Below are 56,698 nucleotides of genomic sequence, written 5' to 3'. Positions count from 1 at the left end.
CCATGTCTATGCAAACGTGCGTCAGCCGCCGATCTCGACGCTCAATCTCGCCCACATGATCCCCCTCTCTGCCGTGTGGGCGGGGCCGGAACGGGACGATCACTTCGATGCGCCCCCGCTGCTTTACGGCAGAACCGAAGGTTCGACCCCGTTCCGGCTTTCTTTGCATGTCGGCGATGTCGGCCACACGCTCGTCGTCGGCCCAACAGGGGCGGGCAAATCCGTGCTGCTCGCCCTCATGGCCTTGCAATTTCGCCGTTACCTCCGCAGCCAGGTCTTCGCTTTCGACTTCGGCGGTTCGATCCGCGCCGCATCGCTCGCCATGGGTGGCGACTGGCACGATCTCGGCGGCGGCCTGACCGAAGGATCGGAATCCTCGGTATCGCTCCAGCCGCTGGCCCGCATTCACGACACCTATGAGCGCGCCTGGGCCGCCGACTGGATCGTCGCGATCCTTCTGCGGGAAGGGATTAAAATCACCCCGGAGGCAAAGGAGCACATCTGGACGGCGCTGACCTCGCTCGCCTCGGCGCCGATCGGCGAGCGCACGATCACCGGCCTCAGCGTCCTTCTCCAGTCCAACGATCTCAAGCAGGCGCTCCGCCCTTATTGCGTCGGCGGCCCTTATGGCCGGCTGCTCGATGCCGAAGCCGAGCATCTCGGTTCGGCGGACGTGCAGGCATTCGAGATCGAGGGGCTGGTCGGCACGGGCGCGGCGCCGGCTGTACTCGCCTATCTCTTCCATCGCATCGGCGACAGGCTCGACGGGCGGCCGACGCTGCTGATCATCGACGAGGGCTGGCTGGCGCTCGATGACGAAGGCTTCGCCAGCCAGCTCCGCGAATGGCTCAAGACGCTCCGCAAGAAAAACGCCTCGGTCATCTTCGCCACGCAGTCGCTCTCGGACATCGACAATTCGGAGATCGCCCCGGCCATCATCGAAAGCTGCCCGACGCGACTGCTGCTGCCAAACGAGCGCGCGATCGAGCCGCAGATCACGGCCATCTATCGCCGCTTCGGCCTCAATGATCGCCAGATCGAAATCCTCGCGCGGGCGACGCCCAAGCGGGACTACTACTGCCAGTCACGGCGCGGCAATCGTCTGTTCGAGCTCGGCCTGTCCGAAGTCGGCCTCGCGCTTTGCGCCGCTTCCTCGAAATCCGACCAGATGCTGATCGCCCAGATCGTCGCCGAGCATGGCCGCGATGGCTTTCTCGCGGCCTGGCTCAACGCTCGCGACGTCGGCTGGGCCTCGGAGCTCATTCCGACTTTTCCCTCTCTCGTCCCCTAAGCCGAAAAGGAAATTGAATCATGACAACCCGTTCTGTCCGCTCTCCTGCTGTCCTTTTCGCGGTGACCATGCTTGCCATACCGCTGGCGGCCTTGCCGGTAGCGACCACGCCAGTCTACGCCTGGAGAATCGTCTTCGATCCCAGCAACTACGCGCAGAACGTGCTCACGGCCGCGCGAACGCTCGAACAGATCAACCACCAGATTACCTCGCTTCAGAACGAGGCGACGATGCTGATCAATCAGGCGCGCAATCTTGCGAGCCTGCCGTTCTCTTCCCTCCAGACGCTTCAGCAGAATGTTCAGCGCACGCAGCAGCTCCTGACCCAGGCCCAGAACATAGCCTTCGATGTGCAGCGGATCGATCAGGCGTTCCAGCAGCAGTACGGCAACGTCTCCATGTCGGCCACGGATCAGCAGCTCGTCTCCGATGCGCGTTCGCGCTGGCAGAATACCGTCGGCGGCCTGCAGGACGCCATGCGCGTCCAGGCGGGTGTCGTCGGCAATATCGACACCAACCGCACGCAGATGAGCGAACTGGTGAGCCAGAGCCAGGGCGCGACCGGCGCGCTTCAGGCGACGCAGGCCGGCAACCAGCTTCTCGCGCTCCAGTCGCAGCAGCTTTCCGATCTCGTCGCACTGCTTGCTGCCAACGGGCGCGCAGGCGCACTGACGGAAGCCGAGCGCACAGCTGCGGCCGAACAGGGTCGCGAGCAACGCCGCCGCTTCCTGACGCCGGGTTCGGGCTACCAGCCCGGCAACGCGCAGATGTTCAACGGCAACTGAGGGCGGGCTTATGGACGGCAAGATGCTGGCCCGGCTGGGTGCTGTCGTGTTCGTTGCCGTCGCCATTACGGCGGCGGTCGTCGAGATGACCCGGAAGGAGGAGCCGACAGAGGATTTCTCCACGCGCATCATCGAACCCCGGCGCGATCCGCTGCGTGAGGCACAGCGCCGGTGCCAGCAGCTTGGGGCAACGGCTGCGAACGACGCCGAATGCCTGCGCGTCTGGGCCGAGACGCGTGATCGGTTCCTCGGCCGCTCGCCCGTACCCGCATCGCCAACCTCCAGCGAAGGGCAGTGAAGCATGGGCGGCTCCGGCGTTATCGACACGTTCCTCGGCACCTTCACACGTTACATCGACTCCGGCTTTGGGCTGCTCGGCGGCGAGGTAGCGTTCATCGCCACATCGCTAATCGTGATCGACGTCACCCTTGCTGCGCTGTTCTGGAGCTGGGGCGCGGACGACGACATCATCGCGAGGCTGGTCAAGAAAACCCTATTTGTTGGGGTGTTTGCCTACCTGATTTCCAATTGGAATAACCTCGCCAAGATAGTCTTCGACAGCTTCTCCGGTCTTGGACTGAAAGCCGCCGGCACGGGCTTCACTGCGCAGGATCTGCTCCGTCCGGGTAAGGTCGCACAGACCGGCCTCGATGCCGCGCGCCCCTTGCTCGACGCGATATCGCCCCTGATGGGCTGGATCGCGGTTTTCGAGAACCTGATCCAGATCGTCTGCCTGCTCTTTGCCTGGGCGCTGGTCATCCTCGCCTTCTTCGTTCTGGCGATCCAACTCTTCGTGACGTTGATCGAGTTCAAGTTGTCGACGCTCGCCGGTTTCGTCCTGATCCCGTTCGGCCTCTTCGGCAAGACCGCCTTCATGGCCGAGCGCGTGCTTGGCAACGTGATTTCCAGCGGCATCAAGGTCCTGGTCCTCGCTGTAATCGTCGGCATCGGCTCGACGCTGTTCAGCCAGTTTACGCAAGGCTTCGGCGGCCAGACCCCGAGCATCGACGACGCCATGGCCATCGTTCTTGCGGCGCTTTCGCTCGTCGGCCTCGGCATTTTCGGTCCCGGCATTGCCTCGGGTCTTGTCAGCGGCGGTCCTCAACTTGGCGCAGGCGCCGCGGTGGGCACCGGCCTTGCCGTCGGCGGTGCAGCACTCGCCGCCGGTGGCGGCGCGGTACTTGCCGCGAAGGGCGGAGCCGCTCTTCTTTCCGGCGGCGCCGCTGCCGCGCGAGGTGGAGCGGCGGCGGCCGGCGCGGCATCGTCTGCCTACACCCTCGGTTCCATGGGACAGTCGGGAGCGGCGGGCGTCGCGTCCGGTCTCAGTGGCGTCGGCCGAGCAGCCGGATCGGCGGCCGTCTCGCCCTTGCGCCGTGCCGCTTCCCGCGCGTCCGAGAGCATGAAATCCAGCTTCTCCGACGGCGCGCGTACAGGCGTCAGCGCCACCGGCGGCTCCTTCTCGTCTGGCGCGGGCGCGGGCGAATCCGATCCCGCTTCCGTCGCTCCCGCAGCCACACCCGATCAGACGCCGGCATGGGCCCAGCGCATGAAGCGCGGCAGCCATGTCGCCCACGGCGTCAGCGCTGCCGCCCATGCCGTTCGCTCGGGCGACAGCCATGGGTCCGGCGCATCCGTCAATCTCTCCGAAAGTGACCGTTCATGAATCTCTTCAAACGACCGGCCGTGCATTACGGCAAGACACCTCAACCGGAAACGCCTTACCAGAAAGCCGCGCAAGTTTGGGACGAACGTCTCGGCTCAGCCCGCGTACAGGCGAAGAACTGGCGCTACATAGCCTTCGGTTCGCTGATCCTGTCGGCGGGCTTCGCCTCCGCGCTGGTCTACCAGTCCGCTCGTGGAACGGTCGTGCCGTGGGTTGTCCAGGTGGACAATCTCGGTCAGGCGCTGGCCGTTGCGCCGGCCGCTGCCGATTATCGTCCGACCGATCCCCAGGTAGCGTGGCATCTCGCGCGCTTCATCGAGCAGACGAGAAGCATTCCCGCCGATCCGATCATCGTCCGGCAGAACTGGCTCAGGGCCTATGAATGGACGACCGATCGCGGTGCGGCGGCCCTTAACGACTATGCCCGCGCGAACGATCCCTTCACGAAGGTCGGCAAGCAGCAGATCGCCGTCGAGGTTTCCAGCGTCATCCGCGCTTCTCCGGACAGCTTCCGCGTGGCGTGGACGGAACGGCATTTCGAGAACAGCCAGCTCGGCGCGACCGAGCGATGGACCGCGATCCTGACCATCGTCATCCAGCCGCCGCGCGATGCCGAGCGGCTGAAGGTCAATCCGCTCGGAATTTACATCAACGCCATCAACTGGTCGCGGGAGATGAGCCAATGAAATCGGCTTTCCGTACCCCCGCCATTCCGACTTTCCGTAAATCCGTACTTCCTGTTCTGCTGCTCTCCGCCTCGACGTTGGCAAGCTGCGCTACGCCGCAGAAGCCGCCGGAAATCAGCTACGATCGGGATGTTCCGGCTTTGCCGTCCGTTCCGGTGTCCGTAACTGACGATCGGCCCCGTCCGATCCACATTCCTCCGGCCTGGACGCCGGCAAAGGGCGGCACGGCGGCCAGCACACCAGTCGCCCGCGTCGAAAACGCCAATGCAGCCGCTCGCGTGCAGCCGCGCCGGGAGGGCTACTTCAATGCAATCCAGATATATCCCTGGTCAGAAGGCGCGCTCTATCAGGTCTATGCGGCGCCCGGGCAGATCACCGATATCGCGCTGGAACCCGGCGAATCGCTGACCGGCGCCGGGCCGATTGCGGCCGGCGACACTGCCCGCTGGATTATCGGTGACACCGAAAGCGGGGCCGGAACGACACGCCGTGTCCATATCCTCGTGAAGCCGTCTCGGCCGGACATCACGACCAATCTCGTCGTGACCACCGACCGGCGCGTTTACTTGATCGAACTGCGTTCCGGCGCGAAGCCCTATATGCCGTCCGTCTCCTGGTCCTATCCGCGGCCGCGCGCCGGTCAAGGCCAGAGCATTCCGGCGACCCCGGTCATCCCAGCCGTTGCGGCGCGCAACTACCGATACGGTCTGACCGGTGGAAATCCGCCCTGGAAGCCCGTCTCCGTCTATGACGACGGCCGCAGGGTTTACGTCGAGTTTCCGCGCGGGATCGTTCAGGGAGAAATGCCGCCGATCTTCGTCATCGGGCCGGACGGCGAAGCGCAGCTCGTCAACAGCCGTATCCACCAGCACATCCTGATCGTCGATCGCCTGTTCGGGGCCGCCGAGCTTCGGCTTGGCGGTGGCGACAAACAGCAGGTCGTCAGGATCGTCCGCACCGACGGGAGACCCGCGTCATGAGCCAAAACAATTCCAACGAAGCAGCTCCAATGCGCCTTCGCGCCGAGTCGCCGCGTGTCACACGTCTTTCGCGGAAGGTGCTGGCAAGCGTTACGGCGGTCGGTCTCGTCGGAATCGGCGGCGCGTTGATCTACGCCCTCCAGACCCGCGATGCCGGCCGGAACGGAGAGGAGCTTTACTCGACCAACAACCGCCAGACGGCAGATGGCCTCGCCGGCCTGCCGCGCGACTATACCGGACCAGTGCTTGGACCTCCGCTGCCTGGTGATCTCGGGCGGCCGATCCTCGACGCCCAGAACCGGGGCCAGCCCGTCGCTCCGCCCACGATCACGACGCCCACCGTCGACGAGGCGGAGCAGCGCCGGCGGGCCGAGGAAGAGGCTGCGCGCACCAGCCGCGTCTTCTTTCAGACCCAACCTGGCTCGACAGCGACGGCACCCGGCAGCTCAACCACGCCGAATGTTCCCGGTTTCGATCTCGCCGGACTCGCTGGACAGCCCGGCCAGCAGACCGCCCAGGACCGGCAGCTTGCGTTTCTGAATGCGCCCGTTGATCGCCGCACCACATCGTCGGATCGGGTCATGGCTCCGGCTTCGCCGTTTATCCTCCAAGCCGGGGCGGTGATCCCCGCCGCGCTTATCACCGGCATCCGTTCCGATCTGCCTGGCCAGATCACGGCGCAGGTGACGGAAAACGTCTACGACAGTCCGACCGGCAGATTGCTTCTGATCCCGCAAGGCACGCGGATTGTCGGCCAGTACGACAACAACGTGCAGTTCGGACAAAGACGGGCGCTGCTGGTCTGGAACCGGCTGATCTTCCCGAACGGCCGCTCCATCGTCCTCGAACGCCAGCCGGGCGCCGACACGCAAGGATACGCTGGTCTTGAGGATGGGGTTGATTATCACTGGTGGGATCTCGCCAAAGCGGCCGGTCTCTCCACGCTGCTCGCGGTCGGCACGGAACTGGCGGTCAGCGATGAGGACCGCCTGGTCCGCGCTATCCGCGACGGCGCACAGGACACCATCAACGACGCCGGTCAGCAGATCGTCCGGCGCCAATTGCAGGTCGCACCGACGCTGACCATCCGGCCGGGCTTCCCCGTCCGAGTCATCGTCACGCGCGATTTAGTTCTCGAACCATACAAAGGCTGACCATGGCAAAGCTGAAACTCGGACCGATCGTCGACGACAAGCCCGTCAAGGTGACGGTGGAACTGCCCGCGCCGCTCCATCGCGATCTTGTCGAATACGGCCGGTTGCTCGCCGAAGCGGGAACCCAGCCCATTGAGCCGGTCCGCCTGATCGTGCCTATGCTAGAGCGCTTCGTCGAGACGGATCGCGGTTTCGCCAAAGCCCGGCGTTCGGTCACGCCCGACCGTCAGGAAGAGTGATCGGCTGCGTTGCGAAGCGCTTCTTCGACAGGCTCTTGGCGAGGCTCAGCATCCTACGTAGCGCGGGATTGTCGTTACGCGATGACCAGACCGCGCAGAATGGAATTGCATCCGCCTCGAGCAACCGATAGGTCACGCCTGGAAACATCGTTCCCGTCGTCGCCTCACTGGTCAGCGTGATCCCTTCAGCAAGCGCCACCATCTGCATCAGCGTGTCTCTGTTGTAGATCGAGTACCGCTCGATACTCGGACGATGGCCGAGCTCCGCGAGATGCTTCACGAGATAGTCGTGGATCTCTGGACCGGGCTCGGCCTCGCTCACGATGAAGTGCCGCCCGCGTAGATCGGTCCATTCGATCCGATCCCTTGCTGCCAGTTCGTGCGTCTCCGAAAGCACGACGAATACCCTCTCACACCATAGCCGCGTCACCTCGCAGCCCGGCACTTCAGCATGTCCGGTCAGAAAGGCGACGTCGATCTCGTGTCGCCGTACGGCCACCACGTGGTCGGCAGGCGCGCCCTCGACGAAAGTCGAACGGATGCCGGGATTTTGCTCGCGGTAGCGCTGGAGCAGCTCAGCGATAAACCCCGACGCGAGCGAGGTGAATATACCGATCCTCAGCACACCCTTCTCGGCGCGGCCAGCCGCGCCCACCTCCTTCAAGGCGAGGTCGATCTCGTTGATTGCTCTGCGCGCATGCGTCAGGAATTTCTTTCCGGCTTCGGTGAGCGACACGCCGCGCGGACAGCGGATGAAAAGAGCCGCGCCAGCCTGGTCCTCCAGATCGCGGATCCGGCGGCTGATCGCGGACTCCTGTACACCGACTGCGAGCGCCGCCTGTCGGAAGCTGCCATGCTCGGCCGCCGCGATCACATAGTGAAGCTGTCGGAGTTGGATTTCAGGGTTGCAGTCATGTCTGAGCAAACACTTCGACTCCCCGCGTTATGGCCCTTCTGCTGGAGCGGTTCATTTTGCGAGTTCTCCATCCCGGCGTATCGTCGTGATGGACCCGTTTAAAGGGAATGCTGTAGGATGGCGGGCCGCCTGGGCCATCGCGCGTCGCGATGGTGATCAGCTTCCGACCCTTCTCCCGTGATGCCCCCGACCGTTCATTTTCCGGGTCGGCAAACAGGGCAATGAGGCTGGCGTAGATGCCGACTACGGGCAGGCAGACTGGGGATTGTGTGCTCTTGGCCCCCGCGGCGTAGGATGCATCGTCCTCCAGTCCATCGGCGCTGCACTTCGGGATGGCGATCAGGACGGCAAGGCCGATCGCGTTGCCGCCGCCCTGTTTATCGTAACGCTCGCCGGGGAGTGTCGCGATCCATATGCCGGTCGAGACGATGACCTGCCCGACCTCATCGGGGCATCCCAGTTCTATCGCGGAGTTCCAACCCATGCATGTTATCCTCTCTGCAACTGCCAGGCGCTGTACCCTGTTCAGGCTAAGACGAATTCCAGTTTCAATTCGTCTGCTGTAGGGCGACTCAACCAATGTCGGGCTGAAGATTGCCTGATCCTAGCCCCAGGATGTGTTCAGCTGTGTCACAGAAATCGGAACGTGCGCGTCGATGTCGATGAATTAGCGACCCGTGACGGAGCAATGGCTTGGCGTTGCCACCAGAGACGGCATGGGCGGTTCCTCGTCATGACGTTCAGGCTCGGGTGAGCCGCCGGTATCAAGATGCTGTGTACGACATCGATAGGATCTGAAGACCTCATCGAGGGAGACATTCATCCGGTCGCCCCAAACAGTGGTAAGCAAGGATTTCACTGTCTTGGATTGACGGCGCTGTCGCGGCCGCGAAGTCGAGCCGCCGTAGAGTAACTCCGCCAACATCGGAGGCATTTCTGAAATGCTCTCGAGATCATCTATGCGGATATCGCCGTTCCTCATAGTGCGACACAGCTTCACATTAACGGGCGCTACCATACCATAAATATAAATGTCAGTGTCCTTTGAAGTACTGCCGAAGGCCGTGCCAGCACGCGCGTGTCACCAAGGCCGACGCGCTGGATCAGGAACTGCCGAATTCCTTCATATCGGCGACCAACAGCAGATCGTCCGCCACCTGAGGCGGCCTTTATGACCAGTATGAGCGAAGGAACGTGACATGAGCTGGAACCCTACGCAGAACCCCGAATGCCCCGAAGCCGTCAGCCTGGACGCTATTGAAACCCTCATCATCCCGCGCACCCGCGATCTCGGCGGTTTCGAAGTGCGCCGGGCATTACCCGCCCCGAAACGGCAGATGGTTGGCCCCTTCATCTTCTTTGATCAGGTGGGACCGGCGGAGTTCCTGACCGGCGGTGGCATCGACGTACGTCCGCATCCGCATATCGGGCTGGCGACCGTGACCTATCTTTATGAGGGCGCATTTCATCATCGCGATAGCACCGGCGCCGACCAGATGGTCTACCCCGGTGAGGTAAACTGGATGATCGCCGGTAATGGCGTCACGCATTCCGAACGCACCAGCGAGGAGATGCGCAGCCGTCCCCGCACCGCTTTCGGAATCCAGACTTGGGTTGCGCTACCAGATCATGCGGAAGACACTGCGGCCAGTTTCGAACATCACGGTCGCGAGGCGCTGCCGTTCATCGAGGATGAAGGCAAGCAGGTCCGGCTGATCATCGGCTCGGCCTGGGGCGCGCGGGCCCCGGTCAAGACCTTCACCGAGACCTTCTATGCCGATGTCATTTTATCCGCCGGCGCAAAGCTGCCGCTGCCCGACGATCACGAAGATCGCGGCGTCTATGTCGTCGAGGGCAGCATCCTGATCGCCGGAACTCCGTTTGCTGCTGGCCAGATGATGGTGTTCCGTCCCGGCGATCGGATCAGCCTGACAGCAGGCGAGGCAGGCGCGCGCCTTATGGTGCTCGGCGGCGAGACAATGAATGGACCGCGCTATATTTCGTGGAACTTCGTCGCCTCGTCGCAGGAGAAGATCGATGCCGCGAAAGAGGCCTGGCGAAAGGGTGACTGGGAGCATGGTCGCTTTCGTCTGCCGCCCGGCGATGAGACCGAGTTCATCCCGCTGCCCGAACAGCTGAAGTGATCGAATGTGATACCAGATTGGCTAACATACCCATCGACAACAATTAAGAGAGAACGAGAAGTGACAAAACCCCAGGCCATCTTTCCGGTCAAAAGACATGCTCTTTACGAAGAACATCGCTACTCGGCAGCGATCCGATCAGGCGATCTTCTTTTCGTTTCGGGGCAAGTCGGCAGCCGCGGCGATGGAACACCCGAACCCGATTTCGAACGCCAGGTTCAACTGGCCTTCGACAATCTGGAGGCTGCACTCGATGCCGCAGGCTGCACGTTCGACGATCTCGTGGATGTCACGACGTTCCACACGGATCCGGAGAGCCAGTTCGCAACGATCATGGAAGTCAGGCAGAGGATTTTCACCAAGCCGCCCTATCCCAACTGGACTGCCGTCGGAGTAAACTGGCTGGCCGGGTTCGATTTCGAGATCAAGGTGATCGCACGCATACCGGAGAGCAAGTAAATCCTGAGGCTTGTCCTCATCCGCCCACTGTAAGGACGGCCTTTCCCGCGATTTTTCTTTTCAGAAGCTCGCGGGCTGTGGCATCAATGTTAGCCCAGGGTTCGGTTTTTCCGATAACCGAACGGAGACTTCTATCAGACAGCCGCTGCGCAAGATCGGCAAGAATGGCCGACCCATCGGCCGCGCCCTCCGGCCGGGTCAGCTCCTCGAGGAGGAAGAAGCCGTAGAGCACCGTACCGCCATATGCTCCGCCGGATTGGAGGCGAAATCGACGGGCGTCAAAGGTCGTGAGTGTATCCTCCGAAGCATCCCCGAAAAGAACGCAGACACCGCGTGATGCCAGCCACATCAGTGCCTCGCCCAGAAGCGAGCCTCCGACACCCTCCAGAATCAGGTCGTAGGGCCCACCCTTCTCGCCGGCCTCAACGCCGACCGCGATATCGTTCGCGCCAAGGCTGCGCAGGAATTCCGCTGTCGAGCCATCCCGCGTGAAGGCCGTCACGTGGGCGCCCGCAGCCGCTGCGAGCTGGATCGCATAAATGCCGACACCACCCGTGGCCGCCGTGACGAGAACGCGGCTTCCCGGACCAATCGCCTTCTTCCGCAGCGCTATGGCCGCAGTCAAGCCTGCGACAGGGAGGGTCGAGGCCGCTTCAAAGCTGACGTCGTCGGGAATTTTGGCAAGTCGGCTCGTCGGCACGGCGACACGTTCCGCCCAGCCACCGCTCCATACCAAGCCTACCACGCGATCACCTGGGTGGAAACCGGATCCTTCCGGCGCGGTCTGTACTACACCGGACAAATCCCATCCGGGTCGATCGCCATCGCTACCTTCATTGAGTGCACCGCGAACCTCGCCGTTGTTCAGGGAGAACGCGCGAACCGCGACGATTGCCTCGTCCGGTGCGGCCCCAGGTTCTGTATGTTCGGCAAGGACGAGGTGAGTTTCTGCGCCTGTCTTCGAAACTGTGATAGCTTTCAATGTGACACTCCCCGGTTCAGTATTCGACCCGATTTGGATCTGGTTGCGTATCGTACCGCGGGTGAAGACACGCGCAACGGTGGTCGGATATCGGCCGAATGCCGGATTATTTCGCAGCCTCTTCGATCAGGTCTGCCACAATCTTCGGGTGCGAGACCATCACGACATGCGATGCCCCCTCGACCACGACCGTCTGCCTGGAGCCTGCACGCTCTGCCATGAAGCCAAGTGCCTTGGCCGGGATATTTTTGTCGCTGTCGCCATAGACGAAGTACGACGGCAGCGTTTTCCAAGCCGGTTCACCGGACTTGTCCGTCAGGGCCGCTTCAGTGATTGGCCGCTGGCCGACAGCCATTAGTGCCGAGGCATCTGGCGGAACGTCGTGCGCGAACTGGTCGCGGAACTTGGTCTGGTCGATGGAAAGATCGACGCCACCGTCAGTGAGCTTGACGGGAGCAGCAAGCGCTTCCCCAAGCGTGCCGCCGGGGAACCTGCCCGCCAGATCGGATGCAGATTCGCCAGAATCCGGTGCGAAGGCAGCCACATAGACGAGTGACTTGACGTTGTCGTGCCCATTCGCAGCGTTGGAGATAATTTGGCCTCCATAGGAATGACCAACGAGCACCACCGGGCCCTCGATGCTTCCGACGACGTCGGACACGAGACCCGCATCATTTGATACACTTCGCAACGGGTTGGCTACAGCGACCGTCTTATAGCCGTCCTTTTGGAGGTTGACGATGACGCCATTCCAGCTTGACGAGTCAGCAAATGCACCATGAACCAGGACGATAGTGGGCTTGACCGGTTGAGCGATAGCGGTGCCGGATAGAAGGGAGGTCGCAATAGCAACCGTTGCAGCAAGCTTGAGCATGATCACTTCCTATTCATATCTGTTTTTGTGAATTTTCATGCGTATAATCCGCGACGCGGACGAAGCGTGTGTCGAAGACGGCTCGGCTCCCTTTTAGTCGACATCGGCGGACAGATAAGGCTAAGCAGTCTCAACGATCACGGCGGACCGACGGCGTTACCAGCAGTCTTCGTTCAATTCGTTACTGCCGTGGTGGCACGATTCTTATTGTTCCTGCAGGTGTTTCGGTAGCCCTTTTTCATGAAGAGCTGTGTCGCTGAATCGGGAACGCTACACTTTGCATTCGCAAACACGTAGTGGCAGCGCGCGCGTTTATTCAGTTTGCTGCGCGATGCACGTGCATCGCGCAGCCGCAGGGGCTGGTCCTATTGCCGGCACTCGCGCCGGTCAGGATCGCGCCTGCAGCGGTCCCAGCGCGCGCGATCAGTCGCCACCTGGGCGTTTCTCGCAATCTCCTGCGTCAAACGGGTCCGCTCGAGCGACTCCCGTTGCGCATTGTCGCGCCGCGCCTGTTGTTCCAGCATACAGTTCGTATAAGCGCGAGACCCGTAGGGTGCCCCAAAGCTCTGGCAGGTATTGGTGTCCCTGTACTGCCGCTCTTCAGCTGAAACGCACCCTGTCACAGCAAGGCCGAACAGGGCTATGGAGAATATGGTTATCGCAGGCTGACGACTTTCGGCGGAAGGACGTTGTGGCATTCTGTTGATCTCCTTTCGAGAATGAGCGCTGGCGGTCAAAGCGCGACGCAAGCGAGCGACGCCCCTCAGTCGGCATAACCAGCCCAAACCCCAAAGAGCAGGAGAAGATTGCGGCAACATTGTTTGGCTGTGGAAAATCCTCCGGGAACAGTCCGTTCGCCACCTGGAGCCCAGTGCGCGCTTCGCGAACCGGAACGCACCGGTGTCGACGTTTCTGACATCAGTGCAATTAATGCACGTTCCTTGAAACACGCCGTTGAACGGAAACGGTATGAAGATTAGCCAATTCTCTGTAGCAAGCCTTTTACTCTTGAGACACCAAGGCGTTGATGAGTGCGTAAGTGGCTTTGACGCGTGCTTCATTGGGATAGTTGCGGTTCTCCAACACGACGACACCCAGATCCTTGTCCGGAAGAAGGGCGACATATGCGCCGAAACCGTTCGTCGATCACGTCTTGTTTAGAAGACCCTGCTTTTGCGGGGGCAGGGCGGGCACGATCCTATCTTCCCGTTGAGGGTTCAGAATGAAGTCTGGAGCATTGTCCGATATAAGCTTTTTCTCATCGACAGGCCATTCGTACTCTTCCCAGATCATGTCCTGCGTGAAGTAGGAAGTCTGGAACTGACCTTCATGCGTGCGGGCAATCGCCGTCCTGATATCCGCCGGAACCTCCCGCTGACCGAGTTGCGCGTCAAGGAATGTCAGCATGTCGCGAGCAGTTGATTTGATGCCATAGGCCTCCGCGTCGAGAACGCCTGGATTGACGCGACTGGCCTGGTCGGTCTTGTCATAACCATAGGCGTAATCGGCTATCGCCTAATTGGGGACCGTGATCCAGGTGTTCGACAGGCCAAGTCCGGTCAAAAGCCCGGTCTTCAGGGCGCTCTCGTATGTCATGCCCATGGACATAGAGGTAATATGTCCGAGCATACCGATGCTGACGTTCGAGTAGCTGCGCGCTCCAGGCTGTGTCGGTTTCCAGGTTTTCAGCCAGGTAGCCATCTTGTCGACGTTGTCCACGTCATCCGGCACCTTGAGCGGAAGGCCACCCGGGTGATGGGTGGCCAGATCCATCAGCGTCATATCATCGCCGATCCGGCACGTATTCGCGCAAAGGTGTTTTGCAACCCTATCATCGAGCGATAGTTTGCCCTCTGCTCGGCGACCGCCGCCAGGGTCGCGGTAAAAAGTTTGCTGACCGATCCCAATTCGAAAATCGTGTCGGGGCTGACAGGCCGCTGATCCGCCAGCGATGCAAAACCATAGCTATAAAAACTATGCCGGCCGTTCTGGGTCACTCCGACCACGAGTCCTGGAATTTTGTACTCCCTGACCGTGGAGGCGAAAATTTCCTTCGCTTTCTGCTCAATTGCTGTCTCAGCAGCATATCCGGGGTCCAACGGCACGGCACCGAGCGCAAGCGCGAACGAAAGGAGATAACGTCTGTTCAAACTGATTTTCCCTATGGCTGAGAGGACCCGCGCAGTCGGCATTGCTGAGAGAATTCGCTTCCCGTTCAGCCATGGCCGCTGCTGCGGGCGATTGCAGCGGCCAAAGGGTTCTCGCTTTACTGCATTGGCGAGAACCCCAGGGCCGACGCGAAACTATTGGCGCCGTTATAGACGCAATGCAGGATGACACAGGGCCAAACCGATCCGGTTGCCCGGAAAAGGCTGGCGGATAAAATACCGACCATGATCGCGACCGGCAGGATCACACTGACGCCATGCGCGAATCCGAATATGATCGCGCTCAAAACGATGCCGGCAAACGCGCCGTAGCGGTTGAGCGCATTCGCAACGATGCCCCGAAACAGGATTTCCTCGCCGAAGGGCGTGAAGATGGCGCCGCCCAGCAACGACAGGAGAAGCGGTAAAGGTCCGCCGCGTGCGGCCGCATGCAGGATGCCTTGAGGATCACCGGCTCCGAACCAGGCCATATATGCGAACTGTATGATCAGGTTGAGACCATAACCGACGATGCCAGTTGCCGCCGCGATCATCAGCCAGCGAGGCGAGACCGGTATGAAGCCGAACGGCCGCAGATCGCGTATCCGCAGGCCATAGGCCGCGGCGAAAGCGCCGACGCCGACAACGCCCCCCGCCGTCGAGCCGACAACACCCAGGAGAACAGGGTCGTTGCCCGGAAGAAATCCCATCAGTACGCCGAAAGAAACAAGCAGCACCGCGTAACCAACGAGCCCGACGAGGATTTCTGGCCAGCCGGGCCTTTCCCATCGATCATCTACGATCATCATCAACCTCATCTGTCGCAGAGCGCGCCTGTCGGGGAGCAGCGCATTGCAAAATGCGAACCGTGGGTGCGGCCGCATGTAGCGACCATCAGCTGGATTCACTGTTTCGTTCGAGCATTCGTGCAGGGAAACATTGCGTCAACATTGGCTGGGCGGCCCGTCCCGAATCGCGGGAAACTCCACCCGCACGATTGTCCCTCCACCCGGCGCCGCTGCAAGAGTGATGCGGCCGCGATGGTGATCTATGACCTGCTTCACCAAATTGAGACCCAGGCCGGCACCGGAGGAGCGCGGCGTTAGCCGATGAAAGGGCTCGAATACGCGCTCGTGCTCCTCCCCCGGAATGCCGGGACCGTTATCCTCGACCTGCAACGAGGCGCCTTCGATCCGCACGATGACTTCGTCACCGCCGTGCTCGACCGCGTTTTGTATGAGATTGGTGAGCGCGCGCTCGATCGATCCGGAGTTGCCGCTAATCGAGCCCGATTGCTCAACGACCACCTCGATCGTCTTTCCCGACGCGATCAGCATCGGCGCCAGATCGGCGGCGACGTTGCGCGCTAATCCTGCGAGGTTGATCCAGTCGCTCGGCGCGCCATTGTCTAGTCGGTGAAGATCGAGTAGTTGCTCCGAGAGGGTCGCAAGCCGGGATACATCCGGCAAAAGCGAACGCATGCCTTTGTCTTTCGCTGCGTCGATCTTCATACGCAATATTGCGATCGGGGTCCTCAACTCATGGGCTGCCGATGCGATGAAGCGGTGCTGGCGATCATAGCCTTCATCAAGGCGGCCGAGAGCTTCATTGAAGGCGCGAACCAACGGGCCGATTTCACGCGGGACCTTGTCTTCGGAAAGGCGAAGACCGCGACGCTCGGCGTCGATCCCCTGCGCTTCCTCCGCGGTCTTGATGACGCCGGCCAGGGCGCGCTTGACGATCATCGGCGTCGCGACGATGGAGACGAGCGCCAGGGTCAGGAAAATGGTGATGGCAACGATATTCGACGCCAACGTGATCAGCGCTGTGAAAGGTTTGACCCGACCGTGCGCGATGATCTTCATGCCACCTATGGGACCGGATGCCTGTCGCACGATGGCGGAAAGGGTGAATGGCGCGAACTGCCCGCGCATGTCAGCAGAAGCGAGTTTGTCGAGGTGGTCAACAAGCGGGGCGAACTCCGTTGGTACCTGGCCAAAGGTAATCGTATTGCCGTCGCCAAGCCGGGCCGCGAACCAGATCTCCGGCGCTTCGTTTCGAAGTTTCGCCAGCTCCGGCGTCACTTCCACGACCGCAGTTCCGGTCGCATCACGAACGATCGAATCTGCGGCGACTTTTACGACGACCTCCTCGACATACATCCCGTCGAGCGGGGAATTGACGAAAAAGACGATGAAACCGACGGCGGCAGCGGCGATCGCCAGAAATTGAAGGACGACGTATCCGGTAACAAGGCGTGTCTTCAATGACGACTGGCGGCGCTTCAATCCTTTTCCCTGAGCAGATAGCCCACTCCTCTGACAGTATGGATTTCGACGCCTGCGCCCGCACCGCTGAGTTTCCGACGCAGCCGTGAGATATGGGAATCGAGTGTATTCGACTGGATCATGTCGTCGAAGCCGTAGACAGCTTCCTCAAGGGACTCGCGTACGACAATGCGCCCGCGCCGGCGCAACAGTGTGGTGAGTACTCTTACTTCCCGGCGCTGCAAATCCAGGCGCGCGCCGCGCACCCTGGCCTCGCCATAAGCCATGTCGAACGCGAGGTCGCCGATGACGATCTCGTCTGGCGCAAGGTCGTTCGGACGGCGCTGAACCGCGCGGATGCGGGCAAGCATTTCCTCCAGATCGAAAGGCTTGACCAGATAGTCGTCGGCGCCGTCATCAAGCCCGGCCACCCGGTCGGTCAGTTCGCTGCGGGCGCTTAACACGATGATCGGGACGCCCGGAGTGTCGACCCGCAGTTGCGGAATGAGGCTCAGGCCGTCGCCATCGGGCAACGTGCGATCGAGCAGAACGAGTTCGTGCACTCGCGACCGTGATGCTTCACTGGCGAGCGACAGGCTCGTTACCCAATCAACCACGAAGCGGTCGCGTTCAAGCGCGCTACGCAAGGCTTTGGCGAACTCGGCCTCGTCTTCAATGAGAAGTATTCTCATGATGGTGCTCCCGCAACGCGGGAAGGCGCGCCTGAATGAGTCCAGTGGAACTTCTTGCCGCCGAGCTGTAATGCCTCAATCACGATACGTCTCATTTTCCTTGTCGTGCCCCGGTTTGACATGCATTCGGGACCTTCGATGCAAAGCTGGGTGACGACTTCGCCAGGCAGCGGGTGACGAAACGAACGATTTCCCCTGTGAGTTCCTGATCTTCCGGGGCGCCTCCAAATCCGCCATGCGGCATTGCCTCGAAAACATGCAGTTCTGCTGGAACGCCCGCACGTCTCAGCTTGCGATGAAGTCTCACCGTATTAGAAAGAAACAGATCGCGGGTTCCACTTTGCAGGAAAGTCCGCGGAAAATCGGCCGATATTTCCCCGAAAAGTGGAGACAGGTAGGGATGAGACAAATCCGCTCCGTTTGCGTAGAGCAGGTTATGCGACATCAGCGAATTCGGCAGGATGACGTCGATCGTCCGGTTGGTCTGAAAGCTGTCGCCCGATTCAGTGAGGTCCACTTCTGGGGAAAGGAGCACGACGCCGGCCGGAAAAGGCAGGCCTTCGTCCCGTGCCCTCATAATAGCAGCCATCGCCAAGTTACCGCCGGCCGAGCGACCGCCAAACACGACACGGTTTGCGCCATAGCGCTGGATCAGGTGCCTGTAGGTTACGATGCAGTCGTCGAGGGCGGCGGGATAGGGGTGATCTGGTGGCATGCGATAGTCGATACCGTAGCAGATCATACCGTGCCGCTCAGCATGTATTCGCGCACTTTCTCGACAGGAATCGCCGCCGCCAAAAACAAGCGCGCCGCCATGCAGATCGATAAGAACGCACTCCGCAAGTCTAATATTTTCCGGTGTTGCTACATGGACCGTGGTTGTGCCGAAATGTAGCGTTTCGAGATTTCCTTTCGTTTCCTTCACAGCCTCCGGAGGAGTTTCTGCGTAATACCTGTCGGCAGCGATCTGCATCTGCCGCCATGCCTCATGATCTTGTGGTGATGGTGTTGCAAAGAGTGCGTTGAGTGGCGCTCCCTCGCGTACAGCGGCGTGCAACATTGCCTGCGCCTCGGTGCTTATTGAGGTGGGGACGGGTATTATGCGTTCGTCTACGCGGACGCCCTGTGACCCAGCTGGTTTCCGTCTGTCTACCATAAGAGATTTCTCCCAATCCATTCATGCGTCTCGCTAACCCACCAGGTCGGCATTTAGCTCTCTGAGATCGAGCGTATCCGTGGCCCTACTTTCCATCGGGCAGAACGCGGCCGAGGAAATCGCGGATCAGGGCTGCGATCTCGTCGGCATGGGTCTCCAGCGCGAAATGTCCGGCATCGAGCAGATGGACCTCTGCGTCGGGAAGGTCGCGCTTGTAGGCCTCGGCGCCTGGAGGAATGAACGCCGGATCATAACGACCCCAGGTGGCCAGCAGCGGGGGGCGATGTTCGCGAAAATACGACTGGAAATCCGGATAGAGCGCCACGTTGTTGCGATAGTCGTGGATTAGGTCGAGCTGGATTTCCTCCGCGCCGGGCCGAGCCATATAGGCGATGTCGAGCTCGTAACCGTCCGGGGAGAGGAGTTCTGGATCGGCTCCCGTGCCATATTGCCAGTTCCTGATGGTGTCCGGGGACAGCGATGGCCGGCAGGCTTCGCGGTTGGCGTCACTCGCATCGCGCCAATAGGCCTCCCAGGGTCCCCATTGGTCGCTGAAGCCGTCGACATAGGCGTTGCCGTTCTGGCTGATGATCGCCGACACCCGCTCGGGGTGACGCGTCGCCAGTCGCAGGCCGACCGGGGCGCCATAGTCGAAGATGTAAAGCGCGTAGCGATCAAGCGAGAGGGCTTCTGTGAAACCTTCGATCACATCGGCAAGGCGATCGAAACTGTAGTCGAACGTCCCGCGTGGTGGTGCCTTGGTCTGGCCAAAACCGGGGAGATCAGGCGCGATGAGCCGGTAGCGATCGGCCAGACGCGGGATCAGGTCACGGAACATGTGACTGGCCGTGGGAAAGCCGTGCAGCAGCAGGATGACTGGCGCGTCGACTGGTCCTGCCTCGCGGTAGAATACATTCACATCGCCGACTTGCCGGGACTTATAGCGTGTTCGATTGAGGTTGGATTGCATCTTGGGTTTGCCTCCAGATTTTTGAGGTTTCGCAGGGTCGCGCTAGAGTTCGGTTCTCGCGTTTCCGGACCCGAAACAAACAACAGATCGCCGAAGCGGATGGCGGCCGAGTAGCCGTTGGCCTGATAGAGCGCGTGGCGTCCAGCGGGAAGACTGCAGTGCGCTGCATCATGATCCACGTCCTTTCCGGCCGAGGTGACCACGAGTGGAGCCCTCGGCTCGCATGGAAGCTGCACCATCAATGAATGATGGCGGTGACGCGGATCTCGAACCGCATCGTCGGCAGGCCCAGCGCCTCGACGCCCACTTGCGTCCAGATCGGTGCGTGGTCCGGCATGTACTGGCGGTACAGCTTGACGATCGTCTCGTTGACGATCGGCGGAAAACCGCCGACATGGTAGGTGTTAACGTGAACGACGTGGTCCCAGTTCGCGCCGGCCTTCGCCAAGATCAACTCGATATTGCGGAATGCGGCGGCGATCTCTTCATCGATCGCCTCGGGGATATCCAGATCGTCGTTCCAGCCGCCCTGGCCGGAGGTCTCGACCCGGTTTCCGATCTTGACGGCGTTCGAGAAGTGCAGGTTTTCACGAAACTTTTCGCCGAAGCCCGGCACGACGATGAATTCAGGCTTTTCCATTGTGTTTCTCCATTTTCAAAGGTTTAATATTTCGAGGAGTGCCGCGGAGTTACTCAAACGATTCCGCCAACGTTTTTCTGTATGGATCGGGTCATCACCTGCCGACGTGGGTTCAGCGTCTGCTTGTTACGAACGGAACTACGAGAGACGCCGCTACCAGCGTTACGTTGGCGACCAGTGACATCGTCGCGTACATTCCAAAGTTTTTGCCTGGCACGGTATCGGCGATGTGAAACTGAACCATCGCCACTCCCGGTTTGCCAATTCGGCTGTCGGCGCTCCGCATACCGGCCATCATTCCCGCTCAGCCTTTCGCAGTGAGCCTTCCGCCTCACGCGCGAGCACCTTCTGCACGGCCGGATCGCCGGCCAGCCTGTCATGAAGTGCCAGCACGTTCGGATATCCTTCCAATCCTCCCGGCAGAAGCTTCAGCGCCCAGCGGATCATCGGGAAAGAGTAGGCGTCTATCATCGAGCGCGCTCCATTCAGGATATACTCCCGCCCATCTAGGTGGCGGCCGAGGATGCTTAACTGCTTCGCGACCAGTTTGTATCCGGCTTCGACCACCGCCTGCCGGGCACTTTCACTTTCGTCGCTCGTGTAGCGGAAAGGCATGAAGATCGGCCAGAAGGCCGCATGAACGTCCGAAGTGAAGAAGGAGGACCAGGGATGCGCTTCGGCTCTGGCGCGTAGGCTATCCCCACCGGCAAGGCCGGCCTCGGGGTGTTTGTGTGCCAGATAGTCGAGGATCGCACCGGCCTGTGTTAGAAGCCAGCCGTCGTCCTCGCGAAGGGTCGGCACCGCGCCGGCCGGATTGACCGCAAGCAGCTCGCTGGAGCCGTGCTGCACCCTGGCCGCCTCGTAGGGTGCGCCGATCCATTCGAGTGCGATATGCGGCGCCAGCGAGCACGCGCCCATGGCATAGTACAGTGTGGGCATGATTTGTCCTGATCTTGTTATTCGATTTCCACGGGAGTTGCGACGAAGCGGAGAAGATTCTCAGCAGAGGCGGTCACAGCGATATCTGTTTTTGCAAAAAGCCTGATCATCAGAGCGGCTTTCGCACGGGTTGAAGGAGCAGCCGGTTGCTGCCTGACATGATGTCTCCGTGAACCTGCTCGGACAGGCGCTCGGCATCGCGCCGACGAATGTCTGTGCTGGCATCTTCAATATCGGCTTCTCCGTAGCCCAACGCCCGCAAACCTTCCGCTCCCATCAGGTAGGCGGATTCGACCGTCTCGCGGATCTGGTAATCCACGCCGGCGCGGATCAGATCTATCGCGTGTCCACGATCGTAGCTGCGGACAAGAAGCTTCGCCTGCGTAAACTCGTGTTGCGCCAGTTCCACGATCTTCAGCGCGGCCTTCGGGTCGTCTACACAGATCATGATCGCATCCGCTTCCCCCGCACCGGAGTGGCGCAGCGTATCGAGTCGGGTCCCGTCGCCGAAGAAGACCTTGAACCCATATCGCCCAGCATCGCGGATGCGATCCGGGTCCTTGTCGATGACAGAAAGCTCAACGCCCTGCGACAGAGGTATCTGTGACGCGATCTGGCCGAAGCGTCCAAACCCGATGATCAGGACCCGCCCCTTGAGATCGCGGGCGGGATCGACGCCATCCATCGACGCTTCCGTTCGAAGCAGAAGGTCGGTCGCTATCGTGAGCAGCGGGGTCAGCACCATCGACAGGATTACGACGGTGGCGAACAGCGCATTCTCCCGTGTGTCGATTACTCCGCCCGAGGTCGCTGCCGCATAAAGGACGAAGGCGAATTCGCCGCCCTGGAGGAAAATGGATGTGCGATGCAGGGCCTGATGGTTCGAACTGCCGAACAGACGCGCAACCGCATAAACCACGGCACCCTTCGCGACCGTGAACGCGCCCAGCATGGCCAGCAGAAGTAGCCATTCGGCCGCGACGATCGAAAGGTCCAGAGACATGCCGACGGCAAGGAAGAACAGTCCCATGAGCAGGCCGCGAAACGGCTCAATATCGCTTTCGATCTGGTGCCGGTAGCTCGAGCTCGAGAGCATCACTCCGGCAAGGAACGCGCCCATCGCCATTGACAATCCGGCGACATCCATCAGCAGTGCTGCGCCGAGCACGACCAGCAGCGCACCTGCCGTCAGCACTTCGCGGGTGCGCGCGCGTGCCAGTAAGGCGAAGAACGGATTCAGGCCCCAGCGCGATACGCCGAGAAGCACGAGCAGTGCCGCAACGGCCACGAGGACGTCGGTCCATTCTGCCTCTCCGTGGGAGAGCGGTGAGAGAAAAGCGACCACCGCCAGCAGCGGCACGATCATCAGATCCTCAAACAGCAGGATGGCAACCGACTTCTGTCCCTCTGTGCTCGTAATCTCGCCCCGATCCTGCAGCACCGACATGATGACAGCGGTCGAGGACAAAACAAAGCCCGCCCCCGCGATGAAAGCGACGGTCGCGGAAAGACCAAGGAGCACCGCGCCCGTCAGCGTAAGGACGGCTGTCGCGGCGAAGACTTGGACGAGGCCCAGCCCGAAAATCTGTGTTCGCATCGCCCATAACTTGTTCGGTCGCAATTCGAGTCCGATCACGAACAGGAACATCACCACTCCAAGCTCGGAAAAATGGAGGATGGATTGGGTATCGTTGAACAGGCCCAGCACCGATGGCCCGACAAGAACGCCGGCAGCGAAGTAGCCGAGCACCGATCCGAGCCCCAGCCGGCGGAACAATGGCACAGCGACAACGGCCGCTCCCATCAGGACGACTGCCGGTCCTATCGTTTGCCCCAGACTCACTTCAGCCATCCACGTGCCTTTCCTGTTTGCGTTGTTAATGATCGAAGGGCGACGACGGGGTGGCGGACGATAAGCCGTCGTCCCGTCATCGACAGTTTGAAGCGATGCCCGGCGGGATGGCCGCCGCTCGCTTACCCCTCATCCCGGCTTTCGATGAACGCCAGCAGATCGGCATTGATCAGCTCGGGATGCGTGGCGAACAGGCCGTGCGACAGGCCGGGATAGGTCTTCAGCGTGCCGTTCGAAAGGAGATCGACCGCCTTGCGGGCTGAAGCGTCGATCGGCACCACCTGATCATCCTCGCCGTGCATCAGGAGAACCGGCAAAGAAACGGCCTGAAGGTCCTCGGTGAAGTCCGTCTCCGAGAAGGCGGTAATACAGTCGTAATGGGCCTTTGCGCCGCCCATCATGCCCTGCCGCCACCAGTTGCGGATCAGTCCTTCGCTGACCTCGGCGCCTTCGCGGTTGAAGCCGTAGAAGGGGCCGGTCGGGACATCGAGGAAAAACTGCGCGCGGTTGCGCAGGAGCGCCTCGCGAAACCCGTCGAATACCTCCATCGGCAGGCCACGGGGATAACGCGGCGTCGCCAACATGATCGGTGGCACCGCGCCGATCAGCACGGCCTTCGACACACGACCAGGCTCGCTGCGAGCGACATAACGGATCACCTCGCCGCCGCCGGTCGAGTGCCCGACGTGAACCGCGTCTTTCAGATCGAGTTCCCGCGCCAGCTCCGCGACGTCGGACGCGTATGTGTCCATGTCGTTTCCTGTATCGGTCTGATCGGAGCGACCATGACCGCGCCGGTCATGCGCGATGACGCGGTAGCCCTTGCCGAGGAAGAACAGCATCTGGTTGTCCCAGTCGTCCGCGCTGAGCGGCCAGCCGTGATGGAACATGATGGGCTGCGCGTCTTTCGAACCCCAGTCCTTGTAGAATATCCGGGTGCCGTCCTGCGTTGTAATCGTCGTCATGGTTTTCTTTCCTTTCCTTAGGTTTTCGGACGGGGATTGCCGTCTCTTCCCGATGGTGAACAATCGTTATTGATGTCTCCTCTGATCGATCATCGGCATGCGGATGTTCTTGCCACTTCAATGGATTAGCCCAGACCGACCAGTTGCAGGCGCGGCGCATCCAGTTCCGCATCGGATTTCGCCTGGACCATGCGAAGCATTTTGCGGCGTCGTGGCGTAAGCCCGCCGTTCAGTTGCTGGCTACAAATCGTAGTCTGTCGCGACAGGCGAATTCGAAACGTGAGAAGCGTGTGAGTGAAGACCATCATGTTACTGCGCTCCAGGCAGGCGCATTTCGCTCAAACGATTCGATCAGCAACTCTGAAAGGATGCGTACCTTTTGCACTGGATGCGGACTGGGTGGGCGCACGACGTGGACATTGCCGACCGGCAGTGGATATGCGGTCATGACCGGTACGAGCGCGCCGGAGGCTAGATAATGTTGCGTGACACAGTCGGGAAGCCATGCAAGGCCAAGCCCGGCGGCGGCTGCATTGGCAAGTGCCATGCCGTTCTCGGTTCTGAACCGTCCCTGTGGCTGCACGGTGACGATTTTGTCTCCATCCATGAACCGCCACGTTTCAGCCCCCACCAAAGCCTGGTGAGAGCTGATCTCATCCGGTGCTGCCGGTGAGCCATGCATCTTGATATAGTCAGGGCTTGCGACCAACTGCCCATAAATCTGACCAACTCGCCTCGCGATCAGGTTCGAATCGCGCAGTGCACCAACCCGGATTGCACAGTCAAATCCCTCTGCGATCAAATCCACGAAGCGATCACTGTAGTCAGCCTGAATTTGCAACTCTGGATGGAGCCGCGCCATCTCAGAAAGCACTGGGGCAAAATGTACTGGCCCCGATGTCAGTGGCACGGCGACCCGCAAGCGCCCACGAAGATTGCCGGCTGGCAGGATAATCTCCCTTGCCGCATCCATTTCGGCGCATACCTTTGCAGCATATTCACGAAAGGTAACACCGGCTTCCGTCAGCGCAGCACCGCGGGTCGTTCGTGCAAGAAGCTGGACACCCAAAGCTTCCTCGAGACGGATGAGGCGCCGGCTGACCATCGACTTGGATATCCCCAGTCGACGTGCCGCGGGAGAAACGCCCCCGGCGTCAGCTACTTCGACAAATGTCTGCAGATCCTCGATATCCATATGGTCACCCCGGTTCGAATTCGCTTCACGATCAGATCTTTCCAGTAGCCCTCACGATTGGCGCCACCTCGGTGCCGAGAAGTTCGATCGAGCGTTTCATTCCCACCGTTTCCAGAGAGGCGGTGCTCATCTGAAATGTGATGCGAGAAATACCACCGAGCACCTTGCTGGCCCGAAGCAACTTCTCGGCAACCGTTGTCGGGGCGCCGATCAGGAAGGCGCCGTGGGGGCCCGCCATGTCTTCGAACTGCTGACGCGTTGGGAGCGACCAGCCACGTTCGCGTCCTACCTTGGTCGTCAGATGCGCCCAGCCCGGGAAGAAGGCGTCCCTTGCCGCCGCGTCGGTCTCGCCGACGAAGCCCATGGCATGAACGCCCACCTTGAGCTTCTCGGGACTGTGCCCCGCGCGCAAGCCGGACTCGCGATAGAGATCGACGAGCGGGCGAAACCGTTCAAATGTTCCTCCAATGATCGCCACCATCAGCGGAAGGCCGAGCGCGCCGGCACGCGCGAATGATTGCGGCGTGCCGCCAACGCCGATCCATAGAGGCAGTCGCGATTGGTGAGGTCTCGGAAAGACCCCCTGACCGTTCAACGCCGGGCGGAATTGCCCCTCCCAGACGGGATTGCTTGTCTCGCCAAGCTTCAGGAGCAGGTCGAGCTTTTCCGCGAAAAGATCGTCATAGTCGCGTGTGTCCAGACCGAATAGCGGATAGGCTTCCACGAAGGAACCTCGGCCGACAACGAGCTCCGCCCGGCCTTTGGAAATCAGATCGACGGTTGCGAACTCCTGAAAGACCCGCACCGGGTCGGCGGCGCTCAGAACGGTTACCGCGCTCGTTAATCTAATCTGGCTGGTGCGCGCCGCTGCTGCGGCAAGTATGATCGCTGGTGCAGAATCGAGGAATTCGGCTCGGTGATGCTCGCCGATGCCGAATACGTCCAGCCCGACCCTGTCGGCGACCTCCACTTCCTCAAGAAGATCGGCCATGCGGTCGGTTGCCGAAGGGAGCTTTCCGGTCGTCGGATCAGGAAGGATCGCGGCAAAACTGTCGATACCTATTTCCATGCTTGGTCCTTCCAAGTTTTACCGGGGTTTGTTGCCGGCGCCACCACGCCAGTTTCATGTATGTCGTCAGATATTCACCGTCGCGGTGGTCGAAGACGCCTCTTTCGCGTCGGTGCACGGCTGGGCCAAGCGTGAGCATGCTAGAACCGGGATGGCGAGGCTCAACCTGAGGACCTTTGCGGCGACGTCAACTCGAGATTCCGCCATCCCGGTCAGCTTTTACAAACCGGCCTTGCTGGCTGCCTTTACGGGCGTGTTGAGGAGTTGCTGTTCCCAGAGATAGGCGATGCCGCTGCCAGCGAAGTGCTGGATGAGAATCTCGGTCAGCTGCTCGACATGCCCGGTGCGCGCCCAATCGCGCTGCCATTCGCCGGCGAGCGCCATCACGGTCATCGGGTTTGCACCGGCCGCGATCATACGCTGGACTGCAACTTCGTGGGACTCCTTCGAAATCCCGCCCGACGCGTCGGTGATTACGGTCACGTCCCAGCCTTCGCCGGCCGCCTGGATGACAGGCATTGCGACGCAGACCTCCGTCCACAGGCCGGCAATAATCAATTGCTTGCGACCGGTCGCCTTAACAACATTCACAACATTCTCGTCCTGCCAGGTGTTTACCCAGGTGCGATCGATGACCTCCTGGTCCGGAAATACATCCGTGATCTGCTTGAAGAGAAGTCCACCGCGATCCGCGATCACGCTGGTAAGAATGGTCGGAACGTCGAAGGCTTTTGCCAGCTTCGCCAATGCGGTCGTGCTGTTGACCACGGCTTGCGGATCGTGGCTGTTCAGGTTCGCGAGCTGATAGGGCTGGTGGTCGATCAGAACGAGGACCGAATCTTCGGGGCGAAGAAGCGAGTCGAGGCCGTTACGAAAGGTCATGGAAGCATCCTTTGCTACTGTTCAGGCGTGGGTTAACTGGTAGGCTCACACCGCTTGCGATGACGCCTTTATCGACAGTGTCATTTTCATTTGTGATGCGGTAGCGCCCGTTCGTGTAGAGCTGTGTCGCGGAACGAGGAACGCTAAAGTCAAAATCTGTATTTCTATGTGTGGTACGATCAGAACGATTCGACCGCTAATCTGTCGTGAATACAGGAACGTTGATTTGGACATCGAAGATTTACGAACCTTCGTGGAGGTTGCTGATACTGGCGGGGTTTCTCCCGCCTCGCGGCGGCTCGGCATCTCGAAGTCGATGGTCAGTCGGCGGCTTATTCGGCTGGAAAAGGAATTGGGCGTGCAGTTGCTCGCTCGCACGACGCGCGGCGCCGCGCTCACGGAGGCTGGAATCACCTTTCGGGAGCACGCCGCAAAAGTCTGCGCCGAGATCGACATTGCCAAGGAGACGATATCGCCCGCCGGCGATCTTCGCGGTCGGCTAAGAGTAGCAGCTCCGCTTACGTTCGGTCCGACGCACTTCGCGCCGGTGCTCGCGTCCCTGGCACAGCGCCATCCGGAGTTGCAGGTTCAGGCCAGCTATACTGATCGGTTCGTTGACCTGATCGCAGAAGGGTTCGACTGCGCGATAAGGGTCGGTCATCTTGCCGACTCGAATATGCTTGCAAGACGGGTCGGCTGGACCTCCGCCAAGTACGTTGCAACACCGGACTACATCAAAAAGTACGGCTCCCCCGAGACGCCAGAGGAATTCCTTATGCACGAAGTCGTCATGCAGGGAACTGAAACATGGCTGGCGATGGATGGGGATAAGATCATCACTTTGAAGCCGCAGGGCCGCTTCAAAGCCGACAATGCCGTGGCTCTTGTGGCCGCAGCACTTGCGGGGATTGGCCTTGCCGGTCTTCCTGAAGAATTGATCAGGGAGCATCTGGCTTCCGGCGCGTTGGTCCCGGTCATGACACGTTATCCGCCGCCTAGACTTGGCATCTATGTGATCCGGCCGCCGGGGCAGCACCCTGCACGCAAGATACGGGTGCTCACCGAGATTCTAATCGAGTGTTTTGAAGACTTTTCGGCGGATCGTGAAAACTAGGACCCGGATTGGGCCGGGTCTTTTGCGGATATCACGACGATCGCAGGGCAAGTGCCAAGCTTTCATGAATATCAGAGTGGCGCTCTGATTTTTGCGTTGCGTGTACTTTACCGAAAACCGTTGCGTGCTTTTCGGAATGCGTCCGAACGCAACAGCGATCCATTCAACGTCAAAAACGCTCTCCGACCAGTTCTTCGCTCTTTTGCCAGAGTGCTTTTGCCCGTTCGGGATCCACGGCGTAGCCGTAAAGGCCTTCATCGGCAGGATCGAGTGCGCCCTCCACCTTATCGCAGGACTACGTGCCAGGCGATGTAACGGCAATCAAGGAAAGACCGTGCGTTTACCTGCTGCTGGATCAGGTTGTTCTCCGGTCCGCCAATTATGTCAATCGGCGTCCAGAGGGATAATGCTGCCGCCTTCCGCATGCAACCGAGATAGATAGGTGGTGTGATCAAGAACTTGAAAAGGGAAATACAGCCCTGCTGGGGTCGGCCTGTTACCGTCCAGCCCGATCAGTCGTTCAAGGATCATGCTAACGCCCAGTGCAGTCAAGGAAGCGGCGCCGTCCGGATGAAACACCGCATGGCGGGTGCGAAGCGGCTGTCCGTCGTGATCCCCGCCAGCCAGTTCGATGATGATTTCCGTCGATTTGGGTTTGCCCCGACGACGGGACGAACTGACGCCGGTCGCAATGTTGAACTGAACATTCGGCGCTCCGGTTGCTGCGGCCAGGCCGGCAACATCAACAGACGAAAAGCCTGTCCCAGTTATTTTGGTACCATCGATCGCATGGAACTCGGCTTTGGCATCATCTTCACTACGCCAGACATAGCTGCCGTCACGACGGGTGAGGGCGGCCGGCATCATACGGTTCAATCGCTCAAAATCCTCGGCGACGGCCGGGCCGCCACCATCCTGCTCATCGACAAGGGCACCGATCGTGATCTCGTGTAGTCGTGCAAATGCTTTTGCGCATGTGAATGTGGCGACGGTTGTGGCGCCGACCAGCCATTCATAGCCGAGGACGACTGCCGCGGCGTCCGGCGCGTGCATATAGGTCGCAACTTCGGGAGCAATTTCATAGACGCCTGAAGAAATGCCCAGATGCGGTATCCTGCGGCTTTGAGCGAAGCGCAGGCTGGCCAATCGTTCGTCAGCGTAAAAAATCGAGACGGCGCTGATCTCGCGATCACCGAGACCGAGATCGTCAGCACACGCGTCAATCACCACGCCCTCTGCTTGCCCGATCTCGCTTGCGGCGTTGCGGCTTTTGAGCAGATCGCGCCCACCGATCAATAAAGGAACGTCGGGGTAAACGGAGCGAAGCGCGCGGGCAGTCTGACGTCCGATCGCGCCCGTGCCACCCAGCAGGAGAATAGGATGGGAAATCATTGTCGTATATCCTTACTTGGTATAACCTACTAATGGTAGTTTATACCTACTAAAAGTAGGTTTTGCAAGGACCCGACAATGACAGGTATTTCCAATCACGTTGCCATACAGACCTCATCACGTAGGCTTTCGAAAGGAGAGAGACGACGGCAACTGCTCTATACTGCATTGCTGATCGTCCGCGAAGAAGGTGCAGACCGTCTGACGCTGGGCAATCTCGCCTCCCGTGCCGGAATCTCCAAACCGGTGGTGTACGAACATTTCGGTACCCGTTCTGGTCTACTCATCGAGCTTTACCGGTGGATTGATGACGAGCGGGTGAGGGCATTTCGAACTGCGATGGCAGCGGGTGCGCGGAGCCTAGAGGAAACCATTCATCTGCTGGCGGAAGCCTACATCCGTTGCGCTGCTGACATGACGGATGAATTTCATACCGTCGGCGCAGCCTTAACCGGAAGTGAGGAAAAAGCCGTCGTATTTCAGGAATTGCTCGGCAATTCGGTTCAGATGTTCGCCACAGTCCTTAAGCCCTTCGATACTCTATCGGCAGGGGATCTGGAGAAGCGTTGCATTGGCTTCGTCGGTGCGGGAGAAGCGCTTTCATCGGCTGTGGTACGTCAGACTTTGTGCCAGGGCGAAGCTGTCGAGGTCTTTGTGTCGCTGATCGCTGGCGGAATGGTTGCATCATAAATTCTCAGACTCAGAAAAATCTGAGTGGAGGTCTCATCCGAGGGAAGTGCTGAGAGAAATCGGCACTTCCGTACTGCCTTCGACGTGGATCGTCCACATATTGTCAAAGTGACGAATGACCACGTTCGAGATCAGATGAGCGTCCTGTTCGCGCTGTCCTCGGTTCAGACTGTTGCCTGATCTTCGCGCGCGTCATAGCTGCGCTGACAGTCCTGGATCACGTCGATGTTCTCGACGGTCCAGTCGAACAGGATCGAGAACGGTCCTTGCAGCGATCGGCCGAGCGGTGTCAGCGCATATTCGACGCCGAGCACGCGCCCGTCCAGAACCCTGCGCGTCACCATCCCGTTGCGTTCCAGTTTGCGCAGCGTCTGCGTCAACACGCGCTGGGTGACGCCATCGAGGCGGCGTTTGATCGCATTGAAGCGACGGGGCTTGCTGAGCACCGCCAGCACCATCATCGACCACTTGTCGGCTATCTGGTCGAGGATCACCCGGCTCGGGCAGTCGGCACGGTAAACCGGGTCATTTTCACTTGTTGGTTCATCCATCGGTATCCTCCGGCATCCCTGGGATGCTTCAGGTGCGTAATTGACGCTAGGTATCCGATGAATACTTTATGGTCAATGGTGCAAAACACCGGCACCAGAGTTTCACGAAGAACAGAGACTTTACATATGACAGACACAGATTTCAGCCGGCTTCGAATTTCCAAATCGGAAGGCATCGCAACGATCACCATCGACAATCCTCCGGTCAACGTTCTCGATGTCCCCTTGATGAGTGAGATACGCCGTTTTCTTCTCTCCGTTCGCGATGATCCCGACACGCGCGTGCTGGTTTTCCAGAGCGCGGACCCGGAATTCTTCATTGCTCATGTCGACATGACTTTGATCGACGAGCCGCATGCCTTCGATGAGATTGCCCGCGAGGCTCCGGAAGGCCTCAACCCGTTCCAGGCATTCGGTGAGCTGCTGCGGGAGCAGCCGCAGGTGACAATCGTCAAGCTCGCCGGGCTGGCGCGCGGCGGCGGCGCGGAGTTCGTCGCAGCGGCCGACATGGCGTTCGCAGCAGAGGGGCGGGCAGGGCTTGCCCAATGCGAGGCGTTGATGGGCATCACGCCCGGCGGCGGGGCCATGCAATATCTGTCCAGCCGGATGACACGCGGCCGGGCTCTCGAAGTGATCCTCGGCGCCGATCTTATCGATGCGGCGACGGCGGAATGCTATGGCTGGATCAACCGGGCGCTGCGGGCCTCGGAACTCGATAGCTTCGTCGACCGGTTGGCAGGCAACATCGCCGCTTTACCAGAAGGCGTCATCGCCGCCGCCAAAAAGGCGGTGCCACCCGCAGACTTGCGGGAGGGCTTTAGTCGCGAGCACGACGCCTGGGCGGGATTGTTCGCGCGCCCGGCGGCCGAAAAACTCATTCGAGGCGGGCTTAAGGCAGGAGCACAGACCAGGGACGGTGAGCGAAACCTCGAAGGTCTGCTCCGTGCGCTGCGGGTTTGACGCCAAGGCGTCGCCGGACGTTCCGCATCTTGCAACACAGTTCAGCAGGTCTTGAGACTAAGCGTCGTTAACGGAGAACATTAAGTTAGCGGGACAGGCGGTCGAGCGTCTTTCGCATCTTGTAAGAACCATCGCGGCCTGGGTCGACTACGTAGAAAAGGAAGAACACATGATTGATCTGAACGGGAAACGTGCATTGGTAACCGGAGGGTCGCGAGGCATCGGTGCCGCGATCGCATTGGCTCTCGCCGAGAACGGCGCTGACGTGGCGTTTACGTACCAGCGCTCGGCTGAAAAAGCTGCCACGGTGGCCAAGTCCATTGAAGATGCGGGGCGTCGCGCGGTTGTTATTCAAGCCGATAGTGCCAATCCTGAGGCGATCACGCGTGCAGCCAGCGATGCCATCACGGCGCTTGGTGGTCTCGATATCCTCGTCAACAGCGCGGCGATCGGCCACTCCGGAATGATCGTTGACCTCGATGTAGCCGACTATCAAACCTTGATGGACGTCAACGTGCGAGCGCCAGTGCTGTTCGCGAAGGCTGTCATTCCGCATCTTTCCGCCGGCGGGCGTATCATCTCCATCGGATCGGGTCTCGGTGAGCGGGTTCCATTCCCGGGCGTAACGGCTTATGCGATGTCCAAGGCAGCACTCACCTCTTTCACCCGCGGGCTGTCGCGCGAACTTGGTCCGAACGGCATTACCGTAAACCTGGTGCAGCCCGGATCGGTGAATACCGATGCAAATCCGGCGGACGGCGCGGCCGCCGACTTCCAGCGGAGCCTCACGTCGCTGGGGCGTTTCGGCGAGCCACGCGAAATCGCGAACGCTGTGGTCTTTCTCGCAAGTCCTGCTGCGAGCCTGATTACGGGTGCCATTCTGACCGCCGATGGGGGCGCGATAGCCTGACTGCGCCCGGTCTTCCTTGGGCTAAGGGGGCGAACCCTCGCCTCCACCTTGGATGATCGGAGCCTAAATTGCCGTCCGGAAAAAGCAAGCTAAGATGGGTGCATGCTTCCGCATCAGATGACCGTGGATCATCGAACGGTGGTCATCGCGATACTTAACAGGTCGGCTGACCAGCCCGTAGAAGCGCCATGCCTCAACGTGTACTGGACGGTTATGATGATCTCAGGCGCGGCGCTCAACGCATTGCCGATTTGCCTTTGGGTGATCCGGATGTTCTTTTGCTCAAATCCGCCAGCGGCATCTCGCAAAGGCGGGCGTTTGTCGCTGCGCTGCTGGCCACAGACATCGGTGATCGCCAGCATCTGTTGCGTGTCGAGACCCGTACCGGTCGCGGGGCGGCAAACCGACGAACAAGGCCATCAAGGAGTTCGCTGAGCAGTGGGCGTTCGCCGAGCAATAGACCGAATTGAAAGTCCGTCAGCCGGATTGATACAAACAAGACGCTCAAGTCGTAAATGAACCCGCCTTCCAGGCGGGTTTGTGACGCCAAGCTTGGTGTTACCTAAACATCTCGCCGGGGTGTCCATCCCTGTGGTGCCATTTCGAACTGTTCGAACAAGAAGCCCGGCGCGACGGTGCATCCGACTAGGGTCCAAGCCCCGAGGGGTTCCGCCGTCTGCCACCATCCCGCGGGAACGACGAGCTGCGGCCGTTCGCCGGCGGTAAGGTTAGCGCCGAGGCGATGAGGGATCATGTCGCGCCCATCGGGCGAAAGGGTGAGAGCCAGCGCGTCACCGGCATGGAAATGCCAGATCTCCGTCGCGTCCTTGACGCGGTGCCAGTGCGAGCGCTGTCCGGCTTCGAGCAGGTAGTAGATTGCGGTAGAATGGCCACGAGGGGCCGCCGACTCGTCGCGGAAAGTCTCGGCGTACCAGCCGCCTTCCGGGTGCGGCTTGAGGCCGAGCGCCTCGATGATCTCGCGAGCGGATGGCGTTACATCCCTTGGAAGTTCAGTCATGACGAGGGCTCCGAAATCGATACCGGAACGGCTACCCTCGCAGACAGAATGTGCTCGAGATCTTTCAGCGCAGCTGCTGCGGTGGCGAGGGGCTCCTTGCCGGATCCGATCGCGATCGTATCGCCCATCGCGTCGGTGGTGATACGGATTGCCTTGTCCTTTCCCCGAACATTCGCAAGTGGGTCTGAAAGCGGATAGGTCCTGATTCCGACCGCGGCGCGGAATTTGCCGTCAATGCACGTCAGGCTGCCGACGAGCTTCGGAACCACACCTTCCGCTCGCCACGCTTCGATACGATCTCCGGTGACCGACTGGAGGCCTTCGACGGCAAGCTCGTCCATCGTTAGGTCGGCGCCGAGCCCGAAATTGGCGAGGATCAAGAGCTTGCAGGCGGTATCCCAGCCTTCGGTGTCGTTGCGCGGATCGGCTTCGGCGAAACCGCCTTTCTGCGCCTCCTGCAGGGCCGCATCGAAGCCGAGGCCTTTCGTCGTCATAGCGTCGAGCAGGAAATTGGTCGTGGCGTTCAGGATACCCTCGATTTTGAGCACTTCGCAGCCCTTCAGGCTGTAATCGACGAGATCGATCGTCGGCAGGGCGGCGGCTGCTGCGCCGCTGAGCTTCAGCATCGCACCCGAGCCTGTTGCGAGCTCACGCAACTGTTTTCCGCTATGGACCAGCGCACCCTTCGATATGACGATCGTGTCGTGCCCGGCGGCGAGAGCCGAGCGGATATAGGCCAGTCCCGGGCCGCCGGTGCGGAAATCACTTGGTCCCGCCTCGATCAGAATGTCGGCGCCGCTTGCCGCCACGAAGTCCGGTCCAGAAAGCCCTGCCGCAAGCGTATCCAGCCGCTCAGCTTCCAGACCGCCGGGGTCGGATAGACCGGATCGCGATCCGCAGACGGCGACCAGGCGAACATCGGCTCCGTAGACCTTCCGATAGCGCTCGCGCCGAGACAGAAGCAGCTTCGCCGTGGCACGTCCCACGCCTCCGAAACCTGCAATCGTGATGTTGAAAACCCGCATATAGTCTTCTTTCTTTTCTGGTTTGCCTACGGCCTGTCGACGGACAGTCGCTAAAACGCCTCGACCTCGACGGGTTCCGGCGTTTGCGTTCGTGAAAGGCCAGATTGCTGGGGTTGCAATCTTACCTTGATGCAGGCTCGGGCCTACGGTCCGGCCCTTGGTGGCACCTGTCGGCTATCTGGAGAGCGCCTGTTCGATAACCGCCTCGCTGACGATGATGGATTGTCGGCCAAGCGGTCAATCCCTCGTCGTAGCGTCGAGGCCGGTCCAGTGGGCGACGAACGCCCAAAGGTCGGCGATCTCGTCGATTGCCTTGTTGGTGGGTTTCCCGGCACCGTGGCCGGCCCGCTTGTCGACCCGCAGGATCCGCGGCTTGTCGCCGAGGTTCGCGGCCTGAAGTGCCGCAACATATTTGAAGCTGTGGGCCGGCACGACGCGGTCGTCGGTATCAGCCGTCGTGACCAGGATCGCCGGATAGGGTGTGTCCGAGCGGATCGTGTGATAGGGCGAATAGGACAGGAGGTTGCGGAAGTCGGCTTCCTTCCGTGGATCGCCGTAGTCCCCGATCCAGAACTGTCCGCCTGTGAAACGGGCGAAGCGCAGCATGTCCATGACGCCGACACCTGGAAGGACCGCGGCGAAAAGGTCCGGTCGCTGGTTGGTCACGGCCGCGACCAATAGGCCGCCATTGGATTCGCCTTGGATTGCGAGGCTCTCGGCAGCGGCGATGCCTTTGCTCTTCAGATATTCGGCGGCGGCGATGAAGTCGTTGAAGACGTTCTGCTTGTTCGCGAGCCGCCCAGCGTCGTGCCATGCTTTGCCGTATTCCCCGCCGCCGCGCAGATTGGCGACGGCGTAGGCGCCGCCCGCTTCCACCCATGCGAGGACGGGCGGCGAATAATAAGGGATCATGCTGATGCCGTAGCCGCCATAACCGTAAAGGATTGTCGGTACCGGCGCCTGAACGTCTGCCCGGCGCACAACGAACATCGGAATGCGTGTGCCGTCTTTCGATTGATAGAAGTGCTGTTCGACGGTCATGCGGCCGAGATCGATCGCGACCTCCGGTTGGGCCCAGACTTCGAGCTGTCGGTTGGTGACATCGTAGCGGTAGATCGTCATTGGAGCGTCGTAACCGGTGAAGACGAAGAAGGCGTCGTCGTCGTCCGGACGTCCGTGAAAACCGCCCGCACTGCCGATGCCCGGAAGCTCGACCGTCCCATCGGGCGTGCCGTCGGGCATATAACGGCGGATCTCGGTCTTGGCATGGACGAGATAGGTGACGAGAAGCTTCCCGCCGAGGAGGGATGCATCGTTCAGCGTGGCGTCGTCTCGCTCTTGGACGAGATCGACGATGCGCAGTTCGACCTCAGCGAGGTCGAAAGTGACGATCCTGCCGCGCTCCGCCCCTTGGTCCGTCACCACGAAGAACCTGTTCCCCTGATTTCCGGCCACGAACCAGTTATGCCCCTGGGTCTCGATGACAGGGCGCGGCGTCCACGTCGGGTCGCGTAGGTCAATGATCGACAGTGTGTTGCTGCCCGCGCCGGGAGTCGAATAGATCACGACATAACGCCCGTCCGCTGTCACGCTGACCGTCTGTATGAGGAGCTGACCTTCCGCAGCCGCGTGAACGAGCCGGTCGTCAGCCTGCGCCGTGCCGAGTGTGTGGAAATAAATGGCGTGCCCGGTGACCGGCGCTTCGAATCCGTTCGCCGCAGGCGGCTCTGGAAAACGGGAGTAGAAGAACCCGGATCCGTCATGTGCCCAGGCGATGGCGGTGAAGCGCGCCCATGCGATTTCGTCGACAAGGATGTTTCCACTCTCTACATCGAGAACCCGGATCGTACGCCAGTCGGTGCCGCCCTCCTGGCGGGCAAAGGCAACATGACGTCCGTCTTCGCTGACGGCCCATTCCGCCAGGGCCGCCGCGCCATCCTCGGCCCACGTGTTGGGATCCACGAGGACATGTTCCGGGCCGTCCGCCCCTTCGCGCATGACGAGAACCGCCTGGTCATCGAGGCCGGGATTGCGGGTGAAGAAATAGCGCTCTCCACGCTTGATCGGGGCGGTCAGGCGGGCATGCTCGAAGAGCGCCGCCAGCCGCTGCCGGAAGGCTTCCCGGCCCGGCAGCCCGGCCAGATGTGTTCGTGCCAGTTCGTCTTGCGCCTGCATCCAATCCGCGACCTCGGGGTGACTGCGCGCATCGGCTTCCAGCCACCGGTATGGATCGGCAATCGTGGTGCCAAAATGCTCTTCCATCGTGTCGGTGCGTCGGGTTTCGGGATAGATCATTTTGGTTCCTTATGGAGCGAAGGGACTGGCCGACCGGTTTAGCGAGCGACCGGATCGCAGATCGGCAGGGTGCTTGCTGCGCGAATGGCAGCGGCCAACCGGTCGCAGACTTCATGGTGTTCGAAGTAGCGGCCATGGGTGAACGTGGCGGTGCATATGTCTTCATCGACAACGCGCACGGCGGCCATTGCGGCCGCAGCGCAGAGCTTGACGTCGAAATCCTCGGACGTGCGCCCGGCGCGCTCGGCAACGATCGCGACGAACTCGTCTTCTGCTTGCGCGCTCGCCATCAGATAGGCGGTGCGGATCGCCGGTTCGGTTTTCAGGCGGGAGATCAGGCGCGCCACGGCTACGCCGTCGCGGATCTCCTGCTCTGTCTTCAGCATCGAGCCCAGCGTATCGCGCAGGTAGACCTCGATCGAGAACTCCCGCGGCCAGGTGCGCAACAATTCGATGAAGCGCAGGCTCGTAACCATGAAAAGCGGCTCGATGCAGGCTTCCTTCGAGCGGAAATAGCGCCAGACCGTTCGCTTGGAGAGCCCCGATTCGGCGGCAATCGCATCGCCACTTGTCTTCTCGACACCGTTTTTCCAGAACAGATCGGCCGCGTGACGCGCGACCTCAAGTCGCCCCTTCTCGATCTTCGCCAAAATCCGATATCCTTCTGGCACTTAGTGACAATAGAATATTTGGCACTAAGTGACACTTTGGTCAAGGAGATGGACGAAGCCTTTTCGCCCGGCGCCTGAGCGAGCGGCTAACCGAGGCCGCGCGTTAGAGCTGCCATGACATCCTTGATCGGCCTGCCGTTCCACGTTTTGCAACAACGTTTCGCATTCGGGGAGACTATGCTGCTAGCCGATGCAGTACTAACCTCCACGCCATGAAATTCTAATGAAGGCGGCCATTTCCGGGAGGGCACTTACAGCCGCAGCTATAACAGCCGTGGTATCTCGAACCAAATCCGGAGCGATAAAAATAAAACTCAGGAAATCACATGGTAGATTTCGTCCATAGCCTTCATCATGTCGGTGTTGTCGTCAATGACCTGCGGGCTAGCCTTGATTGGTATCGTGATAAGCTTGGATTCGAGCACCAGTACAGTTTCACCTTGCCTGGCGCGCAGGTGGCCATGCTCGTCCGCGGCCAAGCTCGGCTCGAAATCTTTCAAGTCGAAGGTGCTACGCCGATGGCAAGCGAGCGCGAAGACATCGAAACACTCCTGAAACGCGGTGGCGTCAACCATTTCGCGCTCAATGTCGATGAACTGGAAGAGACCATAGCCGCGCTGGCGGCTAAGGGTGTTGAAATCGTTATACCGCCATCCTCCGTTCCCAACAATTCCGGCGATCGTTTCGCTTACATCCGAGACAATGAGAGGATGCTGGTCGAGTTGTTTCAACCGGCGTCCTGAGAATGGGTGCTGCGATATCGGCCCCAGAATGCCTACCCGGCTTTCCTCATCGTGCAGCACCGCGTCTTGCATATCAGACGACCGATCCATCGTCCCTCTGTGTTCGGCACGGCGAAAGGCGGCGTTGGTGCGTAGGGTTGTGCGTTCGCTACCATGAGTATTTCAATTCCGCTCGAACATAGTTGCTGTCACTGCCTCCGGCGTCGCGAAGCGCCGAGCCGACTTGATAATGGACGGCCTCCAGCGATCCCGTGAGAACGGGAGTGAAGCGGTAGTCCGCTCTGACCTGCAAATAGGCTCCTGTCCGTCCCGATCCCTGACCCGCCGTGCCGGACACGGGAATGCTTGGCAGGGTGTAGACGGCGTCATCAGTCGTTTGTCGCCAGAGCAGTCCGACCCCGGCCATCAAGGTCAGGTCTTCTGTCGGCTGAACGGTGACCGATGGTTTGATGTGGACGAGGTTGGCGTATCCGGTATGACCGCCGAGCGAGAAATAAAAGCCGTTCGGAAACAGCGGATTGAAAGTGCCGAGCGTGTCGTCGCCCGCATCGCCATCGCCCGACGCCACGTCGAACTGCAGACCGATTCGCGGCGACCAGGTGATATCCTCGAACGTGTATCCGGTCCTCGCGCCTACGGCCCAGGCTAGAATATCAGCCGAGCCGACCTTGCCGACCTGTCCTATCGCTTCCGCGTCCCAGTCGAAACCGGCATATTTGCCGGCCGTCCGGATATTGAAGATATGCCTGTCCTCCTCACCCGACGCGGTGAGAAAGGTGGCGTCCTTGCGCTGATAAAGTGCATAATACGCGGAGGCCTCGATATCCGGCGACAGCTGCCATTCCACACGAGCTCCGCTGAACATTGCATCGCCACTCGATCGATCATCGAAAGGGCGCTCATCGCGATACTGGACAGGTCTGCTGACAAGTCCATAGAAGCGCCATGCATCCGTCTCCCACCCGGCCCAGACCGCATCGAACGACTGACGGACATTCGGCCCATCGCGCGTCGAAACGAACCGCTCCAGGTCGAACGCAAAGTCCTGACGGCCAACCCTTGCCCTGAATGTTCCCGCGTCGGTCTCCTGCGTATAACCGATGAAGGCTTGACGAAGGTCAAATCGGTTCGCGTCATTGGGACCGACTACCGTCTTGTTGAACGCACGAACATCCTCGAACTGTGTGAACAATTGCCAGTTTTCATTCAGGTGAACATCGATATGGAATTGCGCGCGCTGCAACCAGTAGGAGTCTCTGGGATTCGCACGCACGGTTCCGAATGCCGGCGCATCACTGACTTCGAAGATTTCGCGCAGATTGAGCCCAAGCGAGATGTAGCTGTCGGGATTGGAAGAAAACAATGGAATGTATTTGAGACTGTCCAGCGGCTCAGTCCGCAGTTTCGGATCTGCGAGAAGCGACCAGTCCTCTCGCGACCTGTCGGCTTTTATGGAGGGCCTCTCCTGCTTCAGGCCAGAATCATCTGCCATGGCGGGCGGGGAGTCCCATTGAGCGAAGGCGAGGGCAGCAAGAGAGAGCAACGGTAATCGTGCCCTGGATACGGACCGAAGGCCAAGCGTTATTGAAAAACGCGAAATGGCGTATCTCTGTCGGTCAATCCTCTGCTCGCCTTTCGACCTTAGGCACATGGACACATCCTGCGTTGTTTTTCTTGAGTGGTCGCCGCCGTCCGTCGCTGGCACGGTATGCGATGGACGGAGAAACGAGTTGAAGCGGCTATGAAAGATTATAGAATCGATCCTATGTTCACGGTTGGTGCGGTACGTTGCGAAGATGCCTTCCTGGAAGATTCACCGGCGCCGACGTTGTCATTCTCTTCTTCGCCTTGGTAGCCCCCGGTCGCGTGAAGCCGTGTCGCAAAATAAGGAACGCTTTGTGGAAATTGAGGATTTAAGGATATTCGTCGAAGTTGCCGATGCGGGCGGATTATCGTCGGCAGCGCTACGACTGGGCATCTCCAAGTCAATGGTCAGCCGGCGGATCAACAGGCTTGAGGCCGAACTCGGCGCACAGCTATTTGCAAGGACGACCCGTGGTATAGCGCTCACTGAAGCAGGAGCTACATTCCGCGATTACGCAGCCAGGACCTCCGCCGAATTGGACTTGGTGCGCGAAACAATCCTGCCCGCTGGTAAGCTTCGAGGCCGCATGCGTGTAGCCGCCCCATTATCATTTGGTCCGACCTGTTTTGCTCCCGTCCTTTCGCGGATGGCGAGCCAACACCCGCAGCTACAAATCCTCTCTTCCTTTACTGATCGCTTCGTGGATCTCGTGGGAGAAGGGTTTGATTGCGCAATCCGGCTGGGGCATCTGTCGGATTCGAACCTCGTCGCAAGACGGATCGGACCGATCTTTGGCAAGCTGGTTGCAAGTCCTGCCTATATCGAGGCTCACGGTGCTCCAGAGACACCCGACGAGATTGTGAAGCATCAGACCGTTATGCGGGATGCCGAGAAGTGGCAATTCATGGATGGAGTCGAGATCGTCACAGTGCGGCCCCAAGGACGCTTCATCGCTGATAACGCAATGTCACTGGTAGCGGCCGCTCTGGACGGTGTCGGGGTCGCCTATCTGCCAGAGCCGTTGGTCGCGGATCATATTCGTTCGGGCGCGCTGGTGCCAATCATGGCGCGTCATCCAATTCCGCCGGCCGGCATCTTCGTGGTGAGGCCGCCGGGCCAATATCCCTCTCGAAAAGTGCGAATTCTCACCGAGATGCTTATCGAACGATTTGGAACGCCGTCCGTTAGCGAGGGGAAGTCGGCTGCCGAAGGTATTTTAACGCCATGAGGGCCGACTGAAGCGAAGACGACAAAACCGCTCCAGCAGAGATATAGCATAGTGGTCCCGTATGGTGCGGAGATCTGCCGGAAACACCACCGTTGGATCACGACGTCGCTCGCACCACCGTCTGCCGCGGAAAGAGGATCCCTCCAGAAGATGTCTTCACTCCGCTGACAACGAGTGGAGCGTCATACCTTGCCGGGCACAATATCCCCAGCTTCGCGTGGAGCCTTGAAGCTGATTCCGGCAGAAACGGGAGCAAGCAGCGAGCGACGATGACGAGCCCATGGACCTGCTCCGCCAGTGTCGCACCAAGACGATCCGAAATTCTTTGCCGTTCCGAATGGTTGAGATCGCCGAGCAAGGCCTTCGCATCAGACCAGGGCGCTTTCCGCGTAAACTCCCTGTTCGCGGACCCGAGATAGGAAAAGATTTCTGCCAAGCCGACGTGAAGTTCGTAGTTATCGAAGGCGTCCAGGATTTTTTCGGGAAGACGTGCTGCTTCGCGAACAAGGGCACTGTCGGGAACGGTTGGCGTTACACCGGAGAAGGACGAAGACAGTAATGTGAGAACCCGATTGAGGAGATTTCCAAGCTGCCCGCCGAGTTCTCCCGACCACGCGGCCTCGAGCCGTTCCTCGGAGAAATCCCCATCATCGGCCGAACGGATATGGCGGAGCAGGTAATAACGAAGTGCGTCGGGAGTCCGGTAGTTTTGAACGAGGCCATCGGGATCGATGCCGTTGCCGGTCGATTTCCCGATCTTCCGCCCGTTGGCGGTCAGGTAGCCATGAACGTAGATCGACGATGGCAGCGGTAGGCCAGCGGAAAGGAGTATCGCCGGCCAGTAGACCGCATGGAACTTGGATATCCCCTTTCCGACGAAGTGAATGCGCTCGCCCTGGCGCGCCCAATATTGGCTGAACAGCACCTCGTCGGAACCGTAGCCGAGCCCTGTCAGGTAGTTTGCCAAGGCATCGAACCAGACATAGATAACTTCGTCGCTGCCGGGCACGGGCACTCCCCAGCCGCGCGCTCTTTCGGCACTGCGCGACACACTGATGTCCTCGAGTCCCCGCCGAAGCAAGGCAAGTATCTCGTTCCGCCGGTGAGCCGGCACGACCTGAAGCTCCTCTGTCTCGATCAGACGGAGGATACGGGAGCCATATCGGGAGAGGCGGAAAAACCAGTTTTCTTCCTTGATGACTTCAAGCGGGATACCGTGCTCCGGGCATCGGCCGTCATCAAGATCTGGTAGGTCGTAGAACTGCTCACAGCCCACGCAATAAAAGCCCTCATAGCTCTTTCGATAAAGATCGCCATTCTTCGCACATGCATCCCAGAGCGAATGAACGCAGGCGGCATGTCCTGAATCAGCGGATGTGCGGACAAACGCATCGTTTGAGATGTGGAGGCGCTTGCCAAGCTCTTCGAAGCGGTCTGCATTTTCGCCGACGAAGTCGGCCACGGGGCGTCCCGCCGCTTCCGCGGCACGGACATTTTTCAGGCTGTTATCATCCGTCCCGCACTGAAACCTGACGTCGTTGCCGAGAAGTCGGGAATGGCGAGCATAAGCGTCGGCCTGCACGAGTTCGAGCGCAAAACCCACATGTGGTGCGGCATTGACATATGGAATCGACGTTGTGATGTAAGTCGTCGTGTTGTTCATTGGGATATCCTTGTGGAGGTTGAATATCCCTCAAGGCGGATCGACCAATGAAAAACCGCCTCAAGGGCGGTCTAAGGTGCATAAAAAGCGCACAAAATCCGCCACGCTAGGAGCGCAGCATCATCATCGTGGCGTTGGCAAAAAGTCTGTCCATATCCTCGCTGCTATCATGCGTAGACGGCGGGAACAAGATAGCGACTGACAGTTTTACCGGCGCCGAGGCGACAAATGGCGAGACCGTTCTTCTTCGATCAGACCTGCCCGGCAGAGTTAGTGATCGGTCACGGCATCAATGTTCGACCCCGCACGTTATCGGCCTTGCCACTTTCCGGTGCCTGTATCGCGGCGACTTTCACTGCTGCTGCAAGCCTCCGGCTGACCAGATTATCCGTTTTGGTGCGTTGGACCGAATGATCGAAGGGCGTGGTGTTTCCCGTTGCAAGCAGCCGGGCAGCGTTCCGCCTTTGATGACGGAGTATTGCAAATGGCGGGACTACCCAACCTATGACGGCAAAGATACCAACCGTGTGAAAGGTTACTCGAAGAGTTGGGAGCCCTCTCGGGCCGTTGCCCGGAAGGTAAACGACCAGGGGGCGGTGTAGCGGTGCAGCACTTCGGATGGAAAGGAACGTCATGAGGGTGTTTCCAAGGATGGGAGTGAACAGCGGCAAGAGGCACTCGCTTGGCACATCAACGACCGCAAGTTTACGCAGACGGCAAAAGCTATCCGTCGATTCTCAGCACCCCGCCAGAGTAGGCGCTGTGGCAGAGCATTTGACGTACACTGACAATATGTGAGGTGAACAATGACAGATATTGGACCTGATTTTACCCCGGCTGAGCGCCGAATCGCTGTCGTCATCAGCCGTGTGGACAGGATGTTGGCTGCTACCGTTTCGGATGCTTTGGAAAAGGCGATCGAACAGGCCGCCCATGACCTGCGAGCGATCGGCCAGGAGGGTGCCACGCCGGTTCTGCAATATTTTGCAGGCGTCGTTCATCAGCAAATGTATTGTTTGATGTGTGGTGCAGATCCGGACACTCTTCAAGGAGGCGATCCGGACATCGCCTACTACGTTATTCGTAACAGCCAGAATATTGCTAAACACTATTGGTCGGCGGACATCGAGCCTTATCCAGCCAAGTGACAATAGTATGATCGGGCTCCGGTATTCGCGATCTAAACGAGGCTTTGCAAATCTTCGATACTCTCTCGCGCGTTCCTCGTTGCAGGACATAGTTTTGCGCGCGGCGAGACTAGAGGGGCGCCCGATAGAACGGTAGAAGGGGGCTAAAGCACGGGGTTGATGCACTTCGCACGACATACCGATCACCCCAGCAGAGAGATTGAAAATGGCGTTCCGCGATGATCTGAAGTCACTTCTTCGGCGAAGCCGCTAAATTCTTTCAATTATTACTTGGGGCTGTGTGGCCAGATCAGTCTTAGATCGGGGACCGGAAGCAAGCTGATCCGTGTGATGAGGAGCGGAGAGGATGACGATCAGGCGGCGACAGCAATCAGGGCGATACATGGCGGTCATAATGGTCATGGCGCTGGCACTTGCATTATGCGCCTGCGTCTCGCGGCCTGGCTCATCCGTCCTCACTCCGGTGGCTGCCGTCGACGGTGCGAAGCAGGTTACCATCTTCGTGGCGAGTACGCGGGCAACCGACCCGAGCGCACCGACCTTTCTGACCGACCGGATTACGACCGCGACTACCTACGTTCGCTATGTCGTGTCCATTCCGCCGACCCACCGACCGACCGAGATCGAATGGCCGAAGGATGTGCCGGACCCGACCCGGCACTTCGCGATTGTTTCGTCCGAGCGCCTCGATGAAAGGCGGTTCTTTGCTGAAGTCGGGGCCACGGCCGCCCGCGGAGAAGGGCTCGGACGAGACGTCGCCATCTTTGTCCACGGCTTCAACAACAACTTTCCGGAATCGCTCTTCCGCACGGCGCAACTCACCGCCGACGTCCATGTGGCGCAATCGGCTGTGTTGTTCGCGTGGCCTTCGAAGGCAGCGATCACCGGTTATCTTGCAGACAAAGATGCGGTGACCTTCTCGCGCGATGCGCTTGCGCGGGTGGTCCAGCGGGTCGCTGGCGATTGCCATATCCGGGGGATGAAACTTTACGCTCACAGCATGGGGGCTTGGCTGACAATGGAGTCTGTCCGGCAAATCCGGATCGCCAAAGACGAACGCACCCTCGGCAAGCTCATCGACCTCACGCTGGCTGCGCCAGATATAGATGCGGACGTTTTTCTTCAACAACTTCGGGTCGTTGGCCGGCTACGTTCACCCGTCACCGTTCTGGTTTCCAAGAAGGATCAGGCGCTGTCGATATCCAGGTTTATCGCCGGTGGGCAATTCCGTGCCGGCGCAGCCAATATCGATGACCCCCGAGTTCTCATCGAGGCGCGGAATTCAAACCTCCGCGTGATCGATATAACCAATCTGGCCACGCGGGCGGGAGCGGGCCACGATGGGTTCGCGGCCTTTGCCTCTATCTATGGCCGCCTCCCGCAGAGCTCAGACGGGAGGGTCGCTTCCGGCATCGGTCCGGGGGTCTACGAGCTTGATGTCGCTAACAAGTTCGAAACGCTCGACGCCCGACTGGTCCAACGGGTCGCAGATACAACGACCATCGAGCGCTAGCAATTCGCAGTTACGCAACTGTACGAGAAAGTCCGCGATAGTTGCTGGTAGGAAGTGATTTTAGTACGACACGTTGTCCCATAAAATTGACAGCAGGTTCGATGCAGGTCTGGGCCGCTTCTGGCCATCAACTGAAATGGGTCGGTTTGCTTGCGACAGGACAACGATCCAGAGCGCCTATTGAGGCCGATCAAAACCAGCTGTTGCGAGATCAGATCCCGGACTTCGCGGTATTCTCTGGGGCGCATCCGGCGGCGAGCGCGAAGGCCGCGAAGGTCGCCACCGATGGCATGGCGCCAAAGCTGCCCAGAAGCAGCCCGAACAGAGGGGCACCGACCGTCTGGCCGATGGCAATCGTCAGGAAGGCGATCATTAAACCTGTAGCGGGGCGGTCGGCCAAGGTCCGCACTCCCCAGACAAGATAGACGCCGGTGAGCATCACGTAGGCCGCTCCGAACACTGCCCCGCCGAGGAGTACCATAGCAGGCGTCCCAGCCCCGGAACCAAAGCTCAGGATGGCTGTCTACATCAGGACTAGAAATGTCCAGTGGACAGGCACCAGTCCGAAACGCGCGATGCAGCCACCCGCCCATATGCCCGTTATCCCGCCGAGACCGATGCAACTCCATAGGAGGCTGACGCCCGCCGGTTCCCAAGCTGGTTGCCGCGACACGACCTCGCCGCCGAATGACCAAACCGCCGTACTCGCCGCGCCCATCAAAAACGTTGCAGCGATCAGGCGCAGCAAAGATGTGGACGTGACCGGCGCTCCGGCAACTCTCTTACCAGTCTGAGCATTCGGTAACAAAGCTGCGGTGATAACTGCCAAGATCGCCGCCATGGCTGCAAAGATGGCAAAGCCTAGTCGCCATTGTTCCGCCATAGCAAGAGCGATGGGACCCGAGAGGGCCACGCCGACGCTTGCCCCGGCATTGATTGTTGTGTTCGTCCCATCCTGGCCGGACGGCGGGACAGCCGCCGCCACGACCGCGGCCATCGGCGGCGACGCCAGCCCGGTGCTGGCGCCGGCCACCATCACGGAAATAGCCAGAATTAGCGCAGACGGTGCCAGCGCAATGCCCGCCATGCCAATGGCCGCGACTATCGCGGCTATGGTTGCGACCACCGTGGCTCCGACCCTTTCGGTAAGATAGGCGGAGGCGATGATAGTGACACAATAGGTGGCGAAGGCACTACCCGCGATTGCGCCGCGCAATTCCGGACCAAGCGCAAGATCCGCGCCGATCTGAGGCAAGAGCAATCCGAAGGCAAACCGGGCGAACCCGTAGCTGTAGCGGCTTGCCAACATAAGCGCCTCTGCTCGCAAACATCGGCATTTTCTGCTCGAATTATCTGACAATGGAGCGGGCGTCGTGCTCACGCTCTTTGCCAATGTGCTCGCAAACATCCGGGTCTGCTTGCAAACATCCGCCACGTGCTCAGATTAATTGCCAGCGACGGCATGGTCAAACCGGGACGCCTGCCTGTCGTAGTTGCTCGGTCAGCTGACGGGAATATTCGGGATCAAGGGTGCCCGCCAGGAAGGCGCGGATATACGGACATGCGCTGTGGCTTTCCCTCCTTGGCGCTTCGGGTGCAGGAGGTTCTGCAGCATGATCCGTTGTCAGGGCATCTCTTCGTCTTCAGGGGCCGCAGATCGGATATTTTGAAGATCATCTGGCATGATGGTCTGGGCGCCTGCCTTTTTACCCGGCGGCTGGAGAAGGGCCGGTTTATCTGGCCGAATATGGGATAGCATCCGTCAAGGTGGTGTAGAATTGGGACCGGGCCGTCATGATCAGGCGGCTCTGGGTGAAATTTCTCCATCGCAGCTACGCGAGGAGGTAGAGCTGAGTTTAAGTGCTGTCATTGAAGTTTCACGAGCCTGATAAACGGACGTCATATGTCGCCCATAGTGATGCAAATATTCAATCGATGCACCACTAACGATCAGGATTATTGTGATGCTGGCTCTGAACGGAGTTGCCGTGACCTATGCCAACGGCACCCAAGCTTTGAAGACAACGACATTGACGTTCAACCAGGGTCAGTTCGTCGTGCTCCTCGGTAGATCCGGCGCAGGCAAATCTACCCTCATCCGGACACTCAACGGCTTGGTTGCGCCGACGTCTGGTTCGATCACTTCTAACGATATTGGTGCTCTGGATGCGGAAACTAAGCTTCGCATTCACCGAAGGCGAACTGGGATGATATTCCAGCAGCACCAACTCATAGGGCGCTTGAGCGCGCTCGACAACGTCATGACGGGCCGCCTGGGCTACCACTCTGGCTGGCGTACGTTGTTCCCTATGCCGCGTTCGGATCGAAGGCTGGGGTTGGAATGCCTTGAACGCGTAGGCCTTCTTGATAAGGCTCTCGTCAGGGCGGATCAACTATCCGGCGGTCAGCAGCAACGGGTGGGCATTGCGCGCGCGCTGGTCCAGAAGCCCCAACTGGTCCTTGCAGATGAGCCCGTTGCAAGTCTGGACCCTGAAACGGCTGTCGAGGTCCTGTCGCAGCTTCGCGAAATATGCACAGCCGACGGCATCACTGCTGTGATCAGCCTTCATCAGATCGATCTAGCTCGCCGGTTCGGCGACCGGGTCATTGCTATGCGCGACGGGGAAGTGGTTGCGGACGCCGCTGTCGACGAACTGACCGATCAAATGTGTGCGTCGATCTACCGCAGCGCCCCAAGAAATCCGACCACAACACAAGATTTGTCCAACTACGAGTATGATCAACCTTTAGCTGCCATGGAGGCCGCATTATGAAGAAGCTTCTGTCCCTCGCATTCCTCGCCGTTCTTGGCTGGAGTTCGTTGGCGCATGCTGGCTCAAATCCAGAGACATTGCGCGTCGCGTTGCTACCGGACGAGAACGCCGCCACTGTCATCAAAAACAATCGTCCTCTCGAGGAGTATCTTGAGAAGACACTCGGTCGGGAGATTGAACTGATCGTAACGACCGACTACTCGTCAATGATCGAAGCGATGCGTTTCGGCCGGCTTGAGTTGGCTTATTTCGGGCCGCTCTCTTACACGCTCGCGAAAACCAAGGCTGATATCGAGCCTTTCGCAGCACTTATGAAGGATGGCGAAACTACCTATCGCGCTGTAGTTGTCGCCAATGCAGAGGCTGGCATCGAAAGCCTTGAAGATGCAAAAGGGAAAAAGGTCGCGTTTGGGGACGTGGCTTCCACCTCAAGCCACCTTATCCCGAAATCTATGCTGCTTAAGGCCGGAGTTGAGGCTGGAAAAGACTATAGCGAGAACTTCGTAGGGTCGCATGATGCCGTGGCTATTGCAGTGCAGAATGGCAATGCTCAGATTGGCGGACTTTCGTTGCCCATCTACAATTCAATGGTCGCTCGTGGCACCATTGATCCTAAGAAAGTTATCGCCCTCGCCGAGTCCGATCCGTTCCCGCAGTACCCCTGGACCATGCGGTCGGATCTTGACACTTCGTTGAAAGAGGCGATCACCAAAGCCTTCATCGACCTTAAAGACGAAAAGGTATTGGCATCCTTCAAAGCCGATGGGTTCGCTCCGATCGATGACAAAGCCTACGACGTCGTCCGTGAGCTCGGTAAAGTGCTGAACTTGGACCTGAGTCAGTAAGGCGCGTTCGAGACAGTTTCTCACCTTTCGACGCAGGCGCTGGCCTGCGTCCTTTCTTCCAGGATATGTGATGACACAGCCGTCGGCCGACTACGACTCTATCCTTCAACATCAAAACAAAGCTTGGACCAGAGCTGGCGTGATCGCGTTGGCAATTGCGTGTGTGATCATTGTTAGCAGTTATCACTCCGGTCTTCTTGATCTGGAGCGTCTGGGATCTGGGTTTCCTGCGCTCTGGCAGCTCGGTACGGAAATGTTTCCCCCGGATTTCAACCGAGGCTTGGAGTGGATCAGCCCTCTCATCGACACTCTGGCGATGAGTATAGCTGGGACTGCGATCGCGGTACTGATATCACTTCCAGTTGGCTTTTTCGCCTCAGGGAAAACAGCACCCAACGCTGTCATCTATATGATCTCGCGTGGATTGTTGAATGGTCTACGGTCGATCCCGGAGCTGATTATGGGCATCGTCTTCGTGGCGGCAGTGGGATTTGGAGCGCTCCCAGGCGTGCTGGCTCTTGGTCTTCACTCGGTTGGCATGGTGGGCAAGTTCTTTGCGGAGGCGATCGAGCATTGCGATAATGCGCCTATAGAAGCCGCACGCGCAGCTGGTGCGTCGCCGTTCCAGATCGTGACGCGGGCGATCTTGCCACAAGTTCTACCGCAATTGGCCGATGTGACCATCTATCGGTGGGAGTACAACTTCCGCGCCTCGACAATCCTGGGCACTGTGGGAGCTGGTGGTATCGGTTTCGAGTTGATGACATCCCTCCGGATCATGAATTATCAGGAGGTTCTTGCGATCATGCTCGTTGTCCTTCTGATGGTCACCATCGTTGACCAGGTCGGCGCTCTCCTCCGCCGCCAGCTGCAATAGAAGGATAAATTAAATGCTCCCAAAGGTAGTAATCACCCATCGCGTCCACGAGGAGATTATCTCAAAGCTATCTCCCCACGCTCGTTTAGTTTGCAACGATACTGATGATACATGGCCCCGCGAGAAACTGCTCGCAGAATTGAGCGACGCCAAGGCGATGATGGCGTTCATGCCGGACATGATCGACGCGTCTGTACTCGCGCACGCTCCCGATCTTCAACTTGTGGCATGTGCGCTGAAAGGCTTCGATAACTTCGACATCGAAGCCTGCACGCAGCGTGGAGTCCACGTCACGATAGTGTCCGATCTTCTCACTGACCCGACAGCCGAACTTACAATCGGTCTGATGATTGCTCTTGGGCGGCACATTCTGCCAGGCGACAAGAGCGTCAGGAGGGATTACAAAGGTTGGCGCCCTCGGTTTTACGGCCTTGGGCTGCAGGGCACAGCAATCGGCATTTTAGGGATGGGAGCGATCGGAAAAGCTATAGCACAGCGCCTAAGTACCTTCGGCGCCATTGTGTCGTACTGGGATCGTCAATCCCTGGACAAAGCCGATGAGATCAGACTGAACGTAAAGCCTCTTGAATTTGACCAGTTGATCTCGTCGTCTACCTTTCTTGTGTGTGCACTCCCGCTTTCGGCCGAAACGAAGCATCTCCTCGGCGCTGAACAACTCGCCAAAATGCCCAAAGGAGCACTTCTTATTAATCCTGCACGCGGAAGCGTGGTTGATGAAGAGGCTGTTGTCGCTGCATTGCAGGCGGGGCGCTTGGGAGGCTACGCCGCTGATGTTTATGAGATGGAGGACTGGGCCAGACCCGACCGGCCTGACAAGGTCCACGGGGGTCTCCTCAATCGCGAACATGATTCGATCTTGACACCCCACATAGGCTCAGCAGTGGCGAAGTCGCGTTTGGCTATCGAGCACGAGGCTGCTGACAACATTATAGATTTTGTCCAAGGCCGAAGACCTCGTGCGGCAATTAACGAGGTTCAACTAATTCCTTGATTAGAGAAAGTAATGTTTAGCCTTTCGCATGTCGCAGCATTCATAGAGGTAATCGAAACTGGCAGCTTTCACGAGGCGTCGCGACGGCTTCAGATATCCCAACCGACTGTCTCACATAATGTGAAACGATTGGAGGATATACTAGGGGTGCGGCTGGTCGAGAGGAGGAAGGACAAGTGTGTGCCGACTCGGCAAGGGCTCGTATTCTTGCCATTCGCACGCAGCCTTTTGACCGTCACGAAGAGATCTCTGGACCGCCTGCACAGCGGCCGGATTACGTTGGGTGCCAGTACTAACATCGGTACCTATATTTTGCCAGTCCACTTGAAGCGTTTACAGGATGCTCAAGGCCGGCCACCTGAGGTGGCCGTTGCCTCAAATCCTGAAATCATCGAAAAGCTCTTGAGGAAGGAGATTGATCTAGCCTTTACCGAATGGTGGGACGATCGAAAAGGATATCAAGCCCGCCTTTGGCGGAAGGAAAAGCTGGTAATAATCGTATCCCCACAGCATAATTGGAGGACGCGAAAAACAATTGAAGCGGCAGAGTTATTTCAAGAGTCCCTCATTGGCGGAGAACGTGGAACCGGTACCGGATCCGTGCTCCGCGAGGCCTTCGGCCAAGCGGCAGAGCAATTCCCAATCTCATTCAATGTCGGGAGCACTGAGGCTGTGAAGCATGCAGTTCGAGCTGGTCTCGGCATTTCGATCGTGATGAGGAGCACTGTCCTCGATGAGCTCGCGTCGGGTAGGCTTTATGAGGTTTCTGTTGAGAATGTGGTTCTCGAAAAGTCTGTGTGGGCTGTACATCCCGTACATATGGAGGATGGTTCACCGGAAGCAATCGCGCTTAAGGTTATACTCGATGCGAGCGCCCCTCTGGGTGACCTAGAGCACGTCCACATTACTCGGGGTCATATCCGCAAGATTTGAAGTAGTTGGCGCATTCCTGCGGCTCGAACATGGTAACGGCCTGGCCGACCGCATCCTTTGGTATCGCCGCCTCAATTCCCGGAGTATCCCATACAAGGGGGACAAGATCGGGGACCGCCCGATTTTCGATGCGTAAGGTTCCCTGCTCCATGTCGCGAATATTCGGCCGTCAGACACATAGTTGGTTTCCATGGATCGTTTGTCATAAACGAGGGTTTTTGAGCATGCCATAGCGCATGCCGTCACGCCCCTTGAATGGCGCGATGGAATCTTCTCAAAACTGTTATAGAAACGGTTGTCGCAAAATGCTATGTGTCCAACGACTTTCAAGAACATTTGGATGGCTATGCGGGTCGGGTACGCCAGGGTCAGCACGATCGATCAAAATCCGGAGCTTCAGCTTGAGGCGCTGAGACGCGCCGGTTGCGAGAAGGTGTTTACCGAGCGCGGGTCAGGCGCTCGCGATGACCGCCCGGAATTGGGCCGAATTCTCTCCGACGTGCTTCGCACTGGTGACACGCTCGTTGTCTGGAAACTCGATCGGTTGGCGCGATCGCTAAAGAAGCTCATCGCGACGGCGGAAGAGTTGGAGCGCGCGAAGATCGGGCTCGTGTCCTTGACCGAGAGCATTGATACGACGACGCCGGGCGGCATGCTGACCTTCCATGTCTTCGGTGCGATCGCCCAGTTCGAACGTGCTCTGATCCGCGAACGCACGACGGCTGGACTGGTCGAGGCGCGGCAACGTGGCCGCAAGGGTGGCCGCCCGCCCGCGATGCGCCCGGGCGATATTGCCGCGGCGCGCGCCCTGATGAAGGAAGGCAGCATACCGGTACGCAATATTGCGCAGCGCATGGGGGTTTCTGTTGCAACCCTCTATCGTCATATCGGCAAGAAGGGTGGCTCTCCCAAAACAGTGGAATCCGAGGACGTCCATGGCTGAGCGGAGAAAGCGGCCGCCCGGAGAGGCTCTTGTCGATCTTCGACGCCGATTGTCGCTGCTTTCTCCCCGTGATCCAGGCCGTACCGAGATTGTTGCTCGTGCCGCCGATGCCTACGGCATCTCGATCTGGACCCTGTATCGGGCGCTGCGGGAGTTGAACCGCCCGAAATCCGTACGGCGCGCCGATCACGGAACCTCCCGGATCGCCCCGCAGCCGGAGATGGAAACCTATGCCGAAATCATCGCGGCCCTGAAGATCAGAACGGCGAACCGGAAGGGGCGGCATATCTCCACGGCGCGCGCCATCAAGCTGCTTGAGGAAGACGGCGTGGTGACGCCCGATGGCCTGGTCCGTGCACCGCCCGGCATCTTGAAACGCGCAACGGTCGATCGGCTGCTGCGTGTTTCCGGCCTGGATTATGCGCGCGTCACCCGCCCGGTGGCTGCCGTCCGATTCCAGGCGCGGCGTTCCAACGAACTCTGGCACTTCGACATGAGCCCGTCCGACCTGAAGCAGGTGGAAGCGCCGCTTTGGGTCGAGGAAGGGCGCGGCCGGCCGACGCTGATGCTGTTCTCCGTGGTCGATGATCGCTCCGGCGCGAGCTATCAGGAATACCGCTCCGTCTACGGCGAGGACGCGGAGTCCGCCTTGCGCTTTCTCTACAATGCCTTCGCCGCCAAGCCTGAACCGGAACTGCCGCTTCAGGGGATTCCAACGACCATCCATATGGATAACGGGCCGGTGAGCCGCTCGCGCGTTTTCCAGTCCGTCATGGGTAGCCTTGGTGTCCGGGTTCTCACGCATATGCCCCCGTCGGACAGCGAGCGGCGCACGCCGGCGCGAGCGAAAGGCAAGGTCGAGCGGCCGTTTCGCACGATCAAGGAAGTGCACGAGACCCTCTATCATTTCCACAAGCCGAAGGACGAAGAGGAAGCCAACCTTTGGCTCAGGCGCGCCTTGGTCACCTACAATAACGGCGACCATCGCACAGAGTCTCATGCACGCATCGAGGATTGGCTGCGGCATCTTCCTCCTGACGGGGTGCGGGCGATGTGCTCCTGGGAGCGGTTCTGCGCCTTTGCGCGCGAACCGGAACGACGGACGGTTGCTGGAGACGCGACCGTATCGGTCGAAGGCGCATCCTATGAGGTCGAGCCCGAACTTGCCGGCGAAACGGTGACCTTGCTCTGGGGCCTGTTCGATCAGGAACTGTTCGTCGAGCATGAGGGCAAGCGCTTCGGTCCATTCCAACCTTCGCGCGGGGCGGTTCCCCTCTTTCGCTATCGCAAATACCAGAAGAGCAAGCTCGAAGAGCGGCTCGACAAGGTGGTGCGCCTGGCAGACCAACTTGGGCTCCCCCGCGCCGCGGTCACCGGCGGGGATCGTCCATTGCCTTCGCTGCCCCCGACCACGGCTGGGCTGAGTGTACGGCGGACACCGTTTCCGGAACCCGCAATAGAGACCGCTTATCCAAATGGCCTCGCAGCCCGTGGGGCCATCGCCGACCAGCTCGGCCGGCCGATCGGCGCGATGAATGCCGGTGACCGCGCCTTCATCAATGAACTGCTTGGAGAAACACTCGACAAAAAGATGATCGCGGCCCGTATCCGCGAACGCTTCCAGGCGCGAAGAAAGGAAGAATGATGCTCGCTGACGTTCAATCCAGTTACGGCCTCGACCGGCCTTTCCAAGGGGCCGGCAACTTTGAGACCGAGCATCAGCGCACGATCATCCGCGAGGTGTGTGCGGCCGTCCAGACCGGTCGGCTTGTCGTGGTCTCCGGCCTGGTCGGTTCGGGGAAAACCCACCTTTTGCGCCGCATCGAGGCCGAACTCACCAAAGCCGGCAAGGTCGCACTCGCCAAATCGCTGGCGGTCGACAAGCGGCGCACTTCGCTGCCATCGCTCATTGAAGCCCTGTTCTACGACTTGTCTCCCGGCGATCGTGCGCAGGTCAAGATCCCCAAGCAGGCCGAGCGCCGGGAGCGCGACCTGCGCGACTTCATGAAAAAAGGCAAACGGCCGATCGTCCTCGTGGTCGACGAGGCCCATGACCTGCACCACAAGACCTTAACCGGCCTGAAGCGACTGATGGAGGTGGTCGCCGACGCCGGCGTGCTCCTTTCCGTACTTCTTGTCGGGCATCCCCGGTTGCGCAATGATCTGCGCCGGCCGCAAATGGAGGAGATTGGCTACCGCACGACCATTTTTGACTACGAGGGGATCGGCTCCGCGCGCCGCGACTATGTTGCCTGGCTGCTTGGCGCCTGTGCGGCCGAAGGCGTAAAGGTTGGCGAACTCCTCGAGGAAGAAGCCATCGACCTCATCGCCGAACGTTTGCGCACGCCGCTTCAGATCGAGATGCATCTCACCCTCGCATTCGAGCAGGGCTTTCGCCTCGGCGCCAAGCCGGTTACCGCCGAAATCGTCGAGCAGGTCCTGTCCCGCGCCATCGACGATCTCGAACCGACGTTGACCCGAAATGGTTACGATGCGACGGCTCTGGTCACGCACCTCAATGCTCGGCCGTCGGATATCCGCGCCTTCCTGGCGGGCACCCTTGATCCCGAATATTCCCGTCAGCTGACCGAGCAACTACGACAGGCAGGCGTCCCGGTTTGACCATGCCGTCGCTGGCAATTAATCTGAGCACGTGGGGGATGTTTGCGAGCACATTGGCAAAGAGCGTGAGCACGACGCCCGCTCCATTGTCAGATAATTCGAGCAGAAAATGCCGATGTTTGCGAGCAGAGGCGCTTATGTTGGCAAGCCGCTACACGTAGCATACGGCGATCAGTCCGAAGCCTATCGCACCGGTACGGAAAGCCGGGCTCATGACCGTGCATTCTCAACGAGCACCGAAGCCGCAGCCCGCGCGGCCGAGACGGAGAAAGCACCCCGATAGACGGCGGCATGGATCGCGCCCTCGAAAAGAACGAGAACCTGTTCGGCCAGGATTGGGTCATCGTATCCGAGTTCCGCCAAAACGACGTCAGCGATCCGCTTATGAAAGGTTGACTTGTGCGCAGCGACCGCCTCCGAGATTTCAGGAATCTCTCCGCCCGTCTCAGCACGGGCGCGCAGGAAGAGGCAGCCTCGTGTCCCTTCGACGCGGTTCCAATCTTCGAGCGCAGCAAAGAGCGCGTCCATACTCCCGACTTCGATTCTACGCAAGAACCGCCGATCCCGTTCGGTGAGGATCAAGGCCATGAGCTTTACCTTGCTACCGGCATGCTTGTAGAGCGTCCGGCTCGACATGCATGCGGCTTCAGTCAGTTGGTCCATGCCAGTTGCCGTGAAGCCATGCTCGTCGAACAGTTTCTCGGCCGCGGTGATGAGCCTTTGTTTCATGTTCATCTCGGATCCTCCGTGCCAGGTCATGATCAGTATGTAAAACGAACGTTTTACATGTCAAGGGCAATCAATGCCAACGCGTGGCGCCGCGTCACTTGACTTGCCGCTCCCTTTGATAGTCTGGGACAGCCATGTGAGCTTGCTCTATGCTTGATGATGAGACGCTAATGAGGCGATGCGGCCACCACTCGATCCGGCTAGCTCGTTTAAGTGAAGAGCTGGAAAGAAAGTCAATTGATTTGGGGACCGGTGCCGCGCGAATTTCGATCAGGCGCGTGCCGAAGTTGACGTGCGGGGGCGATACGAATGGGAGCGCCATGCGCCCAGGTTAAATGTCTGGGCCGGTCCCAGAAACCAGATCATCAACGGTTCTGCGGCCGAAAGGTCTCCGACCGGCCTATTCGACCCGAAAAATGGCGATCGTTCATCACGGCCCAAGAGGTTCCAGCCGTGGCGGACACAATGTGACTTCTAACCGAGATGCTGATTCTCAAATCGTGATTTGGT

Annotated in this window: 56 protein-coding genes and 2 pseudogenes (1 of these 58 running past the window's edge); 27 read left to right on the top strand and 31 right to left on the bottom strand. The window is 59.6% G+C overall.

What is annotated here, in order from left to right; translation table 11 throughout:
- The 8 genes in view from trbE to J9800_RS05095 are tightly spaced (at most 20 nt apart) and all read left to right on the top strand, a layout consistent with a single transcriptional unit that may run on beyond the window.
- Positions 1–1,291, top strand: the 3' portion of a protein-coding gene (gene trbE, locus J9800_RS05130; RefSeq protein ID WP_142860113.1) for a conjugal transfer protein TrbE. Its footprint begins 1,142 nt before the window's first position; 1,291 of the gene's 2,433 nt are visible here — the last part of the coding sequence; the start codon falls outside the window, past its left edge; the stop codon is at positions 1,289–1,291.
- Between the two features lie 20 nt (positions 1,292–1,311).
- The gene (trbJ, locus tag J9800_RS05125) at positions 1,312–2,076 is read left to right on the top strand and encodes a P-type conjugative transfer protein TrbJ (protein WP_142860111.1); all 765 of its coding nucleotides are present in this window, start codon (positions 1,312–1,314) and stop codon (positions 2,074–2,076) included.
- A gap of 10 nt (positions 2,077–2,086) precedes the next feature.
- Entirely contained in the window at positions 2,087–2,374 is a 288-nt protein-coding gene (trbK-alt, locus tag J9800_RS05120) for a putative entry exclusion protein TrbK-alt (RefSeq protein WP_142860109.1), read from the top strand.
- A gap of 3 nt (positions 2,375–2,377) precedes the next feature.
- On the top strand, positions 2,378–3,739 hold the full coding sequence (trbL, locus tag J9800_RS05115; RefSeq protein WP_142860108.1) for a P-type conjugative transfer protein TrbL: 1,362 nt from the start codon (positions 2,378–2,380) through the stop codon (positions 3,737–3,739).
- Entirely contained in the window at positions 3,736–4,425 is a 690-nt protein-coding gene (gene trbF, locus J9800_RS05110; RefSeq protein WP_142860106.1) for a conjugal transfer protein TrbF, read from the top strand. The genes trbL and trbF overlap by 4 nt, the downstream gene beginning before the upstream one ends.
- Positions 4,422–5,405: a P-type conjugative transfer protein TrbG gene (gene trbG, locus J9800_RS05105; protein ID WP_142860104.1), complete on the top strand. Its 984-nt coding sequence runs from the start codon at positions 4,422–4,424 to the stop codon at positions 5,403–5,405. The genes trbF and trbG overlap by 4 nt, the downstream gene beginning before the upstream one ends.
- Positions 5,402–6,559, top strand: coding sequence for a TraB/TrbI/VirB10 family type IV secretion system protein (locus J9800_RS05100; RefSeq protein ID WP_142860102.1), 1,158 nt, complete (start codon positions 5,402–5,404; stop codon positions 6,557–6,559). The genes trbG and J9800_RS05100 overlap by 4 nt, the downstream gene beginning before the upstream one ends.
- A gap of 2 nt (positions 6,560–6,561) precedes the next feature.
- Positions 6,562–6,798: a DUF2274 domain-containing protein gene (locus J9800_RS05095; protein ID WP_142860100.1), complete on the top strand. Its 237-nt coding sequence runs from the start codon at positions 6,562–6,564 to the stop codon at positions 6,796–6,798.
- Here J9800_RS05095 and J9800_RS05090 read toward each other — a convergent pair.
- Both J9800_RS05090 and J9800_RS05085 read right to left on the bottom strand, forming a co-directional pair.
- Positions 6,773–7,723, bottom strand: a complete 951-nt coding sequence (locus J9800_RS05090; protein WP_142860098.1) for a LysR family transcriptional regulator — start codon at positions 7,721–7,723, stop codon at positions 6,773–6,775. The genes J9800_RS05095 and J9800_RS05090 overlap by 26 nt on opposite strands.
- Positions 7,710–8,198 (bottom strand): hypothetical protein, encoded by a 489-nt coding sequence (locus J9800_RS05085; protein ID WP_142860096.1) that lies wholly within the window; start codon positions 8,196–8,198, stop codon positions 7,710–7,712. The genes J9800_RS05090 and J9800_RS05085 overlap by 14 nt, the downstream gene beginning before the upstream one ends.
- Before the next feature lie 715 nt (positions 8,199–8,913).
- On the opposite strand from J9800_RS05085, the gene J9800_RS05080 reads away from it, so the two are divergent.
- Together J9800_RS05080 and J9800_RS05075 are read left to right on the top strand one after the other, a co-directional pair.
- On the top strand, positions 8,914–9,858 hold the full coding sequence (locus tag J9800_RS05080) for a pirin family protein (protein WP_142860094.1): 945 nt from the start codon (positions 8,914–8,916) through the stop codon (positions 9,856–9,858).
- Positions 9,859–9,918: 60 nt separating this feature from the next.
- Entirely contained in the window at positions 9,919–10,317 is a 399-nt protein-coding gene (locus J9800_RS05075) for a RidA family protein (RefSeq protein ID WP_153228153.1), read from the top strand.
- Positions 10,318–10,333: 16 nt separating this feature from the next.
- On the opposite strand, the gene J9800_RS05070 is transcribed toward J9800_RS05075, so the two are convergent.
- The 17 genes and pseudogenes from J9800_RS05070 to J9800_RS04980 all read right to left on the bottom strand — a co-directional run bounded on the left by J9800_RS05070 (position 10,334) and on the right by J9800_RS04980 (position 26,947).
- Positions 10,334–11,299: a zinc-binding dehydrogenase gene (locus J9800_RS05070; RefSeq protein WP_192799673.1), complete on the bottom strand. Its 966-nt coding sequence runs from the start codon at positions 11,297–11,299 to the stop codon at positions 10,334–10,336.
- Positions 11,300–11,405: 106 nt separating this feature from the next.
- A complete protein-coding gene (locus J9800_RS05065; RefSeq protein ID WP_142860091.1) occupies positions 11,406–12,173 on the bottom strand; it encodes an alpha/beta fold hydrolase in 768 nt (255 codons plus the stop codon).
- Between the two features lie 1,146 nt (positions 12,174–13,319).
- Positions 13,320–14,365 (bottom strand): annotated as a pseudogene (locus tag J9800_RS22040) (serine hydrolase).
- Positions 14,366–14,439: 74 nt separating this feature from the next.
- A complete protein-coding gene (locus tag J9800_RS05040; protein ID WP_235920923.1) occupies positions 14,440–15,129 on the bottom strand; it encodes a CPBP family intramembrane glutamic endopeptidase in 690 nt (229 codons plus the stop codon).
- A 135-nt stretch (positions 15,130–15,264) separates the two neighbouring features.
- Complete coding sequence (locus J9800_RS05035) at positions 15,265–16,608, bottom strand: sensor histidine kinase (RefSeq protein ID WP_142860082.1); 1,344 nt, start codon at positions 16,606–16,608, stop codon at positions 15,265–15,267.
- A complete protein-coding gene (locus tag J9800_RS05030; protein ID WP_142860081.1) occupies positions 16,605–17,279 on the bottom strand; it encodes a response regulator transcription factor in 675 nt (224 codons plus the stop codon). The genes J9800_RS05035 and J9800_RS05030 overlap by 4 nt, the downstream gene beginning before the upstream one ends.
- A 91-nt stretch (positions 17,280–17,370) precedes the next feature.
- Positions 17,371–18,339 (bottom strand): alpha/beta hydrolase, encoded by a 969-nt coding sequence (locus J9800_RS05025; protein WP_235920924.1) that lies wholly within the window; start codon positions 18,337–18,339, stop codon positions 17,371–17,373.
- Between the two features lie 181 nt (positions 18,340–18,520).
- Positions 18,521–19,405: an alpha/beta fold hydrolase gene (locus J9800_RS05020; protein ID WP_142860079.1), complete on the bottom strand. Its 885-nt coding sequence runs from the start codon at positions 19,403–19,405 to the stop codon at positions 18,521–18,523.
- A gap of 68 nt (positions 19,406–19,473) precedes the next feature.
- Positions 19,474–19,577: pseudogene (locus J9800_RS22305) on the bottom strand (RidA family protein); the annotation flags it as partial.
- Positions 19,578–19,643: 66 nt separating this feature from the next.
- The gene (locus J9800_RS05015; protein WP_142860075.1) at positions 19,644–20,045 is read right to left on the bottom strand and encodes a RidA family protein; all 402 of its coding nucleotides are present in this window, start codon (positions 20,043–20,045) and stop codon (positions 19,644–19,646) included.
- A 294-nt stretch (positions 20,046–20,339) separates the two neighbouring features.
- Positions 20,340–20,984: a glutathione S-transferase family protein gene (locus tag J9800_RS05010; RefSeq protein WP_142860073.1), complete on the bottom strand. Its 645-nt coding sequence runs from the start codon at positions 20,982–20,984 to the stop codon at positions 20,340–20,342.
- 109 nt (positions 20,985–21,093) lie between these two features.
- The gene (locus J9800_RS05005) at positions 21,094–22,836 is read right to left on the bottom strand and encodes a monovalent cation:proton antiporter-2 (CPA2) family protein (protein WP_142860071.1); all 1,743 of its coding nucleotides are present in this window, start codon (positions 22,834–22,836) and stop codon (positions 21,094–21,096) included.
- A 122-nt stretch (positions 22,837–22,958) separates the two neighbouring features.
- Positions 22,959–23,801, bottom strand: coding sequence for an alpha/beta fold hydrolase (locus J9800_RS05000; RefSeq protein WP_142860069.1), 843 nt, complete (start codon positions 23,799–23,801; stop codon positions 22,959–22,961).
- Positions 23,802–23,926: 125 nt separating this feature from the next.
- Positions 23,927–24,109: a hypothetical protein gene (locus J9800_RS04995; protein WP_142860067.1), complete on the bottom strand. Its 183-nt coding sequence runs from the start codon at positions 24,107–24,109 to the stop codon at positions 23,927–23,929.
- The gene (locus tag J9800_RS04990; protein WP_142860065.1) at positions 24,106–24,996 is read right to left on the bottom strand and encodes a LysR family transcriptional regulator; all 891 of its coding nucleotides are present in this window, start codon (positions 24,994–24,996) and stop codon (positions 24,106–24,108) included. The genes J9800_RS04995 and J9800_RS04990 overlap by 4 nt, the downstream gene beginning before the upstream one ends.
- 31 nt (positions 24,997–25,027) lie before the next feature.
- Complete coding sequence (locus tag J9800_RS04985) at positions 25,028–26,065, bottom strand: Atu2307/SP_0267 family LLM class monooxygenase (RefSeq protein ID WP_142860063.1); 1,038 nt, start codon at positions 26,063–26,065, stop codon at positions 25,028–25,030.
- A 219-nt stretch (positions 26,066–26,284) separates the two neighbouring features.
- Positions 26,285–26,947, bottom strand: coding sequence for a hydrolase (locus J9800_RS04980; RefSeq protein WP_095447481.1), 663 nt, complete (start codon positions 26,945–26,947; stop codon positions 26,285–26,287).
- Positions 26,948–27,173: 226 nt separating this feature from the next.
- On the opposite strand from J9800_RS04980, the gene J9800_RS04975 reads away from it, so the two are divergent.
- On the top strand, positions 27,174–28,061 hold the full coding sequence (locus J9800_RS04975) for a LysR family transcriptional regulator (RefSeq protein ID WP_142860061.1): 888 nt from the start codon (positions 27,174–27,176) through the stop codon (positions 28,059–28,061).
- Between the two features lie 384 nt (positions 28,062–28,445).
- Here J9800_RS04975 and J9800_RS04970 read toward each other — a convergent pair whose 3' ends face one another.
- On the bottom strand, positions 28,446–29,453 hold the full coding sequence (locus tag J9800_RS04970) for an NAD(P)-dependent oxidoreductase (protein WP_142860059.1): 1,008 nt from the start codon (positions 29,451–29,453) through the stop codon (positions 28,446–28,448).
- A 78-nt stretch (positions 29,454–29,531) separates the two neighbouring features.
- On the opposite strand from J9800_RS04970, the gene J9800_RS04965 reads away from it, so the two are divergent.
- Entirely contained in the window at positions 29,532–30,143 is a 612-nt protein-coding gene (locus tag J9800_RS04965) for a TetR/AcrR family transcriptional regulator (RefSeq protein WP_192799674.1), read from the top strand.
- Between the two features lie 164 nt (positions 30,144–30,307).
- Here the strand turns inward: J9800_RS04965 and J9800_RS04960 are convergent, their stop codons facing one another.
- A complete protein-coding gene (locus J9800_RS04960) occupies positions 30,308–30,694 on the bottom strand; it encodes a winged helix-turn-helix transcriptional regulator (RefSeq protein WP_095447478.1) in 387 nt (128 codons plus the stop codon).
- A gap of 126 nt (positions 30,695–30,820) precedes the next feature.
- Between J9800_RS04960 and J9800_RS04955 the strand changes: the two genes are divergently transcribed.
- Together J9800_RS04955 and J9800_RS04950 are read left to right on the top strand one after the other, a co-directional pair.
- A complete protein-coding gene (locus J9800_RS04955) occupies positions 30,821–31,654 on the top strand; it encodes an enoyl-CoA hydratase/isomerase family protein (protein WP_210845640.1) in 834 nt (277 codons plus the stop codon).
- Between the two features lie 169 nt (positions 31,655–31,823).
- Entirely contained in the window at positions 31,824–32,564 is a 741-nt protein-coding gene (locus tag J9800_RS04950; protein ID WP_142860057.1) for an SDR family NAD(P)-dependent oxidoreductase, read from the top strand.
- 128 nt (positions 32,565–32,692) lie between these two features.
- On the opposite strand, the gene J9800_RS04945 is transcribed toward J9800_RS04950, so the two are convergent.
- The 5 genes from J9800_RS04945 to J9800_RS04925 form a co-directional block, all read right to left on the bottom strand.
- On the bottom strand, positions 32,693–32,926 hold the full coding sequence (locus tag J9800_RS04945; RefSeq protein ID WP_142860055.1) for a hypothetical protein: 234 nt from the start codon (positions 32,924–32,926) through the stop codon (positions 32,693–32,695).
- A 200-nt stretch (positions 32,927–33,126) separates the two neighbouring features.
- On the bottom strand, positions 33,127–33,582 hold the full coding sequence (locus J9800_RS04940) for a cupin domain-containing protein (RefSeq protein WP_142860053.1): 456 nt from the start codon (positions 33,580–33,582) through the stop codon (positions 33,127–33,129).
- Positions 33,579–34,607: a homoserine dehydrogenase gene (locus J9800_RS04935; RefSeq protein ID WP_142860051.1), complete on the bottom strand. Its 1,029-nt coding sequence runs from the start codon at positions 34,605–34,607 to the stop codon at positions 33,579–33,581. The genes J9800_RS04940 and J9800_RS04935 overlap by 4 nt, the downstream gene beginning before the upstream one ends.
- A 237-nt stretch (positions 34,608–34,844) precedes the next feature.
- Positions 34,845–36,902, bottom strand: coding sequence for a prolyl oligopeptidase family serine peptidase (locus tag J9800_RS04930; protein WP_142860049.1), 2,058 nt, complete (start codon positions 36,900–36,902; stop codon positions 34,845–34,847).
- A gap of 38 nt (positions 36,903–36,940) precedes the next feature.
- Positions 36,941–37,552, bottom strand: coding sequence for a TetR/AcrR family transcriptional regulator (locus J9800_RS04925; protein ID WP_161991880.1), 612 nt, complete (start codon positions 37,550–37,552; stop codon positions 36,941–36,943).
- A 347-nt stretch (positions 37,553–37,899) separates the two neighbouring features.
- Here J9800_RS04925 and J9800_RS04920 point away from each other — a divergent pair, with 347 nt between their 5' ends.
- Positions 37,900–38,316, top strand: a complete 417-nt coding sequence (locus tag J9800_RS04920; RefSeq protein ID WP_142860045.1) for a VOC family protein — start codon at positions 37,900–37,902, stop codon at positions 38,314–38,316.
- A 148-nt stretch (positions 38,317–38,464) separates the two neighbouring features.
- On the opposite strand, the gene J9800_RS04915 is transcribed toward J9800_RS04920, so the two are convergent.
- Positions 38,465–39,967: an alginate export family protein gene (locus tag J9800_RS04915; protein ID WP_142860043.1), complete on the bottom strand. Its 1,503-nt coding sequence runs from the start codon at positions 39,965–39,967 to the stop codon at positions 38,465–38,467.
- Positions 39,968–40,214: 247 nt separating this feature from the next.
- Between J9800_RS04915 and J9800_RS04910 the strand changes: the two genes are divergently transcribed.
- Positions 40,215–41,129, top strand: coding sequence for a LysR family transcriptional regulator (locus J9800_RS04910; RefSeq protein WP_142860041.1), 915 nt, complete (start codon positions 40,215–40,217; stop codon positions 41,127–41,129).
- A 97-nt stretch (positions 41,130–41,226) separates the two neighbouring features.
- Here the strand turns inward: J9800_RS04910 and metG are convergent, their stop codons facing one another.
- A complete protein-coding gene (gene metG, locus J9800_RS04905; protein ID WP_142860039.1) occupies positions 41,227–42,792 on the bottom strand; it encodes a methionine--tRNA ligase in 1,566 nt (521 codons plus the stop codon).
- Positions 42,793–43,598: 806 nt separating this feature from the next.
- Here metG and J9800_RS04900 point away from each other — a divergent pair.
- Both J9800_RS04900 and J9800_RS04895 read left to right on the top strand, forming a co-directional pair.
- Positions 43,599–43,940: a hypothetical protein gene (locus J9800_RS04900; protein ID WP_142860037.1), complete on the top strand. Its 342-nt coding sequence runs from the start codon at positions 43,599–43,601 to the stop codon at positions 43,938–43,940.
- A gap of 382 nt (positions 43,941–44,322) precedes the next feature.
- Positions 44,323–45,453: an alpha/beta hydrolase gene (locus J9800_RS04895; RefSeq protein ID WP_192799675.1), complete on the top strand. Its 1,131-nt coding sequence runs from the start codon at positions 44,323–44,325 to the stop codon at positions 45,451–45,453.
- A 211-nt stretch (positions 45,454–45,664) separates the two neighbouring features.
- Here J9800_RS04895 and J9800_RS04890 read toward each other — a convergent pair whose 3' ends face one another.
- Positions 45,665–45,934 (bottom strand): hypothetical protein, encoded by a 270-nt coding sequence (locus J9800_RS04890; RefSeq protein ID WP_210845639.1) that lies wholly within the window; start codon positions 45,932–45,934, stop codon positions 45,665–45,667.
- 42 nt (positions 45,935–45,976) lie between these two features.
- Positions 45,977–46,762, bottom strand: coding sequence for an MFS transporter (locus J9800_RS04885; RefSeq protein ID WP_210845637.1), 786 nt, complete (start codon positions 46,760–46,762; stop codon positions 45,977–45,979).
- A gap of 153 nt (positions 46,763–46,915) precedes the next feature.
- Between J9800_RS04885 and tnpB the strand changes: the two genes are divergently transcribed.
- The 9 genes from tnpB to J9800_RS04840 all read left to right on the top strand — a co-directional run bounded on the left by tnpB (position 46,916) and on the right by J9800_RS04840 (position 55,459).
- Positions 46,916–47,209 carry an IS66 family insertion sequence element accessory protein TnpB gene (gene tnpB / locus J9800_RS22170; protein WP_080600525.1) on the top strand — a complete coding sequence of 98 codons (294 nt, stop codon included), beginning with the start codon at positions 46,916–46,918 and terminating at the stop codon, positions 47,207–47,209.
- 208 nt (positions 47,210–47,417) lie between these two features.
- Positions 47,418–48,227 carry a phosphonate ABC transporter ATP-binding protein gene (phnC, locus tag J9800_RS04875; protein WP_006473175.1) on the top strand — a complete coding sequence of 270 codons (810 nt, stop codon included), beginning with the start codon at positions 47,418–47,420 and terminating at the stop codon, positions 48,225–48,227.
- Positions 48,224–49,072, top strand: coding sequence for a phosphate/phosphite/phosphonate ABC transporter substrate-binding protein (gene phnD, locus J9800_RS04870; protein ID WP_003501103.1), 849 nt, complete (start codon positions 48,224–48,226; stop codon positions 49,070–49,072). The genes phnC and phnD overlap by 4 nt, the downstream gene beginning before the upstream one ends.
- A 70-nt stretch (positions 49,073–49,142) precedes the next feature.
- Complete coding sequence (phnE, locus tag J9800_RS04865) at positions 49,143–49,949, top strand: phosphonate ABC transporter, permease protein PhnE (protein ID WP_006473411.1); 807 nt, start codon at positions 49,143–49,145, stop codon at positions 49,947–49,949.
- Positions 49,950–49,962: 13 nt separating this feature from the next.
- A complete protein-coding gene (locus J9800_RS04860) occupies positions 49,963–50,961 on the top strand; it encodes a phosphonate dehydrogenase (protein ID WP_003501101.1) in 999 nt (332 codons plus the stop codon).
- Between the two features lie 12 nt (positions 50,962–50,973).
- Positions 50,974–51,894 carry a LysR family transcriptional regulator gene (locus J9800_RS04855; protein WP_003501100.1) on the top strand — a complete coding sequence of 307 codons (921 nt, stop codon included), beginning with the start codon at positions 50,974–50,976 and terminating at the stop codon, positions 51,892–51,894.
- 340 nt (positions 51,895–52,234) lie between these two features.
- A complete protein-coding gene (locus tag J9800_RS04850; RefSeq protein ID WP_003501098.1) occupies positions 52,235–52,837 on the top strand; it encodes a recombinase family protein in 603 nt (200 codons plus the stop codon).
- On the top strand, positions 52,830–54,482 hold the full coding sequence (locus tag J9800_RS04845; RefSeq protein WP_003501095.1) for an IS481 family transposase: 1,653 nt from the start codon (positions 52,830–52,832) through the stop codon (positions 54,480–54,482). Before J9800_RS04850 ends, J9800_RS04845 begins: the two co-directional genes overlap by 8 nt.
- Positions 54,479–55,459: an ExeA family protein gene (locus tag J9800_RS04840; protein WP_206666277.1), complete on the top strand. Its 981-nt coding sequence runs from the start codon at positions 54,479–54,481 to the stop codon at positions 55,457–55,459. The genes J9800_RS04845 and J9800_RS04840 overlap by 4 nt, the downstream gene beginning before the upstream one ends.
- A gap of 210 nt (positions 55,460–55,669) precedes the next feature.
- On the opposite strand, the gene J9800_RS04835 is transcribed toward J9800_RS04840, so the two are convergent.
- Positions 55,670–56,194: a TetR/AcrR family transcriptional regulator gene (locus J9800_RS04835; RefSeq protein ID WP_142860031.1), complete on the bottom strand. Its 525-nt coding sequence runs from the start codon at positions 56,192–56,194 to the stop codon at positions 55,670–55,672.
- Between the last annotated feature and the right edge of the window lie 504 nt (positions 56,195–56,698).

It is taken from the genome of Ochrobactrum sp. AP1BH01-1 (genome assembly GCF_018066705.1).
Taxonomy (GTDB): Bacteria; Pseudomonadota; Alphaproteobacteria; order Rhizobiales; family Rhizobiaceae; genus Brucella.
The sequence above is the reverse complement of the archived record's forward strand: the minus strand, read 5'-3'. Positions and strand labels throughout refer to the sequence as shown.

Coding starts and splice junctions, on each gene's coding strand:
- trbJ (WP_142860111.1), top strand. CDS start 1,312: ATGACAACCCGTTCTGTCCGCTCTCCTGCTGTCCTTTTCGCGGTGACC.
- trbK-alt (WP_142860109.1), top strand. CDS start 2,087: ATGGACGGCAAGATGCTGGCCCGGCTGGGTGCTGTCGTGTTCGTTGCC.
- trbL (WP_142860108.1), top strand. CDS start 2,378: ATGGGCGGCTCCGGCGTTATCGACACGTTCCTCGGCACCTTCACACGT.
- trbF (WP_142860106.1), top strand. CDS start 3,736: ATGAATCTCTTCAAACGACCGGCCGTGCATTACGGCAAGACACCTCAA.
- trbG (WP_142860104.1), top strand. CDS start 4,422: ATGAAATCGGCTTTCCGTACCCCCGCCATTCCGACTTTCCGTAAATCC.
- J9800_RS05100 (WP_142860102.1), top strand. CDS start 5,402: ATGAGCCAAAACAATTCCAACGAAGCAGCTCCAATGCGCCTTCGCGCC.
- J9800_RS05095 (WP_142860100.1), top strand. CDS start 6,562: ATGGCAAAGCTGAAACTCGGACCGATCGTCGACGACAAGCCCGTCAAG.
- J9800_RS05085 (WP_142860096.1), bottom strand. CDS start 8,198: ATGGGTTGGAACTCCGCGATAGAACTGGGATGCCCCGATGAGGTCGGG.
- J9800_RS05080 (WP_142860094.1), top strand. CDS start 8,914: ATGAGCTGGAACCCTACGCAGAACCCCGAATGCCCCGAAGCCGTCAGC.
- J9800_RS05065 (WP_142860091.1), bottom strand. CDS start 12,173: ATGCTCAAGCTTGCTGCAACGGTTGCTATTGCGACCTCCCTTCTATCC.
- J9800_RS05040 (WP_235920923.1), bottom strand. CDS start 15,129: ATGATGATCGTAGATGATCGATGGGAAAGGCCCGGCTGGCCAGAAATC.
- J9800_RS05030 (WP_142860081.1), bottom strand. CDS start 17,279: ATGAGAATACTTCTCATTGAAGACGAGGCCGAGTTCGCCAAAGCCTTG.
- J9800_RS05025 (WP_235920924.1), bottom strand. CDS start 18,339: ATGTTGCACGCCGCTGTACGCGAGGGAGCGCCACTCAACGCACTCTTT.
- J9800_RS05020 (WP_142860079.1), bottom strand. CDS start 19,405: ATGCAATCCAACCTCAATCGAACACGCTATAAGTCCCGGCAAGTCGGC.
- J9800_RS05015 (WP_142860075.1), bottom strand. CDS start 20,045: ATGGAAAAGCCTGAATTCATCGTCGTGCCGGGCTTCGGCGAAAAGTTT.
- J9800_RS05010 (WP_142860073.1), bottom strand. CDS start 20,984: ATGCCCACACTGTACTATGCCATGGGCGCGTGCTCGCTGGCGCCGCAT.
- J9800_RS05005 (WP_142860071.1), bottom strand. CDS start 22,836: ATGGCTGAAGTGAGTCTGGGGCAAACGATAGGACCGGCAGTCGTCCTG.
- J9800_RS05000 (WP_142860069.1), bottom strand. CDS start 23,801: ATGACGACGATTACAACGCAGGACGGCACCCGGATATTCTACAAGGAC.
- J9800_RS04995 (WP_142860067.1), bottom strand. CDS start 24,109: ATGATGGTCTTCACTCACACGCTTCTCACGTTTCGAATTCGCCTGTCG.
- J9800_RS04990 (WP_142860065.1), bottom strand. CDS start 24,996: ATGGATATCGAGGATCTGCAGACATTTGTCGAAGTAGCTGACGCCGGG.
- J9800_RS04985 (WP_142860063.1), bottom strand. CDS start 26,065: ATGGAAATAGGTATCGACAGTTTTGCCGCGATCCTTCCTGATCCGACG.
- J9800_RS04980 (WP_095447481.1), bottom strand. CDS start 26,947: ATGACCTTTCGTAACGGCCTCGACTCGCTTCTTCGCCCCGAAGATTCG.
- J9800_RS04970 (WP_142860059.1), bottom strand. CDS start 29,453: ATGATTTCCCATCCTATTCTCCTGCTGGGTGGCACGGGCGCGATCGGA.
- J9800_RS04965 (WP_192799674.1), top strand. CDS start 29,532: ATGACAGGTATTTCCAATCACGTTGCCATACAGACCTCATCACGTAGG.
- J9800_RS04960 (WP_095447478.1), bottom strand. CDS start 30,694: ATGGATGAACCAACAAGTGAAAATGACCCGGTTTACCGTGCCGACTGC.
- J9800_RS04955 (WP_210845640.1), top strand. CDS start 30,821: ATGACAGACACAGATTTCAGCCGGCTTCGAATTTCCAAATCGGAAGGC.
- J9800_RS04950 (WP_142860057.1), top strand. CDS start 31,824: ATGATTGATCTGAACGGGAAACGTGCATTGGTAACCGGAGGGTCGCGA.
- J9800_RS04945 (WP_142860055.1), bottom strand. CDS start 32,926: ATGCTGGCGATCACCGATGTCTGTGGCCAGCAGCGCAGCGACAAACGC.
- J9800_RS04940 (WP_142860053.1), bottom strand. CDS start 33,582: ATGACTGAACTTCCAAGGGATGTAACGCCATCCGCTCGCGAGATCATC.
- J9800_RS04935 (WP_142860051.1), bottom strand. CDS start 34,607: ATGCGGGTTTTCAACATCACGATTGCAGGTTTCGGAGGCGTGGGACGT.
- J9800_RS04930 (WP_142860049.1), bottom strand. CDS start 36,902: ATGATCTATCCCGAAACCCGACGCACCGACACGATGGAAGAGCATTTT.
- J9800_RS04920 (WP_142860045.1), top strand. CDS start 37,900: ATGGTAGATTTCGTCCATAGCCTTCATCATGTCGGTGTTGTCGTCAAT.
- J9800_RS04915 (WP_142860043.1), bottom strand. CDS start 39,967: ATGTGCCTAAGGTCGAAAGGCGAGCAGAGGATTGACCGACAGAGATAC.
- metG (WP_142860039.1), bottom strand. CDS start 42,792: ATGAACAACACGACGACTTACATCACAACGTCGATTCCATATGTCAAT.
- J9800_RS04900 (WP_142860037.1), top strand. CDS start 43,599: ATGACAGATATTGGACCTGATTTTACCCCGGCTGAGCGCCGAATCGCT.
- J9800_RS04895 (WP_192799675.1), top strand. CDS start 44,323: ATGGCGGTCATAATGGTCATGGCGCTGGCACTTGCATTATGCGCCTGC.
- J9800_RS04890 (WP_210845639.1), bottom strand. CDS start 45,934: ATGGTACTCCTCGGCGGGGCAGTGTTCGGAGCGGCCTACGTGATGCTC.
- J9800_RS04885 (WP_210845637.1), bottom strand. CDS start 46,762: ATGTTGGCAAGCCGCTACAGCTACGGGTTCGCCCGGTTTGCCTTCGGA.
- tnpB (WP_080600525.1), top strand. CDS start 46,916: ATGGTCAAACCGGGACGCCTGCCTGTCGTAGTTGCTCGGTCAGCTGAC.
- phnC (WP_006473175.1), top strand. CDS start 47,418: ATGCTGGCTCTGAACGGAGTTGCCGTGACCTATGCCAACGGCACCCAA.
- phnD (WP_003501103.1), top strand. CDS start 48,224: ATGAAGAAGCTTCTGTCCCTCGCATTCCTCGCCGTTCTTGGCTGGAGT.
- phnE (WP_006473411.1), top strand. CDS start 49,143: ATGACACAGCCGTCGGCCGACTACGACTCTATCCTTCAACATCAAAAC.
- J9800_RS04860 (WP_003501101.1), top strand. CDS start 49,963: ATGCTCCCAAAGGTAGTAATCACCCATCGCGTCCACGAGGAGATTATC.
- J9800_RS04855 (WP_003501100.1), top strand. CDS start 50,974: ATGTTTAGCCTTTCGCATGTCGCAGCATTCATAGAGGTAATCGAAACT.
- J9800_RS04850 (WP_003501098.1), top strand. CDS start 52,235: ATGGCTATGCGGGTCGGGTACGCCAGGGTCAGCACGATCGATCAAAAT.
- J9800_RS04845 (WP_003501095.1), top strand. CDS start 52,830: ATGGCTGAGCGGAGAAAGCGGCCGCCCGGAGAGGCTCTTGTCGATCTT.
- J9800_RS04840 (WP_206666277.1), top strand. CDS start 54,479: ATGATGCTCGCTGACGTTCAATCCAGTTACGGCCTCGACCGGCCTTTC.
- J9800_RS04835 (WP_142860031.1), bottom strand. CDS start 56,194: ATGAACATGAAACAAAGGCTCATCACCGCGGCCGAGAAACTGTTCGAC.